This window comes from Ignavibacteria bacterium, from assembly GCA_015709655.1.
GTDB lineage: Bacteria > Bacteroidota > Ignavibacteria > Kapaibacteriales > Kapaibacteriaceae > OLB6.
This window is the reverse complement of record CP054181.1, coordinates 634,387-692,057: the sequence shown is the minus strand read 5'-3', so window position 1 is coordinate 692,057 and position 57,671 is coordinate 634,387. Positions and strand designations below refer to the sequence as shown.

The following is a 57,671-nucleotide window of genomic DNA, read 5'->3' as shown; positions in this document are numbered from 1 at the left end:
TCCGGTGCGTAATACGAAACCAAAAACCCGTGTCGGGCCAGATGATACAGTACAAAGACGCTTTCCTGGATTTCCGATCCGTCAAATACACCGCATCCGCTTAATAATACGCCAACATGTGCCATAGCATTGCCATTAAAAAATGATACTATTTACTGTGTCGATTCCTTCGTATATCCCGCATTTTAGCAAGAAAAAGGTACGAAACAAAGAAAGAGGCTACGCCGTTTGCCCAGAGGATGCTGATGTCAGCCACAAGGATACCATAGGTAAGCCAGAGTAGAACACCGGCTACCATGAGTATCAGTGTTTTTAAACTTAACTGCGAAACAAGACCTGTCTTGTACACCTTCCATGCCTGTGGGGCTAATGCAAATGTAGAGCAGGTGCCTGCAATCAGACCGATAATTGTGGGGTCCATCTTTGTTTAGGGTAGGTACTGCAAAAGTGTTGACGGATGGTTGCTTACAACTGCATGTAAACCGTACGTCCGTACGTACTGAAGCTGTTCGGGTGTGTTTACCGTATAGGCACCCCACGGAAGCCTGTGCATGCTGCAGTTTTCAGCCTTGATGGTGGTGAGCTCGTGAACAGAGCAGCCGTACGAATTTGCCATGCACGACGCCACAACATCCGACGGTAGCCTGGCGTCAGCAGGTACGTTCAGCGCACACGTAATGATGTTGGGTACGGCCTTTCGCAGGTCTAAAAGCAACTCATGATCGAACGAACTAAACATGGTAAACGGGAACAGGTCTCTCTTCCGGATTTCCTGAAGCAGCAGCTGGGTGTGAAGTATGGTGTTCGCATCACCGGCATGCGATTTTACCTCGATATTCAGGTAGGCATTGCCCTGTATCAGGTCAAGGGCTTCGGTAAGGTAGGGAATACGTTCGCCGGCAAAATCGGGGCTGAACCATCCGCCGGCGTCAAGTGCTCGTACTTCACCAGCTGAGAACATCCTGATCTGCCCGTGACCATTTGTAGTTCTGCCTAATACTGAGTCGTGAAATACAACAAGGGAATGGTCAGCAGTTCCCTGAACGTCAATTTCAATCATGGGCGAACCGGACTGTAAAGCCAGGGTTATGGCAGCAAGGGTGTTTTCGGGTGCACGGCCGCTGTCACCACGATGGGCAATCACAAAGAACTCGGTATTCCGGACAAACTCAGCCAGTGTTGTCATGTATTCACCTTGGTAGTACAGATACCGGATGATGCGCCACGATATCCCAGCAGCATGTTGGCAGTGTTCATTCGTTTTTTACCCGGGAGTTGTACCTCGTCGATGCGCACGGCACCATCGCTGCAGCCGATAAAGAGTTCACGGTTTTGAATAGTCCATTCACCGTGACGGCAGGGGGCTTGGGCCGGCGTAACACGAAATATTTTTAGTATTTGATTGTTCCATAGCGTCCATGCACAGGGGACGGGGCTAAGACCATGAATAAAGTTGCTTACGGTTTGCGTAGGGCGTTCCCAACTGATCTGCGAGGTTTCGCGAAATACTTTATGGGCGGGAGATGCCAGGACTTCCTCCTGTACGCGTGGTTTGGCCGTTCCCGCCAGCAGTAATCCGGTTGTTTCAACGGCACACTGTGCCGCCAGAGGCTGAAGTGCATCATAGAGTTCTCCGGCTGTGCACCCTGGTGGTACGGGATACCGGATTTGGTGAAGGATGCTACCGGTATCAACAACGTCATTCAGCAGGAACGACGTGACGCCGGTTTCTTTTTCACCGTTTATGATGGCATGATTGATAGGAGCGGCACCCCGGTACTTGGGCAGCAGCGAAGCGTGTACGTTAAACGCTCCCAGCCGTGCTGTGGAGTAAACACGAGCAGGTAATATCCGAAATGCAATGACGCAAATAATATCAGGATGTATGGATTGTAATTGCTCGATAAAGGCGGGATCAGTAAGCTTCTCAGGCTGAAGGATGGTGTGTATGCCCAGGTGGGTGCTTTTTTCCTTTATTGCTGACTGCGTTAGTCGTAGCCCCCTTCCACTTGGCTTATCTGGTACGGTAACAACACACGAAACACCATATTCAGCGTGCAATGCCTGTAAGGCAGGCACGGCAAAGGACGGTGTTCCCATGAACACAATCGTTGGCTTGCTGTTTAGCTGTTGGTTTGCCACGTTCTAAGATACGGTCTTGGTTAGGTGTGATTACTTTTTGGAAGCTTCAAGTGTTGAGATAATGCTGCTTACTGCTATCGTAAACTGAGTGGTTGCTTCCTCCCTGGGGTTGACCATAGTTGCGGACACCGTAAACCATTGGTCATCAGAACGCTGCAAAAGCAAGGTTAGGTTTATAACGCCAGGCTCGCTGCCACCCTTAAACCCACTATATTTCCAAGCCCCCTTGGTAAGATCCAGACCAGGGTTGATTGACAGGATGTCGGCAATTGGGGAAAGATCGGGAGCGGTAGAAACCGAATGCAACCATGCCATAGCCCGGCAGAGATCAGCGGTTCCGGCAAACCATTCCACAGAATCCGGCATAACAGGCTCGTAAGCAAAATGAATAGTGTCAGTACTGGCCGAGATACTGTCAAGAATTGTAAACCTGTTGGCTGTGCTCGCACCGGCGTACAATCGACCGCGTTCACCGTTGCGGGTGTACTTCAGCTTGAAGGCTTCCCTGGTGCTTAAAAACGGATTGTTCAGGGCTGCGTGACGGTTCCCCATGACAGTCTGAAACTTCATGACCGAGTCGCGACCAAGACTAAACAACAAGTGGTCGGTAGCGGTGTTGTCACTGCTGCTAATCATGAGTGCCGCAACGGAGTATAGCGTGAGCGGTGAACCCACCGGCCAGGTTTGAAGAAAACCGGATGGTTCGGACATGTACATGCTTTGAAGTGTAATGATATCTGTCCACCGCTTCCGTTGATGCCGAATCTGATGAGCGAGTGTGCCTAAAACATAGAGTTTGAATGCCGACCCGATAGGCAGAGCAATTCCTGTATCCTTTGCTGCAAGTACGGTTCCGGAGGTAAGGTTTTGTACGCAGACTGATGTGGTGCCGCCAATCCTGCCTAACGCGGCAACGGCTTCCTGCAACGAGGATTGTTGCTTCTGTGGTGTGCGTAAAAACAGACCTGTGATCTTGTGCGGCGCACTGCCGGCAAGGGTCATGTGCACCGGAATTGTATAGTTACTGTCAGTTAGCGCTTCGGCAGTTACGCTGTACGCACCCTGGGTTGGTATTACACGAATCGACATACACCTGCCAGACAGTGCGGCAATGCCTGCAACGCCTGCCTTGAGTGCTGCCGGAGGGACCTTGGCCAGAAATTCATCGGAGAAAACACTCTCAAGAGAGTCCAGGTGACCATTGATCAGCGCACACACCTCGTTTAGGCGTGCCTGAATGGGTAGCACTGCCTGGGCCGACAGCGTACTGGCACCATGGCAGAGCATTATGCTGAATACCAGAAGGATTCTACGCATCACGTTATGAAATAATGATGTTTACCAGTTTGCCGGGGACAACGATGAGTTTCCGAATGCTTTTTCCCTCGATGTGTTTAATGACGGTTTCGCTGTTCATTGCCAGGCGTTCAAGTTCGTCAACCTTGGCATCTGCAGGTACCATAAGTTTACCACGGATTTTACTATTTACCTGGAGGACGATTTCCACTTCCGATTCAACAAGCAGGTCCGGATTAAAACCAGGGAATCTGGTCCGATGAATACTGGGTGGGTTTCCGAGACGGTGCCATAACTCTTCACTGATATGAGGTGCAAACGGCGCAAGGCATTGTAAAAACTGTTCGATGTGCTGCCGTGGTTTCACGTCCAGCGGAGTATAAACATTTACAAAAATCATCATCTGTGCTATGGCCGTATTAAAGCTAAGCGTCTCAATATCCTGCCGGGTTTTTTTTATGGTAGTATGAAGAAGCTTCAGAAGCTCCGGACGGGTTTCGTCATCGTCAGACATTGGAACCAGGGTTCCGTTTTCCTGTACGACCAAACGCCACACTCTGTCCAGGAACCTCGAAATCCCCTCGATACCGGTGGGATTCCATGGTTTTGATGCTTCCAGCGGCCCAAGAAACATTTCATACAGGCGCAGGGCATCGGCACCATACTGTTGTACAACAGTATCAGGATTTACAACATTACCCAAAGACTTACTCATCTTCCGTCCGTCTTCACCCAGGATTAAACCCTGGTGGAACAAACGTTTCACCGGTTCGGGTCCACTCACGTGTCCAAGGTCGTAGAGCACCTTATGCCAGAATCGTGCATAGAGAAGGTGGAGCACAGCGTGTTCGGCGCCGCCAACGTAAAGGTCAACGCCACTATTTCCCATCCAGTATTCTTCCAGCTCCCGACTGCAAAAACGGCTGGTGTTCTCGGGATCGCAGTACCGCAAAAAGTACCAGCATGACCCTGCCCACTGTGGCATTGTATTGGTTTCGAAACCTGCCTGTTTGCCGGTTTTGGGATCAATAAAATCTATCCATTCGGGAACGAGTGAGAGAGCCGACTCAACGGTGCCGGACGGATTAAAATCGGTAATGTCGGGCAGTTTTAGCGGCAGCTCTTCAAGCTCAAGAGAGCGTTTTGTTCCATCCTTAAAGTACATAATCGGAATTGGTTCGCCCCAGTAGCGCTGGCGTGAAAACAGCCAGTCGCGCAGCCGGTACTGAACCCTGGAGCGTCCAACATTGGTTTTCTCCAGCCATTCAACAATTGCCAGTTTTGCATCAGCTGTTGGCAAACCATTCAGGTTAACGGTGCTGTTTGCAGAATTCACACACACTCCGTTACCAGAAAAGGCTTGGGCAGGAGTATCGGTGGGGGCGTGGAGGGTGTCGGTATCCGGTACAACAACCTGGACGATGGGCAGACGGAAGATACGGGCAAAGTCGTAATCACGCTGGTCATGCGCAGGCACAGCCATAATTGCACCCGTACCGTAGTGAGCCAGAACGTAATCCGAAATATAAATCGGGATACGTTCTCCCGTGGCAGGGTTAATGGCAAATGCGCCGGTGGCAACACCGGTTTTTCGGGTAGCCAGCTCGGTGCGCTCAAGATCGCTTTTACGCATTGCAGCAGAACGGTATTCATTTACCGAAATGTATTGTTCGTCGGTAGTAATTTTTTCCACCAGGCGATGTTCAGGAGCAAGCAACACATAGGTGGCGCCAAAAATCGTGTCCGGACGGGTGGTGAACACCTCGATATGCTCATCGTGTTGCGCAATGGTAAATCGGATCTCAGCCCCTTCCGAGCGTCCAATCCAGTGACGCTGCATTTCCATGGTGGACTGGGGCCACTGCAATGAATCCAGATCGTCGAGCAGCCGTTGAGCGTAGGCGGTGATACGAAGCATCCACTGACGCATTGGCCGGCGTTCCACCGTATAGCCTTTCGACACCCATTCGTCCACTTCTTCGTTTGCGAGAACCGTACCCAGGGCCTCGCACCAGTTTACGGGGATATGGGCAATGTATGCCAGACGATGGCTGTCGATATACTGCTCCCGGCTGACCGGATCGGTTATTGATTCAGGGACGGGTAGCTCATGTATAGGTCGTGCCTTTCCAACAGAGTGGTCGAACCACGAATTGTAAATCTCCAGAAACATCCACTGCGTCCACTTCATATACCCGGGATCGGTGGTGTTTACCATCCGCTGCCAGTCGAAGTCAAACCCTAACATGTTAAGCTGGCGCATGAAGGTTGACACGTTCCGTTGGGTGATCAGCGTAGGATGAATATTCTCGACCATCGCCTGACGTTCGGTGGGCAAACCAAAGGCATCGAATCCCATGGGGTGCAGAACGTTAAAACCGCACATCCGTTTGAATCGGCTGACGATATCGGTTGCGGTATAGCCTTCGGGATGTCCGATGTGCAAACCGGTTCCGGAAGGATAGGGAAACATATCCAGGATGTAATACTTGGGCAGTGAGGTATCGTCAGACACCTGGTAGGTGCCGTTTGTTTGCCAGAACTGCTGCCACTTGGTTTCGGTATCAGAAAACGGATAGTGCATGGGAAAACAGTAAAAAAGATTTGTAGTTTGGGGGGTGACGGACGTTACATTCGTACAATACACTTACAAACGTAGGCGTACTGCTCCTACAACCATACTGATAATCGGACGATTAGTTGTGATCAGTGTTATCAGGTCCCGTGAGGCAATCCCCAGTTCCCACATACCGTCGAACACCGAGAAGAGGACGCTAGCCGGAATAAACGAGCCCATGTTCCCCCCTGCTCCAAAACCTGTTCCGCATTTAAGCCATACGGTGGGGCGCCAGTCGGCACCGATGCTCACAATGGGCTCACCGAGTGAACCGGCGGCATCAGTGACCGGGAACACAGCGTCAAAGCCGAACGTCCAGTGTACGTTGTGGGTGTACGATGTGCCAATCCGTACCCGTGCGGGTATTGTGCTCTTGGTTGAAGCTGCGCCAACCCACTTAAAGTAGTTCCCGTCACCGGTAATCTTGGGTGCCTCCTGAAAAATGTTATAGCTGCTGAAGCCGGTACTTATCAAACCGTTGAGTATGGTGTCCTGAGCCATAAAAACATTGCCGTCCCAGACCATCATTCCTACGTCAACAACACTGGCGCTCCACGCAATGTTTTTGTACCGCATGGTGATGCCGATGTCTACACTGTAGCCTGTGCCAACGGGGATAAATTCATTGCCCGGTATCAGCGAGTTGCTGGAAGCCTTACCGTAGTTGACGCCAAACACGGGGCTTAAGGCACTCTGTGCATGCAGGTTGCCATTAACAACGCGGGCATCCATCAGGGCGTAGCCCAGGAGATACTTTGCACCAATTCCGGCATAGATCGATAGTTGGCTCAGGTGTACCAGTTCAACGCCGTACGAGAGTCCGAGTTCGCGATACCACACCAGAGAGAGCTGCGTTCCGTTAAACAAGTCAGAAAAATACCGTGGGTTGGTGCTGTACCCCACAGTGTCGCCATTATAGGTTACACCCACGCTGTCGAAATACGAAAAATTGCGTCCCTCAAATACAAGTTGTGCGGCTTCCGTGTTAAAACGGAAGGTGCCGGAGATCCGCTCCCGAACAGTTACTGCAAGCCCGCCCCATGAGTTGCTTTGATATGCTGCACCAAGTGTGATTAACTCAGCGGAAAACCGGATACCACGGTTAGCAAAGTTACGAGCCGCCTGTACCTTGTCACTATCCGAAAATGTACCACTCGAGGTTTGTGTTAGCATATCCAGTACACCGCTTCGGTTTAGAGCGTCGCTGTGAAGGCTGACTCCGCCTTCAATAAGACCAAACGACCAGTTGCGCTTCTTGCGAAAAATGCCGTAGGTAAGAGGGTCCGACATCTTAAACGTTTCCGGCTGAGGCACAACACCAAGATTCGCGGGGTTGATGCCAACGCACTGGTAATCGGATACTGTGCTGGTAAGAAACCCTGCACAACCAATACGTGAAAAATCGGCAGCCTCGGTTTGGGCACGTATGGGTGCGGGATTCGCTAGCCCGGAAAGGATGATTGTAACGGAAACGAGTAAAAGAAAAGTGAATCGATGGAGCGTCAAGTTAATCGCTAAGCAAATTTATGATATGTGGGGTACCGTTGCAGCCATGGCAGCTTCAATTTGCTCTGCTATGCGAACGGCTTCAGCAGCTTCTTCAACAGTAACGGCAGAGCTGCCGTTGGTTGTGATACTGCGCAAGAACGATGCCTGTTCCTGTGCAATGGCATTGGCCGGCTGCACGGCAGGTGTTTCCAGAACAATCACTTTATTGCCGAACTGCGTTGTGATGTTACCAAGCGAGACTTGTCGTCCTGGATTCAGATCAGACTGATCAATCAGTCTGAACATCTCGGCGGTACTCTGAGCCAGGTCAATGCTGATGTAGCTTTCGTTCTGGAATAGTCTCAGCTTTCGCATTGGTTTGGCACTGATGCGTGACGCCGTAAGGTTGGCAACACAGCCGTTCTGAAACGTGAGGCGGGCATTGGCAATATCGGGTGTTTGGGTTAATACTGCCACCCCGGTAGCCTGGATATCGGTGACCGTTGACTTCGTCATCCACAACAGCAGGTCAATATCGTGGATCATCAGGTCCTGTACCACACTAACGTCGATTGCTCTGGGTTTGAACGTACTCAACCGATGTCCTTCGATAAAGAGTGGCTTCAGCGCAAAATCTGCAAGTGCCGTTAATGCAGGATTAAACCGCTCGATGTGGCCAACCTGAACAATGCATCCACTCTGTGCGGCAAGATTCATCAGCTCGGTTGCCTGGGCATACGTTGCTGTTACCGGTTTTTCGATAAAGGTGTGAATACCCCTCAACAAGCAGTGTGTGGCAAGTTCATGATGGTAGGTGGTTGGCGCAGCAATCACCACTGCATCAACTGCAGGCATGGCGTCAACCCGCGGCACCCATACGGCTCCGACGCCTTCCGCAACTGCACGACCGCGCTGTTCATCGGGGTCAACAACACAGGCAACCTGAACGTTGTTATGCGTTGGTAAGAGTGAGATATGAATTGATCCAAGGTGCCCGGCACCGATAACAGCAAACCGTATCATTACGGGAAAATACCGAACTTTACCGTTATTGGCCGACACCGTTGTGCAATTTTGGTCATTACGGTACCGGGGACATCTGCACCGTTAGCAGCTATTCGGAGTCCGTTTCGCTTCGGGGATGCGCCTTTTTGTAGGCATCCTTAAGCCGTTCGATACTCACATGGGTATATACCTGTGTGGTGCTCAGCGAGCTGTGACCGAGCATCTCGCTCACCGCCGAAAGGTCGGCCCCGTTATCCAGAAGATGGGTGGCAAAACTGTGGCGGAGCACGTGAGGACTCTTCCGTTGTGATTCCGTAATCGGCCCCAGTGCCTTGTTTACAATTCGCCATGCTCCTGCTGGTGTGAGCCGACCTCCCTTTGTTCCAAGGAAAAGGGGCTGGGGCATGCCTGCATTACGATGACCACTACCGGCAACACCGGTCCGGAATGCCAGATAGGTATGGATCGCTGCAATTGCAGCATCGGTCACCGGGACAATGCGCTGCTTTGAACGCTTGCCCATGACGCGGACGGTTTTTTGCTGCTCGTTGATATCAGCCACATTAAGCTGCAGAGCCTCGCTGATACGCAGTCCGCTGCCATACAACAGCTCACACAAGGCGTGATCGCGCGCACCTGCTTCGGTTGTCAGGTCAAACACACCGGCTAGCGTTACGGCCTCGGTATGCTGGAGAAACGATGGCAATTTCTTATCGAGTTTTGGTGATGTAATACCCCGCGTTGGGTTCATTGGTACAACATCAATGCGCACTAACCATGAAAAAAACGAACGCAATGCAGCAAACTTTTGCTTGATTGAACGTCGGCTAAGCCCCTTATCATGTAACCAACCAAGGAACGGACGCAGTTCGGCAACCGTTAGGTCTGCCGGTGCCGGAATGGTATCGTACGTTTCAAGCAGGAACACCCTGAACTGCTGAAGGGCCGTGTGGTACGCCGTGATGGTGTGACTGCTCAGAGCTCTCTCCGACGAAAGAGCCGTTACATAGTCATCCATCAGTGCATCGAGTTCGTATTCCATAACGGTAACTTAGACATCATTTCCCGATAATTGAGTACCGCCTACCATTTCGTGTCCGGAGAAAAATCCTTTCAGAAAACCGGAATCATCCGGTATTCTCAGAACCATGCCGGCACTACTCTGTATTTTTGCACATGATTTCCAGCGGGTCTCCGGCTACTCCATGCAAACAACGATTTCTAACTCCACTGGAGCAACGCCTAAGGATGAAAATGGCACAGAGTTTGGAGTGTTCCAAAGGTTTGTCCGTTTTGTTAGGCAGGAACAAGCACTCGGCCATTCCAGGGTGTATCAGACAACGATGCCCTGGTGTTGCGGAACGTGTTTCCGGAGCGACGAGAACAATGAAGATGAATCAGCGTCTCGGAACCAACCGTGTGCAGTCGGACTTTTTGTGCAGAATTAGCAAAGGCAACACTGGCGTATGAAGTATCAATCCAACCTTGTAGGGGGTGTACCTAAAATCCTGGCAGCCATTGTGTGTGTGTTAGGAATGGTGATGCCGGGACAGACTGTTGCCAAGCCTGTGATTTCGTACCTGTTGCCGGATATCGGAACAACCCGGTATGCAACCTATATCGAGATTATCGGACCTCATAACGCCAACAATAACTTTGGTTCGGACGGATTTTCGCTGAACAATCCTGGTGACAATGTGCGGGTGCGTTGTGCCCGCCCGGCCGATACTGCGATCGTTAAAATTGGACCGTGTGTGGTAAGCTGGAACGGACGGATGATTAGCACGACCGTGTTTGTTGTCCCAACGGTTATCCCAAACAGTCATGACTGGACGCAGCTGCAACCGCAGTTCAAGATACCGCTGGTTGTTGAAGTTGGTGGCCAGACAAGTGATGCTGATACCTTCTACATTGTAAGACCAACACCGATTGGTGATAAGCGGACCAGCTCGGATATTGTTTTTGGTGAAGGATCGTTAGGCCGAAGATCACGACGCGGCGCAATGATCATTGACTCGATGTACCTTTCCGGCGCCGAGTATAAGATTTCAACCAATGATACCGATCCGGGTACCCCCGGCAACCAAGGGTATTTGCCCTTTGTTCTGATGAGCGTTGGACGATTGATAGCACAGAATGGCTGTATCATTAATGCAAGTGGCTACGGATCCAACGGTGGTCCCGGTGGTGGAGGCGGTGGAGGATCGGTATTTAACGCACCAATCGCCAGTAGTGGCGGGTCGAACGGCGGAAACGGTTATACAGGCGGCGGTCCCGGCGGCGAAAACGCCACCATTGGCAGCAACTCACGTCGAAAGCCCGGTATTGGCAGCGGTCAGGATCTCCCCCCTGGTGGACAGTTTGGTAGTGCATCACTCAATGGGAACCCCGGGGGCGACCTAACATCGGCATACGAAAACAGTGGTGGCGGCACCGGCCATCCCTTTGGTGAGAGTGGCAGAGGTTGTGATAATAAAGATCAATGTAATCCCACCGGTGGTGCCGGGGGTGGAAGCGGTGGCAGGGAAGGTCAGCCCGGAGCATCGGCAGGTAATGCTACCGACGGATTGTCATCGCCCGGCCTGAATAACAAGGGCCGAAAGGTTGGCAACACGATGCTTGTTCCTTTGGCAGGGGGCTCTGGCGGCGCATCCGGTAATCCTTCGGGTGTTGCCGGCAAGGGCTCTGCCGGCGGTGGCGGTGGCGGTGCCATCTCGATTCATGCAAGCCAGCTTGGCAATTTTGATGTCTTTGCCAATGGTTCAGTTGCTTCGTTACTCGATATTCCGGGTGGTGGCGGTTCAGGCGGTGGCGTAATTCTGGGATCACGCCTTGATAACGTTGGTGTAGGCTCGTCAGCCGCCCAGGCTGTTGGTCAGGACCGTTCTCCGTATCTGAGAGGTGCCCCGGGACGTATTCGGTATGACTTCTGGCTGAAGACGTCAGCAACAACCGAAATTGGAATTTTATCCGATACCATTACGGTGTCGCTGCGGGATGTGAGCATCATTGGGAATGCAAGCGGACAGGATGTCTGTGTTTTTATTAAACCCGAGAACGGAAGCTGGACAGCATACGATACCATCAGCAACTATGCGCCAACAGGCTCCAGTGGCAGCTGGCGGTTCTCTACCAGGCTGCCCGGAACCGACACGGTGTACTACATTGCATTTGGGCTTATCATACCGTCACCCGTACAGGATCAGTTTACGGCAGAACCTTCCATGGTGTTCTCGCAGAGTGCATGGAATATCATTCGCCTAAAGGGACCACCCATTATCAAGACCGACAAAAAGAGAGACCTTGGCGTTTATCGTTGCGAAGGTGAGGTTGTTCGGGATACCATTGTTGTAACCAATCTGGGTGAAAGCCCCCTTGAAATCACAACAGCCAGGTTCATTGGAAATCCTACCGGCTACAGTGTAGTTTCACCAACCGCGTTCCCCGACTCAATTCAGAGTAATGACAGTAAGGTGTACGTCATCGAGTTCCGTCCGCCGGCCACCATGTCTGGTCTGCAGTCCGAAAAGCTTGAACTCGTAAATACTGATACATCGTCGCTTCGCAACCCCTGGATTGTTGAGTATGTTTCTGATGTGCGTCCAATTAAGCTATCGTACCGCTATCGTGGGAGCAAGGTTGATACTGTTAACGTAGGGCCGTTATGTGTTAACTCAGTGTTGTCGGAGCAAATCATCCTTGAGAACATTGGCCTTGATCCGGTTACCCCGCTATCGTTTGTGAGCTCCAACCGTAGCCTTGTAGAGGTAAGCGCTAATCTGCCCTTCACGATTGATGTTGGCGGATTCAGGAACCTGAACTTTACGATTGTAGCCAAGCGGGTTGGTCCGGGCGTGGTAGCTACACTGTTAAACATCGATGGCTGTGACGAGCCTGATACCGTCTGGATCCGTTTTGAAGGTGTTGCACCCGGTTTTACCCTACTTGGAACAGGGCAGTTCGGTATTGTTCCCACAGGTTCGGCAAAGCAATTACTGCTTCAGCTTCGTAATGACGGTTCCAGCGATCTTGACGTTGGCGCCATACCGGCCGTTCCGGCACCGTTCCGGCTTGTTTCAGCTACACCAGCTCTACCAGGTATCATTAAACCGGGCGGGGTTGTTGACCTGTTGTTTGAGTACGCACCGATAGCAGGTGGAAGCCACCAGGCTACGGTAAAACTCATGAGTTCCAATACAACCACATTGGGCGGACGTAGCTGCAGTGACTCCGTCATCATTTTGCTGGCAGGGCAGTCGCAGGCGGCCCAGGTTATTGCCGACCCTGGTTTTGTTGTTTACCCGCCTACCCGCACGTGCCAATCAGCCGTTGAGCAGGTACTGATCAGAAACACCGGAGGTATTGACGTTAATCTTCTGTATCCTGCCTTTATTAACGGAACCAATCAGGCTGATTTTACCATCTTACGTCAGCCCAAGGATACAATCCTGCCACCCGGCGGTACTGCCCTGTACGAGATCGCATTTCGTCCTGTTGCCGATCCTACCATACCGCGAAGTGCAATTCTTAGTGTGCGTACAACAGCCTTTAATGCTACACAAATCGACGTTCCCCTGAGTGGCACTCTTGCCTACCTTGACCTTGCAGGAAATAAGTACATCGATGCCGGTCTTGTTGCCGTCGGCAATACTGTTACGATTCCGGTTCAGTACACCAATACTACCGGCAGCTCCGTTACCATCGACCAGATTGTTAGTTCACGAAGTACGGTGGTCTCGGCTACTCCTGCACCGTTTACGCTGGCCAACGGAGACATGCAGGTTGTTACCATTACCGTATCACCGCTATTTGAAATGTCGGCCGTCGATACGCTTTGGTTCATTTCAGGACAGCCCTGTGCCGATTCGTTTCCGGTGCTTGTACGGTGGACGGCCGAGAATGCGTCAGTGGGGATTACCAACACGATTGACTTTGGCGCCCTTGCTGAGTGCATGGTAAAAACAGATACCATTCTGATTACGAATACCAGCAATGTCCCCGCAGATCTGATTTCAGCCGGTATTACCGGTCCGGATGCTCCTTTGTTTACGATACTCAATCCCGCCGCTGTTACCGGAACAACAATGCAGCCCGGTGAGATTGTAAAAGTGGTAGTTCAATTCGATCCCCGCGGGGGCACCGATGGAGCCAAGTTTGCCGACGTGACCATACGCGTTCGACTCAACAATCAGCCTACCCCGTTTGTGTGCACACTCTCGGGTGTACGGGCTACGTCGATTCCCAACACGCCCGGTCCGGTTGTGTTTGGTTTTGTGGACGTTCAGCAGTCCAGCACTCAAACCGTAACCTTTATTAATACCGGAGCCTTACCCGTCACCATCAAAGCAATTAGTCTGAAGGGTGAGTCTGGAGGCGTTATCACGATAAGCGGACCCGCGATGCCATATTTACTGCAGCCTGGCGAGCGACTGGACCTTGCGGTAACATTTAGTCCAACAGATAACATCGCGTACGTTGACACGATCTATATTGATATCGATCAGCCTTGTGCCGACCGGAAGGCAGTTGCCGTTTCCGGTCGTGGCCGGCTAAACGTGGAGATCGAAGTACGAATGCCAACACTGACGGTGTCTCCCGCTGAAGATAAACTGGTTATTCCAGTAGGAGCCCAGATTGTAGCCGGTGCTGCTTCATCAGTCACTGCCGAAGGCAGGATGGTGCTACGGTATTCTACATCGGTCATGGTTGTTCAGCGGGTGAGTATCGGAACCATTCTTCGCAACGAAAGTATCGGCGGAGTCACTGAACTGGAAATTCTCCTGCCGCAGGTAACCGTAACAGATCAGGAATCTGTCATCACCGAACTGCTTGGTCAGGCAACCCTTGGCAGTACCGACAGTACCGAACTCCATGTTCTGTTTGCCGAACTTTCGGCAACGAGTTCAACCTATACTACACGGAAGAAGGACGGCTGGCTGCGACTTGACATTTGCCGGGAAGGTGGTCCGCGATTGATAAAGAAAGCCGGCCAGTTTAAGGTTAATCCGTATCCGAGTCCGGCTGCCGACAACCTGTTGGTGGATGTTGAGGTGTACGAGAAGGGGCTTCATATCCTTGAGCTGGTTAATCCGCAGGGAGTTGTTGTTGACCGCATAACGTTTGTGCACACCATTGGTGATGCAGCGCGCGTTGTTCAGTTTAACGTTCAGCAGCGAGCTTCGGGAATGTATGCGCTCAGGCTTACAACCCCATCACGGGTGCGCATTGTACCAGCAGTGGTAATGCACTAATGACCAATAAAATGAATATTGCCAATTATATGTTCCGTTTTCGCGCTGTTCTGCTTTGTTGTATTGTACTGGCATCTCTTCCCCAGGTTGGATCGGCACAGGAAACCCTGATAGATCAGTCAACCGGAAAAACGCTGTACCTGCAGTACTTTATCGGCGCAAACGCCGCGCTTGGTATCAATCTTCACAGTGCCTCCTTCGGTGCACTGCCGGGCTTCCCCTCGTGCTGTTCTGAGTATAAGGATGCAACCTCACTGATGCCTGTATTTTCCGCGCTGGCAGAAATTCCGGTTCTTCGGGATCTTCGGGTGCAGGTGCGCCTGGCATATACCAACATGAGCGGAACATTAAAACGGCAACAGGCAATTGGTAATGAACCGGTACTCGCCGATGGGCCGATACCCACGGAGCAGCGTACCGATGTCGAGGTTGAACACGTGCTGAATGCATCAATGCCGATGGCGGCATTTGAGGCAACGGCAGCATACCGCGTTTTTGATTTTTTCTGGCTTCATGCAGGACTTCGCCCGGGTCTGATACTGAGCAACTCGTTCGATCAGCGGGAAACTCTGTTTACGCCCGAAGGCTATACCTTCCTGGATGGCAGTACAATCCGTAACGAAGCTGCCGGCGAGATTCCGGATCTGCAGTCAACCCAGTTTCATGCCGTCCTTGGATTAGGATACGAGTTGCTCACCAAATCGCGATTCTCGATGTCGCCCGAAGTGCGGTACTACATGCCGTTAACCAAGGTCAGCTCTGTGAACTGGGCTGTGAATTCATTCCAACTGGGTGTTTCGCTTCGATACGGGATATACGCACCCAAAGAACCTCGCATTATTCGGGATACTGTTGTTTTCCGGGATACAACAATTGTTGAAAAGCCAAATTTGCGTTCTGACCAGGTGTATCTGGCGTCAACCATGTTTGAGGACAGTATTAACGATGTTGCCGATGACCGGTTTATTACCACCCATAAACGTGAATCGTACGTTCGTGAAACACCACGTCCGTTTACTCCAGAGCTGACACTAAAGTTCGAGACGGTTGATTCCACCGGAACCGTACATCCGGTAGATACAATCCGGGTTGAAGAACTTGAAGTCATCGAGAATTATCCCTTGCTGCCGCAGGTATTCTTTCCCACCGGTGTAGCCAGCATTGACAGCACTGCACAGATTTTGTTCGAACACGATCAGGCTGTGGAGTTTCGGCCGATGGATCTGACCCGTAACCAGATCGACGTGTACCGCAACCTGCTCAATGTGATCGGTTACAGAATGTTGCGAACGCCGGCAGCCACACTATCGCTGGTTGGCTGTGTGGACAACGTTGACGTTGAGAAAAATGACCGCGATCTGGCACAGAAGCGCGCAGAAGCTATAAAAAATTACTTTGTAGAATCGTTTAAAATCGATCCGTCACGGATAAAAGTTTCTGCCAGACTCCTTCCGGCAAGCCCGGCAAACCCGTTAACGCCTGACGGACAGTCCGAAAACCGCCGGGTCGAAATCTCGTCAAACGATCCTGTGATCCTTGAACCGGTTGAGTTTAAAGACAAGGATTTGATCATTACACCAAATGCACTAACAGTAAAACCGGTTGTGGCTGGCGGACAGGACATCGCCTCATGGAGTGCAAGCCTTAAGCAAGGTACGTCGAAACTTGCCGAAGGAACCGGTTCCGGAAAGCCCTCGGGCATTGAATGGAAGGCCGCCGATGGCGTCCTTCCCAAAAGCGTTCAACCATTGGTTGCACAGCTTACGGTAAGCAACGAGATTGGTCAGCAGCGTTCTGTTGCCGATACCATTGGTGTGGATTATATCAACATCCAGCTGATGAAGGCACGGCAGGAAGGCGGTAAACTCATTGAGCGGTATTCACTGATTGTATTCGAGTTTAATTCAGCACAACTGAGTGCCGAGAATCAGCGTGTTATGGATAGAGTACGAAGCAGAATCCAGCCGGAAAGTAAGGTGAGTATCCTTGGATTTGCAGACAGGCAGGGCAACAGTGAATATAACCGGACACTGGCCCGGAAACGCTGTCTTGAGGCCCAGCGCGTTCTTGGGTTGCCTGACAGCCGGGTAACCATCCAGCCCGTGGGGTCCGACAGACTGCTGTACGATAACAACACTCCTGAAGGACGCTCCTATTCACGGACGGTTCAGATTGAAATTGAAACTCCGGTGCGGTAACCAGTGAAACGCGGCCTAATTAGAGTTGCAGTCGTACTTGCCGGAGTGTGCACAGCACTCGGCTTTTCTGCCTGCACAAAGCAGGGAAGCATGATTGGCACCTTCCGTCCTGCCGCCGGAGGAAAACAGTACGGGGGCGTGTACCGGCTGAATGAAGTTGGCGAAATGAGCTCGCTGGACCCGGTGCTGATTAACGATGTTACCAGCAGTCACGTTGCATCCAACATCTATGACAAGCTGGTGGGACTGAATTCCAGACTTGAACTTGTCCCTGAGCTGGCTACCTCGTGGAGCGTGAGCGCCGACGGATGCACCTACACCTACCACCTGCGGACTAATGCCCGTTTCCACGATAATCCGTGCTTCCCGGACGGGAAGGGGCGCATGCTAACAGCGCATGATGTGGAATACTCCCTGAATCGCGTTTGCGATATACGCACCGGTACTAAAAATTTTGACTACTTCCGGGATAAAGTCCTCGGGGCGACAGAGTATTTTAACGCTACCGTAAAAGGTCATGATACCGGAACAGAGCCGGCACTGCCCGGAGTGCGTGGCTTTGCGGCAGTTGATGACAGTACCTTTACGATTACCCTCACCCGTGCCATAGCCCCCTTTGAGAACTACCTTGCTCTTTCCAGCATGGCCATTCATCCCCGGGAAGCCGTTGAATACTATGGCAAGGACTTCTTCAAAAACCCCGTTGGTACCGGACCATTCATGTTTGTTCGGTGGGAACCCGACAGACAGTTGGTTCTTCGGCGCAATCCCTACTACTGGGATACCGATGAAGCCGGAAACCGGCTGCCGTTTCTGGACGAAGTGCGGTTCTCGTTCATGAAGGATGATAAGCTGCAGCTTCTGGAGTTCGCAGCAGGCAACCTGGAGGAATCGTATAGGATACCGAATGAGTTTTTTGCCGATGTGGTTGACGAGAATAAGCGTCCCAAAGGCAGATACTCAAGGTTCACGCTTCTGCATACGCCGGCAATGAGTACGCAGTATTATGGATTTTTAACAACTGATCCGCTGTTTAAGGATGTTCGTATTCGGAAGGCGCTGAACATGGCTGTGGACAGAAGGCGTATTATTAAGTACGTTCTGCATGGTCAGGCCGCCGGACCCGCTGAGCATGGTTTGGTACCCAGCTCAATGCCCGGGTATCCGTATAAAAAGGTACAGGGCTACAGCTTTAACCCGGCGGCTGCCCGGGAGCTGCTTGCCGAAGCCGGGTATCCGAACGGGAAGGGGCTTGGGCCGATTACTCTGCAGTTAAACTCCGGCGGAGGCAGGAACGTTCAGATTGCAGAAGCAATTCAAAGTATGCTGAAGGAAAATCTGAATATCACCGTCCATCTTGAACAAGTTGAGTTTGCGCAGCATCTTAAAAAAATTGATCAAGGGCAGGCATCCTTCTTCCGGCTGGGTTGGGTGGCAGATTTCCCTGATCCGGAAACCTTCCTCAATCTGTTCTATGGGAAACTTGTTCCAAAGGGAACAGGGATCAGTCCAATTAACTCTACCCGGTTTGTGAACAGTGAGTTCGACAGGATTTACGAACAGGCTCTGGTAACCCAGAACCGTGAGCAACGCATGGACCTGTACCGGCAGGCGGAGCAGGTTGCAATTAATAATGCGCCGATGCTGCTGATTATGCACGATGAAGACTACCGTTTTTTGCAACCGTATGTACGTGACTATGCAAATAACGCAATGGATAAACTCATGCTGCACCGGGTGTGGTTTGCCGCTCAGTAACCAATTCCGGCTACCGCTCAGTGCCGTCGGCATCATCCTGTTGTGGGATATGGTTAAACGCAATATGCGTAGATGAGCCCTCCAGACCATTCCATGCCGAACCAACGTAGATCGTGTTCTTCCCGAACTTGCTGTTCAGATGGTCGAGTGACTCATTGAGTTTGGTGCGCGCCGGTCCGTTGGTATTGAACAGCGGAATTGGAACCGAATCGGCGATGCTAAGTTTTGTTAACTCAACGGATACTTTCATCGGTACCTGGGTATAACTGGCAGTCCACTCACCAAGTATATCGCTCATCAGTTGTGTAAGGTGCAGCGAATCGTTGGTTGGTGCAATATGCGTGCGCTTCTTCCATTTAACGCCGGTAGTATGTTTAATCGTGATTGTAACCTGGGCGGTGACCATTGCGTAGGAGCGCAACCGTGTAGCTGCCTTTTGCAGGAGCCGGTGAATAACGCCCGAAGCACCTGCAACAGTGCGAAGTGACGGTTCCAAAACATGTTCGTGCGAGATACTGCTTTTGTGGGTTGCAGCCAGCGGAACGTTGGCACCGCGGATTCGTGCATACATACGCTCGCCTTCAATTCCGCCCCACACCGTGCGCAGCTTTTTTTCGGAGGCGGCAAACAGCTGTTCAACAGTGTAAATGCTATGTCGGTGCAAACGCACAAGCATTTGTTTTCCGATTCCTACCAGATCATTGAGGTTTAGTGAATACAATATCTCGGGTAGCTGGTGCTGCTCGATCACAACAAGGCCATTGGGCTTTTGCATATCCGACGCTGTTTTTGCCAGGTAGTCGTTTGGTCCGATACCAATACTGCAGTTCAGTGCCACACCCACCGTAGTGTGAATCGTTTCTTTGATGTGATTGGCCAAACGCCTCGCCTGGTCGGGCTCGCGCTGCCCACCCATCAGGTCGCACACCATCTCGTCAATGCTCATTACCCGTTTTACCGGTATCACCGTATTAACACAGTCCACCAGGGCATGGTGCATCCTGATGTATTCGGTGTGGCGGGCCTGGACAAGAATCAGCTGCGGACATCTGACAAGTGCGTCTCCGATGCGTGTGCCGGTTGTAACGCCGTATGCCTTGGCTTCGTAACTGGCAGCAAGGGCAAACGTTGTTAGCGCCTTTACCGGTACAATGGCAATGGGCTTGCCCCGCAGCTGCGGCTGAAGCTGCTGCTCTACCGACGCAAAGTATGCGTTAAAATCGATGAAAATTGACTTTAGCACAGGAGCCCGCCGATACATTCAACCGGTACGGAGGCACATTCATCTAACCCACCGTTATCCTGAGCCCCCTGAGAACCGTCACCATTATCAGGTCTTTGTAATTCCTGTAATAACTCCTCTGCGTAGGGGATTTGGTGGTCGGGAACAAACAACTTGATACCGCCCGCTGCAACCCCAAAAGCCACCAGTGATCCGCCAACGTTCCGGTCAACCAACTCTACCTGCACATCATGGTCACGCAGATATCCGGCGGCAAACTCCGCCTCGAATTCGTTGTAAAAAACTGCAATCTCACGCATAATGGTGCTCCACGTACATAAACCGTCTTTTAAAATGAAATTTTAGTCTTATTTGAACAAAGTCTGTATACAACGTTTTAGATTAGTAATTTTGCTCAACCACTTCAAGACTACCATGACAATACCGCTTCAGATGGCACAAACCGGACGCATGTACAAGGTTGTTACCGTATCCGGGACCGATGTACAAGCCCAGCGAATTCGCGAACTTGGCGTCGTACTTGGTGCCGAGTTAATTGTTCTGCGCCGACATCCCTTTGGCGGCCCGCTTGAAATTCAGCTTGCCACCCGCAAAATAGGGATTCGCCTTGGATCGGTTCATGTTGTTGTTGAACCGGTTGCCGAGAACCCTGAACCGTTGCAGGGTAGTGTACACTAATGACGTCAGGTAAAACTGTTGCTCTGGTTGGTACGCCAAACGTAGGCAAGAGTACGCTCTTTAATGCGCTTACCGGGCTTCGGCAGCGAGTTGGCAACTTTCCGGGTGTGACTGTTGAACCAATGGTTGGCACGGTTGTAACCCCGGGAGGAAGTATTATCCTTATTGACCTTCCCGGTGTATATTCGTTACATCCTGCATCGGAAGATGAACGGCTTACCATTGAAACCCTTCAGGGTAAGCATCACAGCATACCCCGGCCTGACGCTGTTCTGCTGGTAATCAGTTCTGTTGATCTTGAGAAATGTTTGGCTCTCTATGCCGCTCTTGCTTCGCTGAACATTCCTGTTCTATGCTGTCTTACCATGGTTGATGCGCTTAAAGCCGGCGGGGGAATGATAGATGATATTGGAATGGGACATGAGCTTGGCGTTACCATCATTCCAGTGGTGGGGTCAAAGGGGCTTGGTATTCAGGATGTAAAACATGCTCTGGCACAACCACTGCGTATTCCGCGTGCACCCGATATCGGTGATTCTGTGGAATCACGGTTGAAATGGGCACAGGGCCTGGTATCACGCTTTGTGAAGCCGGCAGCAGAGCGGGCTCTTACACGATGGCTGGATAAAATTCTGCTGCATCCGGTGTGGGGTACTCTGGTGTTTATTTCCGTGATGTATTTCTTCTTCCAGAGCATCTTTGCCTGGGCCGAGCCACTGATGGAGCTTGTAGAGAATACATTCGGCTGGCTGCAGACGTGGGTAGGGACCATGGATATGCATCCGCTGCTGGCGTCCTTCCTGTCAAACGGTATTATCGGAGGTGTTGGCTCGCTTATGGTGTTCCTGCCTCAAATCTTGATATTAAATTTATTGATAACAATTCTTGAAGAGAGCGGTTATCTGGCCAGAGGCGCATTCCTGGTTGACAGGGCGATGGGTGTTTTCGGTCTTCAGGGACGGTCCTTTATCCCGCTCCTTGGGTCGTTTGCCTGTGCCATCCCCGGGATTATGGCTGCCCGCGTCATCCCGTCATACCGCGACCGCATAGCCACCATTATGGCGGCACCGTTAATGACGTGCTCTGCCCGATTGCCGGTATATGTTCTGATCATCGCTGCAGTGATACCAAACACAACGATTGCGGGTGTGTTCTCGTTGCAGGGAACAGTACTGGCAGGATTGTACGTACTTGGTGCAATCAGTGGTTTGCTGATTGCCCTGGTGTTAAAGCGGACAGCACTGCGGGGATCGGTTGTACCGTTTATGATTGAATTTCCGGAATATCGGCTGCCGTCACTGAAGAACATCGGTGCGGTTCTCTTTAGCCGCGCCCGTGATTTCGTGGTTGCAACATTCACGGTCATCATGGGGTTTTCGGTCGTGCTCTGGATTTTTACGCAGTTGCCGCAGGCCACCATACCGGAGGGGACATCTGAGGTACAGGCGCAGCATATTCAGCTGGAGCAGTCGTACGCAGCCGATATCGGCAAGGCAATACAGCCATTCTTTGAGCCTCTGGGATTTGACTGGCGGATCACGATTGGCGTGCTAACCAGCTACGGTGCACGAGAGACGTTTGTAAGCACGATGGGGCAGATGTATGCGGCCGATGTTGCCGATACCGACTCGTCATTGCGGTCAATTCTTCCGGAGAAGTTCTCGCTGGCAACCGGACTAAGCCTGTTGGTGTATTACGTGTATGCCTTGCAGTGTATCAGTACCATCATTGTGATGCGCCGCGAAACGGCTACCTGGAAGTGGCCGGCACTTGCTTTTGCAATTACGTTTGTTCTGGCGTATGCATTATCGGCATTAACCTATACCCTTGCAGGGTAACCACATATCGGTGGGTGTTACAGCAGCACGCCGGCCAGCAGCATTGTTGCAATTGTAAAATAGATAATTGTCCCCACCACATCACTAAACGTTGCAATAAACGGTGCGCTGGATGCTGCCGGATCAAAGCCCAGCCATTTCATCACCAGAGGGAGCACGGAGCCGGTAACGGCACCGGCAGTAACGATTGCTACTAATGAGAGGAAAACAACAAAGCCAAGCAGGATGCTTACAATTCCAAACGTCCCGTCTAAAGCGGCCCAGATTACAATTCGTGCAAAGCCAAGTACTCCTAACATAAAGCCAAGCATTAGGCCGACGATAAATTCTCGCCGGACAATCGTCCACCAGTCACTAAGCGTAACCTCGCCAAGTGCCAGGGCACGTACGATCAGGGTGGCAGCCTGGGAACCGCTGTTGCCACCGTTACTGATGATCATCGGCAAAAGGATGGCCAGGATAACGGCACTGTCGATAATGCGTTCAAAGTAGGTTAGAGCCGTAGCCGTAACGATACCCCCAAGAAACAATACCACAAGCCAGATTGCACGTTTGCGGAATAGGTCGCGGATGGTAGCTTCCATATATGGTTCATGCAGTGCAGCCGAACCACCGAAACGTTGCATCTCTTCGGTGGCCTGTTCTTCGGCAACGTCTAACACGTCGTCAATCGTTACAATCCCTAACAGCTTGCGGTCAGCATCAACAACCGGTAGAGCAAACCTGTCGAGCCTCCTAAACATAGCCACGGCTGTATCCTGATCGTCGGTAGCGTGCAGTGATTCTGCCTTGTAGTCCATCATGGTGCTAACAAGAGCCGCCGGGTCAGACAGAAGCAGCTCGCGGATATGGATATCATCTACCAGCGTTCCGTGTTCTGTTACGTACAGGTAGTTCAGTGTCTCGGAATCCTTGCCATACTGCCTGATATGCTCCAAAGCCTGCTGAACAGTCCAATGTTTTTTTACAATAACGTAGTCGGGCGTCATCAGTCGGCCAACCGAGTTTTCGGGCCAGTTCAGCAGTGCAAGGGCTACGCTCCGCTCCTCGGGTGACAGGGTATTAATGAGCTCTTGCACAACATTGGCAGGCAGCTCTTCAAAAAACTGGGTCCGGTCATCCGGATTCATGTCGTTCAGAATTTCGGCCACCTTCTCGCGTGCAAGCTCATGCAGCAGGTCCTGCTGGGTATCGAAATCGCAATAGGAGAATGTTTCGCTTGCCACATCCTTTGGCAGCGATGCAAATACGATGGCGCGCGCTTCGTTTTGCAGATCAGCAATGAGTTCCGCCACGTCAACAGGTGCCCAGTCGGCAAGAACTTCACGAATGGTTACAAAATCCCGCGCACGAACCAGCTCTTCGATTTCGGGCGTGATCAGGTGTGCATACATGGGGTTACCAAACCTCACTTTGTAATACGGCCGTGCAAAGGTACCGTAATAGCAGTAATTTGCGCTATGGTTAACCGTGCTTTTTTCCTGCTACCCTTGAGTTTCCTGTGCTCCTATGCGGCTACACTGCATACAGGACCAGGCTTTGAGTTCGAAACGCCTAACCTGGCAGCTGCGGCCGCTGTGGCGGGTGACACGGTGCTGATACACGATGCTGTGTACGAGGGCACGTTTTATATCAGCAATGTGCTGGGTACCGAGGCGATGCCAATTGTTTTTCGTGGTGAAAGCACATCGGGCGTGATTTTCCGCGGCGGTACGGAGTCACTGCACTTTTCACGGTGCGGACATCTTATTATCGAAAACTTTACGGTTGAGCGGCAGACCGGTAATGGAATGAATATCGACGATGGCGGAGAGTATGATTCACCTGTACGGGGCTTTGTCATTCGGAATGTTACGTTCCGTGAGATGGCCGCTACGGGCAACAATGATATGCTTAAAATGAGTGGCGTGGATGAATTCAGGATTGAGAATTGTACGTTTACGGACGGAAGTCCGGGCGGCAGTGGTATTGATTTTGTTGGCTGCCATCACGGGGTGATCACAAAGAATACGTTCCGAAATATGGGCAGTAATGCCATTCAGGCAAAAGGTGGAACACAATATCTGCTGATAGCAGGAAATTCGTTTACTGACTGCGGACATCGCTCAATTAACCTGGGTGGCAATACGAGTCTTGCGTACTTCCGTCCGCCCGATGCACGGTTCGAGGCTGCCGATATCCTGGTTGCCGCTAATGTTTTTACCGGCAGTACTGCGCCGGTTGGCTTTGTTGGGTGCACACGGGTGCGGGTGGTGAACAACCTGATTCAACAGCCGCAAAAGTGGGCATTCCGGATACTGCAGGAAACGGTTGATGAGACTCGCTTTGTGCCGTGTGGCAACAACATGTTTTGCAATAATATCATTATTTATGACCAGAATCTATCAACATTGGTTAATATTGGTCCGAATACAGCCCCTGAAACATTCGTTGTGTCACATAATGTGTGGTATAACGGATCCTCTGTAACAGTGCTTCCAACGGTTGGCCTTCCGTTTACCGAAACCAACAGTCGTGCCGGTGCTGATCCGATGCTGCAGGGGATGTGTCCGCTACCGCAGTCACCGGTTGTGGGTGCCGGCCGGCGTGTTGAAGGCCTCACCGTTGATTATGGTGGCAAACCATTTGGCGTCCCGCCCAGTATCGGAGCCTGCGAAACTGATATTCCGGTTTCAGTTGCTGTAAAGCCCCTTCCCTGCAATCGGCGGTTTACTGTTCTGGGGTATTCTGTGAAAGGGGCTGTGGTAGATGTAAGCAGCGAGTGGTCTCCCTGCCGGGTGTTTGTTTATGATGGTATGGGGCGTCTGCTCTCAACGCACGATGTTACTGCGGGAATTCACGTCCTGGACGGTATTGATCATCGAAATTACCTTGTTGGCAAGCCACTGCCCGCAACTACTCATAGCGAAGCGCTTCGATAGGGTCAAGCCGCGCAGCCTGCCACGCCGGATACAAGCCAAACACCATACCGATGGCTGTACAGGCGATCACGCTGAAGATAACGGTTTGCCATGGCCATACGATGCTCAGTGATGGCATTCCGGCAGATTGCAGGATCAGGGCTGTGACGGCGGTGATACCCAGACCTCCGATGATGCCGGTGAAACCACCAAGCTGACACAGCGTGATGCTTTCAATGAGGAATTGGCGGACAATCCAGGACCGTCGGGCACCAAGAGCTTTACGTACGCCAATTTCACGAGTACGTTCCTTTACGCTTACCAGCATCATGTTCATAATGCCGATGCCAGCGGCAAGCAGTGCACCCAGACCACTGATCCAGGCCACAACAAGGATGGCAGAGCTTAGGTTACTGAACTGCGAGGTTAATGCTTCGTTGGTGTCCAGTTCAAAGTTGTTTTCTTCACCCGGCCTTACACGCCGAAGTAAACGCATCACTCCAATGGCTTCGTCAACCGTTGGCTCAAGGGCAATGGCCGACACTGCCTTAACGCTGATGTCAACACTGGTGTCCCACTCAGAGGTATAATACTTAACAAAAACACTAATCGGAATCAGTACCCGGTTATCCTGGCTTTGTCCTAAAACCCCGCCCTTCCGTTCCAGAATGCCTACAACTGTGAACCTCTGGTTTCTCACAGTAATAACCTTGCCAAGCGGATCTTCGTTCGGGAACAGCAGGTTGGCCACATCATAACCAATAATAGCATTGCGCGAACCAAGAACAACGTCCTGCTCCACAAAGGAGCGTCCCGAAGCAATCAACGCGCTGTTCACAGCAAAATACATGTGGTCAATGCCGATAAGCGAAACGTCGGGATTTGTTGACTCAAGTCCACGCTTAATTGTGTATCCCGGTGATGTGTTGCTAACGGTAATCAGCGGTGTCAGCGTCATCCTTTGCCGAAACTGTCGAGCAAGCTCTACAGTGATTGGCTTTCGTTTCATGTACTTGCGCCAGTTGCCATGAAACTGAAACGACGGCGTTCGTTGGATAAGGAAGCTGTGTTCCCCAAGGTCTGCAAGCTGTGTACTAAGCGAGGCAGAGAGTGTAGAGGTGATACCCACTGACGCGATGATGGCAAACACGCCGATCCCAACAGAAAGGAGGGTTAAACTTGACCGTAGTTTATTGGCACGGACGGCGTCCAGTGCCATTGCCACTGATTCCCGAAGGTTCATCGCATCCGTCCCTGCAGAATGTTATTCATATCGCAGAGCCTCGACCGGATCTAATCGTGAAGCACGTACTGCCGGCAGTAAACCGGCCATAAGGCCAACAACTACCGAAACACCAATGGCGATGAGTAGTAGATCAAATTGGATAAAGGGGCTTACGGCACTAAGCCACTCCAGATTAAAGATCGAGTGCGCAACCCAGTATGTTGTTCCCACTAAGATCTGGGCGATTGGCAGGGCAATAACCGCTCCGATCACGCAGAGTGCCGAGCTCTCGATCAGAAACTGGACGAGCAGACTGGACCGGCGGGCTCCAAGTGCTTTCCGGATACCAATCTCGCGGGTGCGCTCGGTTACGCTAACGTACATGATGTTCATGATGCCAATCGAGCCAACAACAAAGGCCAGAACCGTTAACCCGATACCAACTGCCCAGATTGAATACCGTATGGAGGCTACCTGCTGATCGAACGCCTCCATTTCGTTGATACTAAAATCATCCTCGCTTCCCGGAGGAACATTCCTGATTGAACGCATGTGGCCGCGTGCTTCGTCACGCACAATATCCATCAGTTTCTCGTTCCCGGCTTTGACGGCAACAGAAAAGCTTTTCCCAAAAAAGCCATAGGTTGTCTGAAATGTTCCAATTGGAATAAAAACCTGATTGTCGATAAAGTCCATGAAAACAAAACCGCGCCGCTCCACAACCCCAATAATCGTAAACGGGTGACCATTAATTTTAATGACTTTGCCAAGAGCATCCCGTTCAGGAAACAGAGTTTTTGCAATACCATGCCCGATCACAGTAACTCGCGCACCGTGCTGATTTTCAATACCGCTAAACCAGCGTCCCATCTCGGTGGCTCCCGCCGGAGTGTTACCATAATCCGCTGTTGTACCCTGCACGCTGCACATCACCTGTTTGTTGCGAAAGCTAATACTTCCGCCCCAACGCTGAATTACCGGGATTGTATATTCGGCACTTTCCATGCGCTCCTGCATGCGTAAGGCCTGTTCGTATGTGATGTTTTTCCGCGCTTCCATTGTTCGCCAGTTCCCGCCACCCCCCCAATGCCATTTGTCAATGTAGAGCATGTCCCTGCCAAGAATACCAATGGTTTGTTCCCATACCGAGTCAAGCCCCTTTAACGTCCAACCCATGACCACAACAAGTAACACGCCAACCACAACACCTCCGGTTGTGAGAACTGACCGCATCAGGTTTTGCCGGAGAGCGGTAACGGAAATTCTGAACGATTCTGTCAGCTCACTCAGGCGTAGCATCATCGCTCTCTATTCTTCCGTCGCGAAGCCGGATAATTCGTTTGGCATGTCTGGCTACTTCTTCTTCGTGAGTAACCAGAATAACGGTATTCCCGGCCTGCCACACGGCTTTAAACATTGCCATAATATCATCACCTGTTTTACTATCCAGGTTGCCTGTTGGTTCATCGGCAAGGATGATGGCAGGCTTGGTAACTAAGGCACGGGCAATGGCCACGCGCTGGCGTTGTCCGCCGCTCAATTCGTTGGGTTTGTGGTCAACCCTGTCGGCCAGGCCTACCTGGTTTAGAGCTTCAGTGGCCCGACGACGCCGTTCTGACGCTTTTACGCCCGCATACACCAGAGGGAGTTCCACATTCTGCAATGCTGTTGACCGGGGCAGGAGGTTGAAGGTTTGAAAAACAAAGCCGATTTCGCGGTTTCGTACCTCGGCCAGTTCGCTGTCAGACATTGCGCGAACGTCTTTACCCTTAAAGAGGTAGGTACCCGATGATGGGGTATCAAGGCATCCGAGCATATTCATGAGGGTGCTCTTGCCGGAGCCGCTGGGACCCATGATGGCAAGAAACTCATTATCGTTAATAGTTAAGGAAACATCGTTCAGGGCGTGAACGTCTTCCTCGCCCATGGCGTACACTTTCGAGACATGCTCAATGGCGATGATCATTCCTGTGTGCCTTTGCGCAGTTTGTCGAATCTTGCCTTTCGCTGCTCCGGTGCTTCAACCTTGATTTTGCTTCCGTCACTCAGCAGCTTTGTTACTGCAGCAAAGGGGCTGGTAACAACGTGTTCGCCCAGTTTCAGACCCGAGAGTACCTGAATATATCCGTGGTCACTGATGCCGGTGTGGATAGGCCGTGACCGTACCGAGGTACCATTGGATACCCAGACGATGCTCTGGGGTTCGTTCTGCCTGCTGCGGGATTTCTGGTTTCGGTCAGAAACGCGCCAGTCATCAGAACTTCCATTGTCCTGCTTGGGCTGCTGAATCGTGATTGCCTGAATTGGAACTGCCGGGACGTTGTGCCGGGTTTCGGTTTCAATATCAACACTAACGCTCATGCCGGGACGCATCCGTTTATCGGGATTCTGAATTCGGATGCGGACCTGAAAGTTAATGACTTCATTCTGGGTGCCTTGTGCCGTAGCTCGAGGTGAGTGACTGATCTCGTACACAATGCCGGTAAATGATGTGTCGGGCAGGGCATCAACGGTAATCCTGGCGGTATCGCCAACAGAGAGCATGGCAACATCGTTTTCATCCACGTCCACCCATGCATTCATGATGTTCAGGTTTGCAATCCGCATGATTTCGGTTCCCTGCATTTGAGCCGTACCTACCACTTTCTCGCCATTTTCAACGGCAAGGTAGGTCACAACGCCCGCCATAGGGCTAACGATGGTGGTTCTGCTTGCAGTAGCTTCGGTCTGCCGTAATGCTGCGCGAGCCTGGGCATAGGTGCTCTGAGCCTGGGTATAGCGTCCGTGAGCCTGCTCGTACGCAGCCTTAGCTCTGTCCAGCTCTTCCTGTGTTGCATAGTCTTTTTTATAAAGTTCGTTAATACGTTTAAATTCAGCATCAGTACGGTCCATTTCGGCCTTTGCAATCGTTATTGAGAGGCGGGATGCATCGGCTGCGGCAACGGACTGAGCCATCTGAGTTTGTACCAGGTCGGGCTGAATCCGAACCAGCAACTGTCCCTTCTGAACGGTATCACCGTCACGAGCGCCAAGGTAAATAATCTCGCCACTGGCTTCGGACGAGATTTTTACCATGAACTCAGGTTGCAGGTTTCCGATGGCATTTACCGTTTGCACAATTGTTCGCTTCTGAACGGGCTGTGTAGAAACAAGGATGGTGTCGGCACCCCGGGATGTAACAAACCAGAGAGACGCGCTGACGATGACGAATACGATAAAGGCAATGCTCAGTATGATAAACCATCGTGTTTTTTTCTTTGCCATTGGTTATTGCTCCTGGAAAAGTCCGGTTGAATATTCAACAAATGCCTTAGCATCCAGCCAGGCGTACACGGCACTGATTTTATTGATGCGGGCTGTAATGAGTTGATAGTTGGCCTGCTGCAGTTCTACCAGCGTTGAGCCGCCAACGTTAAATCGGGTTTGCATTGCATCGTAGGCGGTTGTGGCCGGTTTAATTGCCTTGTTGGCAATCTCCAGCCCCTTATCGGCGGCGGCAAGCTGAAGGTATGCCCGTCTGACATTTTGCTGGATGCCTTGCTCAATTCGCTTGAGTTCAATGTTGGACTGTTGCTGATTTAACCTGGCCTGCTCGATTGACCGGTTGGTGCGGAACTGGTCAAAGACGGGTATCTGGATGTTCAGACCGACAAAGGTGCGGCTCTGAGTATCAAAGTTTGTGAGTTCAAAGTTGCTCCAGGAATAGCCGCCAGATGCAGAAATGGTGGGGAAGTAGCCGGAGCGGGCAACTGTCATCGAGGCTTCAGCCGCTTCCATGCGTTTGCGGGCAGCCGCCACATCCGGTCTGCTGAGCACGGCTCTGCGTACACTTTCCTGCTCGCTGCCAATCGTGTTGCGAAACTCATGAAGGTCAGTTTGGTTAATATTGGTTTCAACCGATGTTTCGTCAATCTCAACCGGTACCGAGGGGTCGGAACCCATGAGGACGAGGAGTTCAACCTTTGCGGTTTCGAAATTATTCTCTGCCTGAACAACCGAGGTCTCCTGGTTTGCAACTTCGGTTTCCTGCGAGAGAAGCTGGGTAATTGGGGCCTTGCCGTTATCGTACAGCGCCTTCACTCTGTCATACAATGCCCTGGCAACGCTGAGTGCCTCCTGTTGGGTTTCCACAACCTGCCGTGTGCGCAGTACGTTCAGGTAGGCGCGGGTTACCTGGTAGGCAACAAACATGCGCTGCGAGCGGATATCGGCTTCGGCTGCGTCCACATTAAATTTGGCGGCGTCGTACTGGGCTTCGCGGCCAAAGCCGTTAAAAACCAGCCAGCTAAGATTGGCACTCAAAGAGTAACTGTTTGCCAGGGGGTCACCATACACGGGGATACCACCAACAAAGGAGATCTGCCGGCGCAGGTTGGTAACCTGCCGGGAGTAGTTTGCATTGATGGATGCACCGGGCAGGTACTGTCCGAAGGCAGCAGTTAAACCGGCAGCTGCGCTTCGTGCCGATGCATTCGATAACAGGATGTCAAAGTTTTGTTGTAACGCAATGGCAACACAGTCATTCAGCGTTAGTGGTTTTTGGAGTCCCTCAGTTTGAGTGTGAACGGCTACCGTAAAAATCAAAAGGCAAAGCAGAGAAGACAAGCGAATCATTTGTGTGCCGGTGATATTAAACAGGGGTGGGTGTTGCGGTGGGAGTAGAAAAATAAGGTTAGTTTATCAATTCACCTGCTATTCCTGTGGGGTAATTAAGTGCATGTTCATCATAAGATGGTGTTTCCCTTCTTTCGAGGTTCCGTCATCAAACGAAATTTCCAGTTTGTTTTCCAAGGTGGTAAACTGATGGAAGAGAGCGTTGGTACGGGTTTCAAACGTCAGCTTGCCGTAACCGGCCATCACACAGAGTGTGGTGAGCGATGTTTCTGCAGCCTTTAGGGTGATACTGCCAATGCCACTCTGGGTGTACTGGATTTGGTTAAAGGTTTTTCCAAGAGTGTCAACCTTGTCCTGAACACGCCATAACCACATCATCGAAGCAACGGGGTACGGCGTTCCAAACTCAGCCAGCGCTATCGTATCCGCAAACAGCCAGCCTTGATTTTGGCGGCCGCACGATGTGTCGATCGGCGGGAAGTACAGTGGCTGAAAAGCTCCGCCGGGCGACAGTAGGGCTATGTCGGGCTGCGAGTTCCAGGCAGCAAGGCGGTGTCCGAGCGAGTCAATAACAAGATGTGTAATGCGGTGTACCCACGGATGGGTTGTACGCACGGAGCTGTCGGCCCCGGCAATGGTCTTCTCCCTGGCTTGTATGGTCTGAAGCGTTAGGTGGTATATGCCCGGGGCGGGAACACTGTCACAGACTACGCGGAGCGTTTCAATGCGAAGCCGAAGCAGAACCGGTTCGCCTACAATTGCAATACTGTCGGCAGCCTCGATATGGTACAGCAGAGTGTCGCCCTGGCTGAACTGATACCGAAAACACAAGGTGTCCTTTCCCAGTGGTGGCTGAACATGTCTGGGTGGCAGTGTAATCTGAGCTACACCTGTTGCCGGAAGGATGGCAGCGGTAACACAAAACGCAAGAATCCACAGCCCCTTCATCATTACTGTCCGCCAGAGCGTTTATTAATAACGATAGTTAGTTTTGAAAGAGCCGGAATTTCGGGGAGAGCGGCAGCCTTGTCGGTGTCTCCGGAGATGTAAATGGTGGACGTGATCGTTGCCACCGTATGGACCGGCATGCCTGTGCGGATGTCATGCAGTGACCAGCCGGCGATGGTGCCGCTGCCACGCACGTTAAGCGCCATCGCCTGTCCCTGTAGTGTTCCGTTCTGACTAATCGTTGATGGTCCGAAGGAGATCTTCCAGCACCGCGTGCCCAGAGTGTCGGTAATTTCATCAAGAGTGTACCGGATAGCACCTGCAGAAACAACAGTGTTTTTCCCGTTCTCCGAGGTGGTAGTGTCGGCCATCGGCACCGACCACATTTCACCAATTCTAAGTTCGTGTGGCGGGAAGGGAGTAAACAAGTAGTCAGAAATTTTCGTGGATGAAATCACTTCCGATAATGACAGCGCTTGTGAATCGGCAACAACAGTTTTACTTATCACCGCTCCGGTTGGCAGCAGCACCCAGCGTTCGCTTACAGCCGACGTAGGAATTGTTACCGTGCTATCGGTATGTGCAGAGGGCGAATTGGTTGGTCCGGTCGTTATCGTCACTCCTGCATTTCCCCATTGCAGTGCCAGTGTGGTTTGCTGTAATACCGATTCAATTGCCGAAATGGTTACAGGGAGAGTAGTTACAACTTCGGTGACAACATCGTTATCGGGGACGGCAATGCGTTGCCACAACGTACTGGTGGCCTGGTACTGCACGCTCTGACCGTTTGAGAGTTTGTAAAACAATCGGTACTGCTGGGCAGTAACCGTTACGTTTACAAGGCACGAACAAGTAATAACGATGCTGATTATGTGTTTCACGAGGTCACAGTTTCCCTTTTTCTGGCTCGTTGACGCATAGTGGTGTCAAGAATTTTCTTACGAAGGCGGATATTTTCGGGCGTTACTTCGAGCAGTTCGTCATCTTCCAGAAATTCAATGCATTGCTCCAGGCTCATTGCCCGCGGGGTGTCCAGTTTTACAATTCCATCCGATCCGCTACTGCGCATGTTGGTAAGGTGTTTGGTGCGGACGGCATTCACGGCAAGATCGTCCTCTCGACTGTTTTCGCCGATAATCATGCCCTCGTAGGCTTCAATACCGGGTCCAACAAACAGTGAACCGCGCTCCTGAATTGATTCCAGTGCATAGGCGGTGGTAGAGCCCCCTTCCATATTCACCAGTGCGCCACGTGAGCGTCCGCTAATAACGCCGCAATACGGGGCATATTCGGCAAAGGTGTGGTGCAAAATCCCCAGCCCGCGCGTATTTGTCAGAAATTCGGTACGGAAGCCGATCAGGCCACGTGCGGGCACACTGAATTCGCAGCGTACACTGTCAGTACCGGGATTCATTGCAATCAGGATGCCCTTGCGCCTTCCCAGGTTTTCGATTACCGTGCCGCTGTATTCCACCGGCACGTCAACGAGTACGTTCTCGATTGGCTCAAGCACGTCACCGTTGGCTGTTCGTTTAAAGAGTACTTCCGGACGTGACACTGCAAACTCATACCCTTCGCGCCGCATGGTTTCAATTAGAATTGCAAGCTGGAGTTCGCCGCGGGCACTTACCTTAAACACGTCGGGTGAGTCGGTATCCTCAACCCTCATACTAACATTATTTCGCAATTCACGGTAGAGTCGTTCGCGCAGTTTTGGCGTTGTTACAAACGTACCCTCACGTCCGGCAAGTGGCGACGTATTCACCATGAAGTACATTGCCAGCGTCGGCTCGTCGATGTTAACGGTGGAAAGGGGCTCTGCCAGCGTGGCAGCACCGATGGTATCGCCAATAAAAACATTTTCGAAGCCTGACAAGGCGATGATCTCACCGGCTTCAGCCTGCTGAACTTCCACACGTGAAATGCCTTCGAAGACGCTCATCTTGGTAATGCGCGAGTTCTCGCGTGCACCGTCAGGCTTGATCAGGGCAACATTATCGCCAACCCGAACGGTTCCGGAGGTAATGCGCCCGATGGCAATCCGGCCAACGTAATCATTGAAGTCAACAGCGCGAATAACCATACCGAAATCGGCTTCCGCATTGGTTTCAGCCGGAGGGATGTGCGTTAAGATGGCATCGAACAGGACGGTGAGATCCTCCTCGGTAGAATCGGGAGTAGTTCGCGCAATACCTTTTTTACCAATTGCATAGACTACCGGGAAGTCAAGCTGTTCGTAGCTGGCACCCAGATTCATAAATAATTCAAGTATTTCGTCGTACACCTCGGACGGACGAGCGTCCTGCCTGTCGATCTTGTTTATCACAACAATCGGATGCAGGCCCATCTCAAGAGCTTTTCGCAACACGAAGCGCGTTTGCGGTAATGGTCCTTCGGCGGAGTCTACAAGTAACAGCACACCGTCAACCATGGAGAGGACGCGTTCCACTTCACCACCAAAGTCGCTGTGGCCGGGTGTATCAACGATGTTAATCTTAACATCCTTCCAGCGCACCGCGGCATTCTTAGCCATGATGGTTATTCCGCGCTCCCGCTCGATGTCGCCACTGTCCATAACACGCTCAGCAACCTGCTGATTTTCGCGGAAGGTGCCGCTCTGGCGGAGCATGTGATCTACAAGTGTGGTTTTCCCATGGTCAACATGGGCAATGATTGCGATAGACCGTTGGTCTGTTCTTTTCGTAATTGGCATGGGTTGTAATGAGTATAGCCTACAAAAATACGGACTTCATGCCAGTCTCAATAACATATATCGTCAGATTCGTGCAGATGCGATAGGCGTGACCGTCCCTGCCATAGGGCCGGATGGTTGTACTGGTTCCCTGAGGTGGTTTCACCCCGACGAACTTCGGCATGCCGGATACGATTGCCCCTCAAGGATCTCAGTGCAGGCACTACGCCGAATCCGTACACAATGAATAAAACAAGGGCATCAGTTTGATGCCCTTTCAAGTGATGTTGCAGCAACCCGGGTTGGACTAACTTACTTTGTAAATTGAATGTTAAAGGCGCCGGAGGTGATTTTAACCACGCTGCCATCGCCGCCGGTATTCTTGGCATCAAAGTAGAATGTACCTTTCACAACTGACTCTGTAAGCTCAGTTATTACAATTTCACCAACCTTCATTTCATTGTACGGTGCCTGCCATGTACCGATTTCAGGATTACCCGGGTTTGATAGGTCAACTTTAATGGACGAGTATGTTGCGATGTTTGCAATATTCGGTCCGCCGCCGATTGGATAGGTTCCGGTACCGTTGATACCAACAACTGATAACGTTACGGCATCAGACGATGTACCGCCTGTATTCCCCTGGATCATCAGAGTTGTTATTCCGGCCGCCTCGATTTGACTGGCATTCGTCGTCATGGTAAGTGTGGTAAAGGTTCGGCCGTTTACCGTGGCTACAATGGTGCCGGGCTGAGCTCCGCCATCAGGACCGGTATTGTTGCTGGAGCAGGATGGTGTTAAAGCAACAATCGTGATTGCGCATAGAACAACAAGTGCAGAGTGAAGAATCCTCATACGAAGCATTCCTTAAGGTTAATGAAAAAAAGGTTTCAATAGGTGCGAATATACATGAACGCCGGCATTGTAATCACGATCGGAACCGGGATACAACAAGCACAAGACACCAGACCTGGTAGATGTTACTGTTGTTTACGGTCCTTCCAGTACCACCAGCGGAGTTTCTCGGGTTCCCGGTGGTGCGGCCTGGTTTCGGCATAATACACCGCACACCTGAAAACGTAGAGCAGGCATCGGTCCTGAACGTGCCCTGCATACTGGTTCGATGCCGCGTAGAGCTCTTCCGGATTACGTCCGACCAGGTCCTGAACCTGGAAGATGCCAATGGTATGCAGGTCGGCTGCAATAGACTTGCCTATACCGGGTACCTGGGTTAGTGTTCCGGTGGGTAGGGAGGGGGCTGGGGCGACGGGTACCATTGCACAAAAATGCATGGTGGTCCTGAAATTCTACTGCTGCCGAACGGTGGTTATCGTAACAACCACCCTTCCTTGCTATCTTTGGCAATAGAATTACAAGGAGATATCAGTGGACACTATTCAATCCTTTGCTGTTCCGGAAAACGATCAGCCGATTCACGTTCATAACAATGCCGCTACCGCCTTCCTGGGTGTGCTCACCGGCCTTCTGATTTGCCTTGCCCTAGTTGGCATTGCCTCAGGAATGGGATGGCACCCGGTAGTTGGTGGCGTACTCACCGGCTTTAGTGGTGCTGTAGTCGGCGCTTCCGGATCAAGTACTCCCAGCGGGAATCGTGCGGCAATCCTTGGCTGGGCTGGGGCAACTAACTTCGTACTCGGCCTGGTGATGTTTGTATGTACACTGCTGGGCATCATCCACTAACAGGTGTCGGCTTTATACGCACCCTGCTGATTACGATGCTGCCGTTGGTTGTAGCATCGTGCATCAATCCGTTTGCACCGGCACTGGCAACAGATATCTCAGACCTGCCGATGCTGGGTGATCAACGAACGATTCCGGGACTGTTCCAGAATTTCCGGTACTCGTACGTGTTTCGTGATACACTGATTTACGGACGTTTGCTGGATCCGAATTTTACGTTTGTGTACCGCGATTATGACAAGATGCTCGATGTTACGTGGGGAAGAGACGAAGATATGCTGGCAACGAATGGACTTTTCTCGGCGGTACGAAGCCTGGACCTGGTGTGGAACGATGTCGTGGTGGCCGATGGCGATTCATTGCAACAGGTTATTTCAAGGGGCTTCATTTTAACGATTACCTTTACGGAAGACGATATACAACGCGCCCAGGGCAGGCTGAGTTTACGGGTGCAGCGTCAGGCCGTGTCCGAGCCATGGAAAATTATTCAGTGGCGCGATGAATCGAACTACTTCTGAGCAGTGTATTTGTGGATATAACTACTCTTGTTTTTTAACTTTTAGTACGTGTCTGGTGATTCCCAGGTCAAGCACAAGAAAGTAAAGCCCCTTACTAAAATTATCCAGCTTGATAGTAGCGTCAAGCACTCCACCTGTTACGTTGGTTAACAATCGTGTGAGTTCACGGCCGGTAACATCCGTAATTGCTATTGAGTACGTTCCGTCAGCCAGACCCGATGCCTTAACAGTAACAGAGCCGGTGGCAGGATTCGGGTAGGCAATGATGCCGGTTGTTGACGGTGTTTCATGTACATCAGTAACCGTTCCCCGGTAGCATGCCGATGTATCGGTACAGTTGTTCCGGGTTATGATTACGGCGTATGTTGCGTCATCCTCCGGAACAAACTCGCGTGCGGTAGCACCCGGTACAGGTGCCATTTCCGGACAGCGTACCCACTGATACGTAACGTTGGTTGCGTTGGAGATCAATACACTGTGGCTCGAATCCGGATGAACAAGCTGTAGGGTTACGCTTGTGTCGATAGTGGTTTTTGTAACTGTGAAAGGGGCTGAGGTTGCGTTGCATCCTAACCTGGTAGTAATCGTTACGGTATAACTGCCTTCCTCAGAAACGGTGATTGTTTTTGTAGTTTCTCCTGTACTCCACAGGTATTTGGCAGCCTCAGAGGCGATTAAGGTAATCGCATCGTTCCTGCACAGGACAGATGAATCAGTGGCGGTGATGGTAGCTGTTGGGGCAGTCTCAGCCCGAACAGTCAGAGTCTGTGCTTCGCTTGTGTCACAACTGTTGGCAGCTGCAACGCTGATAGTTCCGCCTGCTGTTCCTGCCACTACTGTGATCGAAGGCAACGTTGAACTGCCTTCCCATCCACTTGGCAGGGTCCATACATACTGTGTAGCTCCCGGTACCGGTGCCACGGAATACACAGTGGACGAGTTGGTGCAGACTTCGTGTTTCCCGTTAACAGCACCTGGCTTTTGTAGGGGGCTGTACATAACAGTCCACACCGTCTGGTACGTATGAGGCTGCTTATGACCGTTGGACCTGGACAACTGTGTGGTATCTGAAACCACTGACCTAACGGTCGTGAACGCCCCTTCCGTCAGCAGTGCCGCGGTGATGGTGATTGAATCTGTGTTGTTTGCCACCAGGGTATCATTAATAAACCACTGTACGTTCAGAGTATTGGGTACCGGCTTAATCAGTTGCATGCCGATACGCATGGTGTCTGATCTGCATAACCGGAACGTATCGGGCACTGCGCTGACATTACGTGCGGGGATACCGATTTTTTCGTGAATTTGCTCAACAATTGTTTCCTTACACACAGCACAAAACGCAGAGTTCAGTAGCTGCATCTTGCAGGCGGGATGGGGCTTGTACCACTGAGCAGAATTTCCGCTGCAGCAGTGGCGATAAACTCCGATACTGTCGGTTCCAACCCAGTTCTTCCACCGTACACGCGATGGATCGCTCTCCCGTGTCATGTTCGATGCCTCACGGGCATAGTTGTCGCCGGCGTAATACTCATCTGCCAGTCGTCCAAACGAATGGCCTAGCTCGTGCGCCAGGATTTCACCGGATTTTTTATCAAGTGAAACGGTTGCTTGGACGCCGCCGGATCCGCCATAGTACGGAGTGTTAACAAGGACAACTACCTGATCGAACAGCGGAAAACTGTTTACAAGCACAGAATTAACAGCTACCTGATTTGGAGCGAATAATAAACGGTGGATCGAATTGTAATCAAATGTACTATTGAAATAGTTTTTCGGGTCGCTGACTCCAAATACCGGCTCGGCAACGTCAGTTGCAGTTCCCGGGTGTCGTGCTCCGCTATCGGCAGATGGAACCTTGACGGCAAATACATTGAAGTAGTTCTTGTACTCTGCAAATGGCGAAATCGAAAACACGTAGTCTGATACCCGCTGTACATCGGCCACAAAACGCGGGAGCTGCTCCGCGGTGTACCCGTCGGGTAAGAAAACCAGGTTAATAAACGTATCAGTGCTGCCACGATAGTACACTGTGTCAACATCATACGTCTGTGCGTGAACCTGCACCGACAGGACAAAACAGAGAATACCGCAGACAACGGTCGTGGTACTGAAAAAACGTCGATAATAAAGGTCGATACAAGCCATGTGTCAGTGCTGCACGATAGGTGCTTCAGTCACGAATTCCGGGAGCAGTTGGTTGTTGATGTTCTCGATTCGGATCAGGGTCATTGCTGCCGTGAAGCGAAATCGTACGATGACTTCGGTCTCGGACTCGGGAAACCGCCGGGTGGTAAGTGAACCATTGTCATCAGGAAATTCAATCCTGCGCATCAATGGCTGGTGTAGCACAATTGTGTCGAGTGCGTTCCGCCCTTCGTCCATAATCACACACCGCCAGTCACCGGCTGCAAGCGGTAGGTGAGGCACGGTGAAATCTTTTGCCGTTTGAATAATCCTGGAGCTTGTTACCAGTGCACCGGCTTTCCCGTTGCGATTCCACATGCGCAGCGTCAGGATTGCAGCGTATGGTTTCTCGGCGGACAGAACCGTGCTGGCAGTATTGACGTTTTCGTCAACGGTACCCTGCTGTGCTGTAGCTGTTGTTACCAAGAGTAACGGGACCAGCACAACGGCACCCGCAAATCTCAGCGCAGCCGTATAGTAAAAAACGATATTAGGTATTAGTGTGGCTGTCATATCAGTTGGCAAGGTTAGCCTTTAGGAGTGACCATGTGTTTTCTGCTGAATCAGTAGGCAGGCGTGCATCGATCCACCGTGAAATGCTCCACTGTCCGCTGCTCTCGGGCGTTACCGTCAGCACCATTGTACCGCGCAACGTTGTTGGGACTGTTTCGATATTATGTGGCACGAACAAGCGGTAATCACTGAGCAGCACCACGCTATCGGGCGACGAGTAGCTGGTTGTCAGCGATGTGAGGGTCAGCTCGGCGGCCTGTCCCGGCGCAATCCGTGCCGACATCGAAATAAAGGCTTGTCGTTCCTTTGCAACAGACCAAGAGTCGAACAGCGTTTGATACCGTGCCCTGACCTCTGCTGACGGTTCGAACACAAACTGATAATTGCTTCGGGTTTGATTATCGGCCAGGCAGAGGGCATAGTTCTCGGTATTCTTTTCAGCCAGGGCGTTGCGCAGATTGTCAATCACAATCATCGGCGACGTTGGTGGTACAAACGTCCCTCGGGATCCCGTTGGCTCTTCCGGTGTACGGGTACCGCAGCCCGGAACGCCAACCATGATGGAGATGATCAGGAAGCATACTACTATGCAACCGTGACGGATGGGCAAGCATTCTGCATTACACCGTAACACGCACACGTCCCTCGAAAGCTCTGCTTAGTGTGGCATCATCGGCAAACTCCAGGTCAGCGCCTACCGGAATACCGCGGGCAATTCGTGTGATGGTGATTGAAAGGGGCGAAGCCATGCGTGCGATATACTGGGTTGTCACCTCGCCCTCTACCGTTGGGTTCAGTGCCAGGATAAGCTCCGTTAAGCCCCCTCCCAGCCTGCTCATCAGTTCTTGCAATCGTATATCATCGGGGCCCACGCCATCCAACGGATTGAGTGCGCCGTGCAGCACATGGTACATGCCCCTGTAATCACCCGTACGCTCGATAGCCATCACATCGGTAGGCTGCTCCACAACGCAGATAACCGAGCGGTCTCGTTTATCAGAAGCACACAGCGCACACACCGGTGCATCGGTGAAGGTGTTACACACCTCGCACTCCCGAACCGACTCCCGCATCCGTACCAGGGCATCTGCGAACAGTTGCACCTGTTCCAGTGGTTCTCGCAGCAGGTGAAACGCCAAACGTCGGGCTGTTTTCTTCCCAATCGTTGGTAGTGAGCTAAAATGTTCTACAACGCTATCCAGTGCTTCCATGATAAGTTAATATGTTTGTACTCTATATTGCTTCCTGTATCGTAATTGCCGCAAACAGAAAGGTTGTTCAATGGGAATTTTCTCTCGCATTTCCGACATCTTTAAATCCAACATGAACGACGCGTTGGATAAAGCTGAAGATCCCGAAAAAATGCTCAAGCAAATGGTGCTTGAGATGGAAGAAAGTGTTAACAAAGCTACGCTTGCCGTGGCAAATGCAATAGCCAACGAGAAGAATTTGGCCCGGAAGCTGGATCGTGAAAAGCAGGCAGCGGCAGACTGGCAGCAAAAGGCAATGCAGGCCCTGCAGGCCAATCGTGAAGATCTGGCAAAGGCAGCATTAGAGAAAAAGGTGCTTGCCGAACGGAATGCTGCAGACCTTACGCCAATTCACATGCAGGCAGCTCAAACATCGGCAACACTGCGGCAGCAACTGGATGCTTTGAAAAATAAGCTCGATGAAGCACGGTCGCGTCAGAGCACCCTGATTGCACGCTCACAAGCCGCCAAGGCCCAAAAACAAATCGCACAGTCATTCTCTGGCGTGGGCAGTGATGCCTTTAGCAAGTTCGACAAGTTCGAAGGGAAAATCGAAAAGCTGGAGAGCGAGGCAGAAGCCTTTGAACAGCTCGCCGGCGAAAACACCAATCTTGAGCAGGAGCTTAAAAAACTGTCCACCGATTCTGGTGTGGATGCACAATTGCTTGAAATGAAGAAGCAAATGGGTTTACTTGGTGACGGAGGAGCAAATGGCTGATAACACAATGATTACGGCTACTCAGGAAAAACTGCGCACCATCCTTGCTGACCGCTTTGATCAGCATATCGATTTTGGTGATGGCACCTTTGCCATTCCCTATGGCTCGGCCAGTGTGATGCTTGTGGTTCGGCCATACACCGAAACCGATACCATCGTGGAGCTGATCGCCAATGTTGCAAGCGAAGCCAATATCACTACCGATGTTATGCACTGGCTGCTGCGCAAAAACGCCGAGATCCACCTGGGCGGCTTCGGTCTGATCTTCGATGATACCATCGTGTACAGCTATGCCATCAGCGGTAATACCGTAACCGCCGATTCACTCGAGGCAGCCATCACATCAGTAGCAGTTATTGCCGACTATTACGACGATGAGATCATCCGCCTTGCCGGCGGCAAACGAGCAATAGATTAAGATTAGGAACCCGTAGGGGGCTATGGCAGATGCGCAACAGCTGGCAGCTTTCGGAAACGGTAAGCTTAGCCAGATAGTCTAGCTTTATGCGTATAGTCAAAAAAAAACCGGGCTCGCACCAGAACAGTGTGCGATATGCTGTGAAGACTACTGCCCACTGCCCACTGACTACTGACTACTGACTACTGACTACTGACTACTGACTACTGACTACTGACTACTGACTACTGACTACTAACAGATTAACTTTACCGATAGTAGAAACCTGAAATAATGAACGAATAATGATATGACTTCGGGAAACCCGGTATTAAATAGTCCTTATGATGAGCCGATTTGGCACTATGCAACAGATGCAGAAGGCTCATTGAACTATCAGGACATCAGGCAAGGCAGACGGATTTTTACTCCAGATATTCAAGTGATACCTACAAGGCAGGGTCCGCAATCATCTGCATTTGAATTAAATGACATGAAAGCAGAATATGGCGAACACCTGATTAACCTTTGCCGAGCCGAAGTTGGTAAATGGAGGGCAGCAAAATACCCGAACACAACAAGAATCTCTAAAGAGCTTTTAACGTTTTGGTTTGACAATCCAGAGAGACATGCAGTAAAGAAATTGTTTTTTGCTCAGCAGGAGGCTGTTGAAACTGCCGTCTGGTTGAATGAAGTTGCAGACAAATCAAATGCAGGGCAACATATACTAAACTTATTGCGCAACGGACAATATACCGTAAGTGAAGACCCGGAAGACCAGCTTCCCAGAATTGCTTTTAAAATGGCAACAGGTTCAGGCAAGACCGTTGTAATGGCGTGTTTGATTTGTTACCATTACTTCAACAGACAAGAATACCGAAACGATACTCGCTTTGCCGACTACTTTCTGATTGTAGCTCCGGGAATTACGATTAAAAGCAGATTGGGCGTTTTGTTTGTGGACACAAAAAACAAAAACCCGAAAGACATTGAAGATTATTATCGTGTGCGTGGTTTGATTCCCCCAAGTATGGAACATCGCCTGGAAAACTTGAATGCACGATTAGTAATAACCAACTACCACACTTTTGAACCAAAAACCTTACAAGGCAACAAACGCAGTCCGTTTGACGGAAAGGTGGATTTGGAAGGAAATAAAATTGACACGGACAACAAAGAAGATTTTTCACAGGTGGTTAAAAGAACATTAGGGAAATTCAAGTTGGGGAGTCGGTTGTTGATTCTGAATGACGAAGCCCACCACTGCTATCTGCCAAAATCAAAAAGCAAAACCACCGACAACGAAGAAGCCGACGAAAACGCAAGAGCGGCCGTATGGTTTAGCGGACTTCGCGAAATAGCGAAGAAGTTTAAACTTGAAGCAGTTTACGACCTTTCAGCAACACCTTATTATTTGACAGGTTCCGGTTATACGCCCTACAGTTTGTTCCCCTGGGTGGTTTCCGATTTTGGTTTGATTGAAGCCATTGAAAGCGGTTTGGTTAAAATTCCATTTTTACCCGAAAGCGATAACACGCAGGAACTCACAATGCCCGTGTTACGGAATTTATACGACCACGTAAAAGAAGAACTGCCCAAAAAAGGACAACGAGGCCAAAGAAAAGCTGCTGCTGCCGAAGGAAATAAAATAACGGAGCAGGCTCCCCACTTGCCTTCTTTGGTTAAAGGAGCATTAGATCAGTTTTACAATCATTATGTAGATTATTTTAACGGAATCCGTAAAATACAGGAAGAACGAGCCAGCTTATTCTCGGCTCCTCCGGTTTTTATTGTGGTGTGCAACAACACCGGAGTTTCAAAAGAAGTCTATAAATACATTGCTGGTTATCAGTACCAGGATGCAGATGGCAATACGGTAACAGTTCAGGGGGTAAAAGACTTATTCAGTAATTACGATTCTGTTACAGGCAATCCTTTGAAACGTCCACCCACATTGCTCATTGATAGTGATGCGCTGGAAAACAGTGAACAAATCAATGATGATTTCAAGAAGATTTTTGCATCCGAAATTGAAGAGTTTAAGAAAGATTATGTCAGACTGCACGGACAAGGCAGCATTGACAAAATCTCTGATCCGGAAATATTACGTGAGGTTGTAAACACCGTTGGCCAGCAAGGCAAGCTCGGTTCACACATTCGATGTGTGGTTTCGGTTTCAATGCTTACCGAAGGTTGGGATGCCAACACCGTTACACACATTATGGGACTGCGCGCGTTTGGCTCGCAACTGCTGTGCGAGCAGGTGGCAGGTAGAGCGTTGCGGAGAATGAATTACTTTTTACAAGGCTATGATAAGGACGGCAATCCAACCACTGACAAACGAAAAGTGGTGATTGAGAAATTTCCGCCCGAATATGCCCACATCATCGGGGTTCCCTTTAAAATGTTTAAAGGCGGAACTGCAGAACCACCACCGCCACCGGTTGAGTTAACTCAGATTGCTGCCATTCCCGAAAGACAGGCAGAAATGGAAATTACTTTTCCAAATGTGGTGGGCTATCGTGTAGAAAATTTAGATGGTGAAATACAACACGATTTCAGCAACATCGAAAAGTATGAAATTGATGGTTCAAAATTCCCGACCGAAACCATTATGGCAAGTCCGATTTCTCCCACCGAAGAAAAGTTGGAAGTAAAGGGCGTGTTGGAAAAACGAGACCAGGAACTGATATTCTTAATCACCAAGGAATTAATCAAATACCACTTTTGTGATGACGAAGGCAATCCTCAATTCCAGAAATTCCACAAACTGAAAAGTATAGTGGAAGAATGGTATCACGAAAAAGTTGTATTGTTAAATATCACCGACCCTCGCTACAAACGACTACTGTATTTTGAAGAACCTAAAAAAATAGTGGATCACATTGCAAGAGGCATCAACCCCCAGCACAACACCACCGAACATATCCGTCCGGTGTTCAACTATTACAACAAGTTTAGCAGCACCAAATATGTAAATGGCAATACGGTGAAGGGTGTGTACCAAACTGAAAAAAGCCACATCAACTATGTGGTAATGGACAGCGAGTGGGAAGGCATTTGCGCCAAAACTTTGGAAGAAATTGAATCGGTCGAATGTTATGTAAAGAATCAGTTCCTCGGCTTTACCATTCCTTACACCAAAGACGGTAAAGACCGCCAGTACTATCCTGATTTTATTGCAAGAATAAAAACTAAAAACCAACCACTAACCACTATCAACTTAATTATAGAGATTAGTGGAATGAGCAAAGACAAAGCAGAGAAAAAATGGTTTGTAGAAAACCGCTGGCTTCCTGCCGTAAATGCTTTAAAAGATAAATACGACTATCCCGAATGGCATTTTATTGAAGTGGCAAACGATATCCGAAACATCAGAAATCAGCTAATCGAAAAAATTCAGAGTATTTAATTATGACGAATTCGCCTCAATTAGAAATATGGCAAAAAAACAAAAAATAATTGTTAAGGGTACTGAAATAACAGTTCTCAATCAAAATGAAACTGATTTTATCAGTCTTACTGATATGACGATTAGCTTCAAAGAAGGTAGTGGACTGATTGGCAAATGGATAACAAATAAAAACACATTAGAATACTTGGGTACTTGGGAAAAAATCAATAACCCTCATTTTAACTACCCCGAATTCGGGGTAATTGAACAAGAATCCGGAGTAAACCGCTTCATAATGTCAGTTGGTCAATGGATTGAAAGAACGGGAGCAATCAGCATGGTGGTGAAAGCAGGAAGATATGGCGGAACTTACGCACATAAGGACATTGCTTTCCATTTTGCTATGTGGCTTAGCCCTGAGTTTCAAATTTACCTTATCAATGAATTCCAACGCCTCAAAGCAGTTGAAAACGACCGGTTGAAACTCGAATGGAACCTGCAACGCACTTTAGCAAAAGTGAATTACCACATTCACACCAATGCCATCAAAGAAAACCTGATTCCCAAAGCATTGAGCAAAAGCCAGATATCCTTTGTGTATGCCAATGAAGCAGACTTGTTGAATGTTGCCCTATTTGGAGTCACAGCCAAACAATGGCGGGATGCTAACCCAAATGAAGACGGCAATATCCGTGATATGGCAACGATTGAGCAGTTAGTGGTACTGAGTAATTTGGAAAGTATAAATGCGGTATTGATTCATCAGGGTTTGGCACAATCCGAGCGCCTGATACAGTTAAATCAAATAGCGATAACTCAAATGAAATCGCTAATCAACAACAGAAACATTAAAAATTTGAAATAATCATCAGCTTACCGATTTTGGTGAAGTGGTAATAATAGACAAGATATGGCAAAGAATGATATTGAATCCATCAGACACAAAGACAAGCGTGCCCACATACCCAGCAAGGAAGAAGCGGGCTACGAAGATGCCAACGAAAAAGTAAACAGCGGCAAAAAGGTGCTGGAACTGCCCAAAAACCCGGTGGTACACCGCGGGCAAGACCCCGAACTGTTCTGGCTCAACAAATACGGCAATGACGACCGGGATGATTTATTGCGGGTGGACATTCGCAGCTTATACCGACACGAACATATTGCTCCCGAAAAATTGATTAGTAGCCTGTATGCAGTGGCCAGTAGTCAGTATTCAGTAGGCAGTAGCCAGTATTCAGTAGGCAGTAGTCAGTATTCAGTAGGCAGTAGTCAGTATTCAGTAGGCAGTAGCCAGTCGAAGCAGTTGGATTTGTTCAGCAGCGTAAACGAACTTTTTGGAAATGCCTTGGATAAAGACGAACTGGAAAAAGTAAGCGAATACTACCACCACCAGGACGGCTGGACGAACCGACTGATACAGGGCGACAGCCACCTTGTGATGGCAAGCCTCCTGGAAAGAGAAGGGATGGCCGGACAGGTGCAAACCATTTATTTTGACCCGCCTTATGGCATTAAATACGGTGGCAACTGGCAAATAAAACTCAACAACCGCGATGTAAAAGACGGCAATGATGAAGCCCTCACCGGAGAACCCGAACAAATAAAAGCCTTCCGCGATACCTGGGAATTGGGCATTCATTCCTACCTTTCTTATTTACGCGACCGATTGTTGATTGCTAAAGAACTACTCACCGAAAGTGGCTCTTGCTTTGTGCAGATTGGCGATGAAAATGTGCATCTGGTAAGAAGTGTGATGGATGAGGTTTTTGGTAGTGAGAATTTTTGTAAACTCATATCGTTCAAAAAAACTGCTGGACAAACAGATAAATTATTAGCGGACGTATGTGATTATTTAATTTGGTATTCTAAGGACAAGGAAAAAGTAAAGTTTCGACAACTTTTTGTAGATAGAGATAAGTCTTCTGTCAACGAGAGATATGTATATTTTGAAGGCTCCCGCATACCAAAAGATGATATCGAAAACTATTTAAGATATCCAATTGAAAAACGGTACAGAATAACAAGCCTTTCAAGTCAAACAGGTTCTGATAGCACACGATTTGAATACGTGTTTCAAAATAAAAAATTCATTCCAACTGGAAGCAGAGGGTGGAGTACTACTAAAGAGGGTATCGATAACCTTAAAAAAAGAAACCTACTCGTTATAGAAGGCAAAAGTCTTAACTATAAGAGGTTTTTTAATGATTTTCCTATTGAACAAATTTCAAACTATTGGAATGATACTGGTGGGGGTGCTCTTGTCCACGAAAAATCCTATGTTGTTCAAACTGCCAGTAAGGTAATCCAACGCTGCCTTTTAATGACCACCGACCCGGGCGATTTGGTTTTAGACCCAACCTGTGGCAGTGGCACCACTGCTTTTGTAGCCGAGCAATGGGGCAGACGGTGGATAACCATTGATACCAGCCGTATTGCACTCAATATTGCCAAGCAAAGACTGATGACGGCTGTGTTCCCATATTACAAAATGTATGATGAACAGGGCGAAGATATTCGTCAGGGTTTTGTTTATAAAACCGTTCCGCATATCACCTTAAAATCTTTAGCTAATGACGAACCGCCTGCTACCGAAACCCTCTACGACCAACCCGAAGAAGACAAAAAGAAACTGCGGGTCAGCGGTCCGTTTACGGTAGAAACCCTGCAAAATTTTGAGCCCATCAGTCCGGAAGAATTAGATGACAGTGAGCAGTGGTCAGTAGCCAGTGGTCAGTTTGAAGAAGTGATTAAGCAACACTTGCTCAGTGCCGGCATCAAAAACGGCAGAAAAGATGAAATGGTGGTGTTCCGCAGTGTAGAACTGTTGGCAGGAGAAGCCCTCCACGCAGAAGGTTTTTATCTCACCGAAAAAGGCGAAGAAAAAGCCTATTTTCATATCGGTCCGAAATTCGGTACCGTCAGCAAAAAATTGGTCAGTGATGCTGTTAAGGAATGTCGCCTGAAAGGTGATGCCAATTGGCTCATCATTCTCGGTTTCAGCTTTGAAAGCGATATAGAAGGCGGCACTCAAACCACCAGTATGGGCAATTTTGAAGTCACCAAGGTCCGCATCCACGATGACCTATTGCAGGAAGGATTGAAAAAGAAACCTGCCAAGTCGGCTGCCAGTTTTGTTACGATTGGAGAACCCGATATTTCAGTAGTCAGTAGCCAGTGGTTAGTGGACAGCAAAAACGAGAAAATATGTACTTATGAGCAATTCAAAGAGTTATCAGGACTTAATAGTTTGGCAGAAATCAATGGACTTGGTCGAGAGCATTTATCAAATAACCTGGAGCTTCCCGAAGGAGGAAATATTCGGGTTGACAAGTCAAATGAGGCGGGCAGCAGTGAGCATACCCTCAAACATAGCCGAGGGGCAATCGAGGAACTCAAACGGAGAGTTTCGTCAGTTTTTGGGAATAGCTCAGGGCTCGCTGTCGGAACTGGAAACGCAACTAATGATAAGTCAACGGTTAAAACTAATCTCCTCGGAACAGATGCAGATTCCGATTCAACTTTGTCAGGAAGTAGGCAAAATGTTGAATGGGCTGAAATCCTCGCTAAAATAAACGCACTAACCCCTGCAGATTTACCCCTGACAACTAGTAACTGGCTACAGGCTACTATCGAAGGACTAGACATTTACGATCCCATCAAAGACATCGTTAAACCCCGCGATGTACACGACATTGCCTACTGGATGGTGGACGATGATTATGACGGCAGCAACTTTGTGGTAAAGCAGGTTTTCTTCTGCGGTGGGGATAAGGATGCGTTTACAAAATGGCGCAAAGGTTTAGACACGTTAGCCAAAGACAGCACCAAACAGAAGGTAGAAAAAACGCTGAAAATTGAAATAGACGATGAAGCCTTCGACCGGCTTTATGGCCATGTATCACATCCAATCGAGCTGAAGAAGAAAGGCCAGAAAATTGCCGTTCGGGTGATTTCGCAATTCGGAGAAGAAACAACCAAGGTTATCACGGTGTAACGGGGCAAGGGGCAGTACATACGCAGCAGCCGTAGTTACGTTGTTAACAGAAGGGAATGGCTACTGCACATTATAAACGACAACGTATTCAAAGCCCCTTACGCACATCGTACATGAAGAATTGTTGTGACAGGAGAAAATAAATGATGCAAAGAAATATAGAGAAGGGATGGGCTGTACAACGCGCGTTTGTACTGGCCGTGACAACAGCAATTCTGGGACCGGTCTCGCTGGTTTTTTACTACATGAGTGGTAAGCAGCTTACGCCTGCGGTTTCGGCAATCTTTGGAGCTGCCCTTGTTAGTGCGCTGTACGGCAGTATACTGTTCCTGCGTGCTCGATATGTGACCCATGAAAAATGAGATGAGCATTAAGCTCTGGGTAGCTGATAGCTAAGGGGCTTTGACTCCGCCATGAAGATCCGAGTCCCGTTTTTGTTGTTCCCATTGCAGTATTCACACCGACCGGTCTTTTAGGTGTGAACCCGAACCTGTAACCTTGGCACAAGTAACATTCTTTAAAGGTACGTTCGGAGTACAGTTATCAAAATCCGACGTAACGTAACCCCGTCTTCCCCCACGTTCATTATCCGGGATGTTATCAATGTACACCCGGAAAATCAACTATTTTGTATAATGCGATAAAAATAGTTGCATTGTCCCTCCCCCATCCGTATTTTTACGTACGAGCCAGCGCTGATCGTTGTATTTGTTTCACTTATTGTAGGGGAGACGAGCAATGATATGTATTACTAGCATTCTCAGGGTGGTCTTGTATACGAGGGCCTTGAGAATAATGGGATGCCTTTTGGTCGCTGTTGCAGCGCCATCAATAGTATATGCTCAACAACACCCATTCCATCCGGGATGCCCTGATTCTACATGGACGCCTGTAACTGACTCATTTAAAGTGAGGTTTAACAATCAGTGTTGCCAGGTAAGGGTTCATGGCTGCATTAGGCAGGGCGTAGTACGGGTGATGAGTGTGGATTTCACCGGTGACTGCTGGGATATTTACCCCGGAGGTCCGACAGTTGACTACGACAAGATTATCAACAGAGGATTCGAGGTATTACTATTGCGAAACTCTTCGCTGATAATTCCGCCACCAGAAGTTCAAATACCTAACTGTCCCGAAACTTCATCGTGGGTTATTCAAAGAGTTTCCGGCTCCTGTGGAACGTTAATTCAGATGCCCGAGATTCGTGAAGTCAATGGTGTTGCAATGCAAGTAATGGTGGATGTGTTCTTTCCGTGTAACGCAATTGATTGTCTGCAAACGTGCCACGCATGTGTTTCTCAGACGGTTGACGAATGTAATCCTGAGGTCCCGGTACTTTATTATGCATGTGAAAATCAGCCCAGTCCGGCCCCATGTCCGCCTGAGGGTTGCAAAATTCCATCTTGTATTCCCTTACCAACACAATAGTATGGAGGTAATATGAAAGCCAATTACAGGAATGCTTATCTGCTGTTACTGCGGTGTTCATGTATAATAGCAGTATTCTGGTTTACTGCGTATGCCAATTGCAGCGCCATGGATACGCTCTGGGTAGGAACAATTTATACTACACCGCCGGATAAGGTTCAGATTACGGAAGCAGTGAGTGTATCTGATTATTGGCTGTTGGGCTACGGTGATGGGAAGATCTCATGGCTGAATAAAGTTACAGGTACTGAACAGATTATTACGGTACTGCCACAGCAGCGTGGTCCAAGGAAAATCTTGTTTTGGGAATCAAAGCGAGCCATCGTTGCACTCTGTGCAGATGGCTCGCTTTTTTTTATCGATAGTAGCCGGCAGGTTACCAGAATAGGTAACAGTACAAGTTATGGTGATGTAGATATTCAGGACCAAGGATTGCTGGTGTGCAATGCCGGTGGAATTGCATTCGTTGATGTTGAAACAAATACTTCTACGGTGCTGTTCTCCGTAACTCCCAGTCTGCCTGTACAGTGTCTGGCATTAGCTGAAGACAGCATTGTGGTTGTAACTAACATTGGGACAGCGTTTTGGATGGCAAGGGTAAATGACGTCTGGAAGGCAACTGACACGACTGTGCTGGGAATAGCCGGCGCGCGGTGGATGGAGAAAATAGGATCAGCCATTTTAGTTGGCAACCGAGACACCCTGGTGACTCTCCACAACGCTGATGATGTTCGACCAGTTACGTTTGATTTGATTAGGACAGACTTCCCAACCTATCCTCCGAAAATTGTACTTACTGATATCGTAGCCGGCCCTGCGGGCGCTACACTTCTGGTAAAAGCTTATACTTATAACATGACGATTTTTCCAGTGTACATCCTGCATTACGATGCAGTCGCTGACTCGTTGTCCAACATTACGGGAAATGCTCGGTACGACTATACAAATTCACAAGTGGTTGGCATTGATTCTAACTTGGTATTGGTGGGCGGTACCGATGGCTATCTGATCAGCTATCAAGGCGATAACAAAGTGCTGCACCGGCCACGACGTTCTACATTCAGTTCGGATTGGAGTGATTTTTGGATAAACGCATCAACAGTGTATGCCACGAAAACGTATTCCGATGGAACTTTCTCTGTAGGTGTCTCAGAAGGTGGAAAGAATTGGGGCCTTTACAAAGATTATAGTTTTTACAGCGATATAAGCAAAGTATTAGGGCTTTTTACCACTGACTCCGGATTCATGGTGCTTACCAACGTGGCACCGGTATTCGTTAATACCGCTGACAGCGTTGCCAAAAGATGCGATTTCGTTCCTCCGGGGACATTTGTTTCGTGTACGTATGCCGGCACCAGACCCAGACTGTGGGTGAATCAAAGCAATAGTGTGGGTTACATGACCAACAATGAGTGCGTGTTTGTTGAAGCGAAATCTCCCGGTTTTTTGAATACACCACTCTATCCACTGTCTGATGGATCTGTTGTGTTTCGGACCCTGACTGGCGGTATCTATACGGCAGGCATTACCAACGACTCCATTGAATTTAAACAGCATATAATTGAACTGAAATCTGACGAGTTTGCGTCGCTGTGGGGGTCAGCTGGTGACGATTTTGTTGTTGCGAAGGTCTCGAAGCAAACACTACAGTTACGAGCATTAGTTTTTATTTCTCCTGCTGGATCCGTGAGCGCCGAGTATGACTTTCAATGGGCCAATCAACTGAGTGCAAATAGTGTTTTGGTGATTAACGATGATAGAATCGTGTGTTTGCGTAGCGATACTCTAAGTATTATTCATCCACGATCACAACAAGTCTTTTCAAAAGTCATCAAGCTTACAGATGTTGATTTTTACCCGGATTTAAAGGTCTTAGGTATAATTGACGGTGAAATCGTATTGTCGGTTAACAGGTATCGGTTAGCATTTATACCCGAAAGTGTCACGTCTGTTGACGATGATTATCCAGTGCGACATGTATTTATCCAGTCATGCTATCCTAATCCTGTTGACGAATTTCTGCATGTTGATCTGGGACGAAATGTAACGGCCGACCTGGGCAACACATCAGTATATTTAGTGAATATGCTTGGTCAGGTACAGCCGGGAACAGCACAAAATCTTAAATGGGACTCGAATGGGTTTAAACAGCAGATAATGATACCCGTTGGTGGACTATCGCCCGGAGTGTACTGTTTAGTTGTTCAGAACAGGGGATATGCGGAATCCCGTTTAGTTCAGGTTACCGCGCCGTAAGCCCCTTACCATACTAATAATATTTAATGCCTACATATCTGGTAAGCGCAGTCAGGTCACGTGGTCAGACGTCTTGTTAAGACAAAAGCACCCATGGTTTAACACACGAGTGTCAGGGAGGGGGCTATGGTTTTGGTTGCGTTATCGCCCGCACCCTGATGCTTCTGTTCAGGAAGCGTCCTTGTGGAGTGGCATCGGAGAACTGTCCCGGCATTGAGCCGGAGGTAACGTGCAGTTTATTCCCGGCAATTCCGGTGATGAATTCTTCGGTATTCTTGGCGCGCAATGCGCTGAGCTGTTTATTGCGTTCTGCGGTTCCAAGCACGTCGGCAGAGCCAACGATTTCGATAGTCGAACCGATTGGCAGACTCTGGGTAAGCTGGATGAGAAGCTGCTTAACGTCGGCTGTTAGTTCCGAGCTGTTGTAATCAAACCGCAGGACGGCTTCGAAACTGCCGGTCTGTAGGTCAACATTCTCACTGGTGACATAACCGACAAGGATGGAGCACTGACGTTCGGCGGCAGCACCTGTACTGTGTGCAGTTACTGAATACCGCACAGTATCGGTAACCGATGTAACATATTTCTCGAATGGGAACTGTACTGTACCGGAGGAGTCCAGGTTTGCTGTTGCCATTTCGTGTCCGGAGTCCACTAACGCAACGGCGATCTTCTCACTCTTGTACTGCTTGGGATCGCCACCCATGCGGGTTACCGGTATCGTAAGGAAACCCTTAATGGCCGCAAACCGCTGACTGGTGACCCACTCCTGGAGTGGAGCGTCGTTTACGATGACGTCAACACGGTTGTTCTCCGCCCTGCCTTCCGGGAAGTCTGCGTTGGATGGAATTCGTGGTATATCGGAAGAACGTGTGGCGATACGCGACGCATTAACACCAAGAGCAGTAAGGACGGCTTTCACGCTCTCGGCACGCTGCCTGCCCCGCTCGGATGAACCCTGTGCACCACCGGCACCCTCCAGAATGATCGAGGCAGATGGGTTGCGATCAATGATTCGCGCAATGCGGACCAAGACCCAGTTGTGCGCCTTGATTGGATCGTGCGGGATGACGGTACCGTCATCAAATTTATGATAGTCGGGAGGGACAACAGTCTGCGCTGAGTCAAAGAACACGGCATTCACGATTGGGGTTGTTGCCTGTAGCTGGGTGCCAACCACAACCTTGCCGGTAAACTCGGGTTCACCGATAGCAATGGTCACAGGCGTGAACCTGACGGCTGGTGGCGGGGGTGGTGGAATGACGGGTGGTGGTGGGGGGGGCGGTGATGGCTGCATTGAAAACCGCAGGCCTACCTCAGCCCGGATGGCAAATACCTTCCAGGAGGCGTCCGTAACAACGTCCGAAAAAAAATAGTCGGCGCTTACCACAGGTACCAGACTCAGCGTTTTCGAGATTGGGAAAAAACTCTCGGCTCCAATAGATATTCCCACCAGAACCGGGCTGATTGAGGTTAGTGTGCCCTCGGCAATTATTCTGCGCTGCAAGCGCTCACCGTTTACCAGAAAGACTCCGCCTTCGGGAGCAACGATTGTTTCATGCTGCGTAAATGATGCCGGTAACGGAAGTGCAATTCTCGGGCCCGCAATAAGACCAAAACTGCGTTGCCGGTTGCTGCCGCTTAGCGTCCACCGCACGTCGGGTTGCAGTTCTACGTACGGGAGAACGGCATCCAGCGCAAGGTGTGTTTCAAGGAGTCCCTCGTTGCCGGTTTGCCCGTCCCGTACGGGATAGGTATTTGTTCGCGAGAGAGTTCCGCTCCGTGTTGTATAGCCAATGCCTGCGCCCAGTGAGAGAGCAGGGCTGAGCGGGAATTCAACAATGGCCTGAATCACCGGGTTTGCGCCAGTGCCGGAGGTAAACTGTCCGCAGTCAACAATGGTACTGTTGTACGAGAAATCTGCCTGATGGAGCGAGTAGAGGAGTCCGCCCTGTACACGGACGGCAAAGGTTTCAGCAGGTTCTTGTGCCTGCAGGATACACACGCAACAAGAAAGGGCAATGGTGTACAGAAATCGCATCGGCAGCAAATCTACCACCGAACCGAGACTTGCAGGCCTGCAAGCGTCCGCAGGTCTGGCCGGATGTTCACTGAAAGGTCATCACTAACATCAAAGTCGTACAGGTGGGCACCCACGTAAGCATCTACGGCGGCAAGCACGTACGCCGTGAGGAATACTGCACCGCTAATGTCGCGATTATCCCGAAAAGCTTCACGTCGTTGCTTCAGGTTGGCAATCACCGCCGATGATAACCCGCCGGCAACGGCTTCGTTGTATGCTGCCGCTTCTGTATTGTACTGATTATTATTGTAAAAGAACAGGACAATGGTGGTTGCGCATACACCCGTAAACAGCGGGATCTTCCAGTAGTCCTGGGTGTAGTACTGTCCCAGTCCCGGCAGAGCCAGTGAGTAAAGCACTGCGGTGGTGGGATCTTTTGTCAGCTGCACCGTGTCGGTTTCGGCTGCCGTACATTCCTGGGTACGGTTCGGCACCACCAGGCCAAGCAACAGGCATAGGATAAGCAACCAACGACCGCAGGTGCAGACCGGTATCGGCGTTCCCATGGAACCCGTGGTGCGGCTTACCATTTTGGTACGTCCGGCGGTACTATGAGCAGGCAATAACTTCAATTTCAACCAGCACCTGTTTGGGAAGCTCTACAACAGCAACAGTTGAACGAGCCGGTTTGTGACTGCCGAATTCGGCGGCGTACACGTTGTTCATTGCTGCAAAATCTGCCATAGTGGTCAGGAAAACAGTTGTTTTTACAACATTCGATAAACTCAGTCCCTGCGAGGCAAGAACAGCCTTGATATTTACGAACACCTGCTTGGTTTGGTCTTCTACAGTGCTCCCAACAATTGCTCCGTTCTGATCCAACGGGATTTGTCCGCTGAGAAAAGTAAACGTCCCCTGAGCGGATACTCCGTGTGAATACGGACCGATTGCAGGCGGTGCGGCGTCAGCCGAAAACGGTGTGATTGTAGCCATAAGTAATTTTATTTAATTGTGTCCAAGCCCCTTACCAGGTTGATTGTATCGTAATAGGCAACGGACACTGAACAAAACATGTGCGAGAATACGAATCCTTGGACAATTACGTGGTGTACCTTACTCCTGTGCTTTTACAGTGCCAGCCGCTGTGTGGGAATTGCCAATGATGAAAACCTGTTCTCCCGGGCGTACATAGCCGTACCGTTCGCGAGCCAGACGCTCAATGATGGTGGTATCGGATTCCAGCGATTTGATAACCGAACGCAGACTGTCTTCTGTTCCCAGCAGTGAACCACGCTGTTCAATCAGCATTTCCCGGGTGGACGATAGGCGCCACCGTGTGAGCAGACCATGGCTGGAAAAAAAAACAAAGACGAGGATGATGGCTACCGATATGCTTATCACAACAAGCATACGCCGCGTCATCCGCTGCTTTTGTCCGCTGATGTTTATTCTGGGCACCTGTTACCACAATATCAGTGATCGCACTTCTTGTCCGCTATCGGTACGAATGTACACGCCAAGCGGACCCCTCAGGTGGTCTGGCAGGGTAATGTCTGTAAAGCCAGGAGAAAGCATGGCACGCAGTACCTCGGCACCGTTGAGTGCATGCACGGTAACCATGCCCTGCTGATTAATAGGCGTTGAAACCTGCAGTCCTGTTTTTGTTGTTTTGAGCTGGATGTCCGATTTGGAGTCCTGTACTTGCACATCCGACATATCGTTCAGATTGTAGGCGTACACACCGGTAGAGTCGGGCGTTGTTTCATCGCTGAAATAGGCAACAACCCAGCCCGCATCTATCGAGCAGGCACTGGCATAGACGGCAGGATGAGGCATTGGAACCTCGTATGCCGTTGGAATCCACGTAGAGTCTGCGTGTTCCAGACGGTACATTTGAACACGCCCTGATGGTGTTGGACGGAGTGCCACAATGTAGGGTGGTTCGGCGGCAATGGCCAGAACCCGTCCGGCTGCCGCTTCGGCCTGCCAAAGCCCCTTTGCAGACCATTCGCCTGATTTGGCATCGTACACGAACACGCCCTGGTCTGTTGAAGCCAGTAATGCGCCCTGGTATAACGCTACGTCTGTGGAAATATCCAGCCCATCCAGTTTTGACGGCGGATTTTTCAGTGCCCATGATGTTGCAGTGTCGGTGGAAACAAACAGACCTGCAGTGGTCATCAGACAAAACAGTTCGTTTGAAATCAGGGCCTGCCGTACGGTTGCCCCCTGAACTGCCGGTACGATCAGCGAGTCGATGGTAGTGCCCCATGAGTACAGTACACCTTCGGCAGTGGCAATGTACACGGTATTACCGCTCCAGCCGGCCCCAACAACATGGTGGGTGTTAAGGTCCAGGCTATCGCTCTCGCTGAAGTTTGTTCCGCTGATCGAGTAAA

General features: G+C 50.1%; 46 protein-coding genes (2 of these 46 only partly in view). 15 read left to right on the top strand and 31 right to left on the bottom strand.

Features of this window, described 5'->3' with window-relative positions; all coding sequences use genetic code 11:
• The 9 genes from elbB to HRU79_02820 all read right to left on the bottom strand — a co-directional run.
• Positions 1-125 carry the start of an isoprenoid biosynthesis glyoxalase ElbB gene (gene elbB, locus HRU79_02860; GenBank protein QOJ25642.1) on the bottom strand. The gene continues 574 nt to the left of window position 1, outside the view, so only the first 125 of its 699 coding nucleotides appear in the window; it begins with the start codon at positions 123-125; its stop codon lies beyond the left edge, outside the window.
• Between the two features lie 23 nt (positions 126-148).
• Complete coding sequence (locus HRU79_02855) at positions 149-421, bottom strand: hypothetical protein (protein ID QOJ25641.1); 273 nt, start codon at positions 419-421, stop codon at positions 149-151.
• A 6-nt stretch (positions 422-427) separates the two neighbouring features.
• Complete coding sequence (locus HRU79_02850; GenBank protein ID QOJ25640.1) at positions 428-1,186, bottom strand: hypothetical protein; 759 nt, start codon at positions 1,184-1,186, stop codon at positions 428-430.
• On the bottom strand, positions 1,183-2,100 hold the full coding sequence (locus tag HRU79_02845) for a methionyl-tRNA formyltransferase (GenBank protein QOJ27251.1): 918 nt from the start codon (positions 2,098-2,100) through the stop codon (positions 1,183-1,185). Before HRU79_02845 ends, HRU79_02850 begins: the two co-directional genes overlap by 4 nt.
• A 72-nt stretch (positions 2,101-2,172) precedes the next feature.
• Positions 2,173-3,459: a serine hydrolase gene (locus HRU79_02840; GenBank protein QOJ25639.1), complete on the bottom strand. Its 1,287-nt coding sequence runs from the start codon at positions 3,457-3,459 to the stop codon at positions 2,173-2,175.
• Positions 3,460-3,463: 4 nt separating this feature from the next.
• A complete protein-coding gene (locus HRU79_02835) occupies positions 3,464-6,022 on the bottom strand; it encodes a leucine--tRNA ligase (protein ID QOJ25638.1) in 2,559 nt (852 codons plus the stop codon).
• Positions 6,023-6,085: 63 nt separating this feature from the next.
• The gene (locus HRU79_02830; protein QOJ25637.1) at positions 6,086-7,561 is read right to left on the bottom strand and encodes a hypothetical protein; all 1,476 of its coding nucleotides are present in this window, start codon (positions 7,559-7,561) and stop codon (positions 6,086-6,088) included.
• Positions 7,562-7,579: 18 nt separating this feature from the next.
• The gene (locus HRU79_02825; GenBank protein QOJ25636.1) at positions 7,580-8,566 is read right to left on the bottom strand and encodes a Gfo/Idh/MocA family oxidoreductase; all 987 of its coding nucleotides are present in this window, start codon (positions 8,564-8,566) and stop codon (positions 7,580-7,582) included.
• 91 nt (positions 8,567-8,657) lie between these two features.
• Positions 8,658-9,590: a tyrosine-type recombinase/integrase gene (locus HRU79_02820; GenBank protein QOJ25635.1), complete on the bottom strand. Its 933-nt coding sequence runs from the start codon at positions 9,588-9,590 to the stop codon at positions 8,658-8,660.
• A gap of 424 nt (positions 9,591-10,014) precedes the next feature.
• Between HRU79_02820 and HRU79_02815 the strand changes: the two genes are divergently transcribed.
• The 3 genes from HRU79_02815 to HRU79_02805 are packed head-to-tail and all read left to right on the top strand — an operon-like array spanning position 10,015 to position 18,755.
• Positions 10,015-14,799: a choice-of-anchor D domain-containing protein gene (locus HRU79_02815; GenBank protein QOJ25634.1), complete on the top strand. Its 4,785-nt coding sequence runs from the start codon at positions 10,015-10,017 to the stop codon at positions 14,797-14,799.
• On the top strand, positions 14,799-16,997 hold the full coding sequence (locus tag HRU79_02810; protein ID QOJ25633.1) for an OmpA family protein: 2,199 nt from the start codon (positions 14,799-14,801) through the stop codon (positions 16,995-16,997). The genes HRU79_02815 and HRU79_02810 overlap by 1 nt, the downstream gene beginning before the upstream one ends.
• A 3-nt stretch (positions 16,998-17,000) precedes the next feature.
• Entirely contained in the window at positions 17,001-18,755 is a 1,755-nt protein-coding gene (locus HRU79_02805) for an ABC transporter substrate-binding protein (protein QOJ25632.1), read from the top strand.
• 10 nt (positions 18,756-18,765) lie between these two features.
• Here the strand turns inward: HRU79_02805 and HRU79_02800 are convergent, their stop codons facing one another.
• Both HRU79_02800 and HRU79_02795 read right to left on the bottom strand, forming a co-directional pair.
• Complete coding sequence (locus HRU79_02800; protein QOJ25631.1) at positions 18,766-19,998, bottom strand: DNA polymerase; 1,233 nt, start codon at positions 19,996-19,998, stop codon at positions 18,766-18,768.
• Positions 19,992-20,297, bottom strand: a complete 306-nt coding sequence (locus HRU79_02795) for a DUF2007 domain-containing protein (protein QOJ25630.1) — start codon at positions 20,295-20,297, stop codon at positions 19,992-19,994. Before HRU79_02795 ends, HRU79_02800 begins: the two co-directional genes overlap by 7 nt.
• 115 nt (positions 20,298-20,412) lie before the next feature.
• Between HRU79_02795 and HRU79_02790 the strand changes: the two genes are divergently transcribed.
• The gene (locus HRU79_02790; protein ID QOJ25629.1) at positions 20,413-20,676 is read left to right on the top strand and encodes a ferrous iron transport protein A; all 264 of its coding nucleotides are present in this window, start codon (positions 20,413-20,415) and stop codon (positions 20,674-20,676) included.
• On the top strand, positions 20,676-22,514 hold the full coding sequence (locus HRU79_02785) for a ferrous iron transporter B (GenBank protein ID QOJ25628.1): 1,839 nt from the start codon (positions 20,676-20,678) through the stop codon (positions 22,512-22,514). The genes HRU79_02790 and HRU79_02785 overlap by 1 nt, the downstream gene beginning before the upstream one ends.
• Positions 22,515-22,531: 17 nt before the next feature.
• Here the strand turns inward: HRU79_02785 and mgtE are convergent, their stop codons facing one another.
• On the bottom strand, positions 22,532-23,908 hold the full coding sequence (gene mgtE / locus HRU79_02780) for a magnesium transporter (protein ID QOJ25627.1): 1,377 nt from the start codon (positions 23,906-23,908) through the stop codon (positions 22,532-22,534).
• 66 nt (positions 23,909-23,974) lie between these two features.
• Between mgtE and HRU79_02775 the strand changes: the two genes are divergently transcribed.
• Positions 23,975-25,435 (top strand): right-handed parallel beta-helix repeat-containing protein, encoded by a 1,461-nt coding sequence (locus HRU79_02775; protein ID QOJ25626.1) that lies wholly within the window; start codon positions 23,975-23,977, stop codon positions 25,433-25,435.
• Here the strand turns inward: HRU79_02775 and HRU79_02770 are convergent.
• The 10 genes from HRU79_02770 to HRU79_02725 form a co-directional block, all read right to left on the bottom strand.
• Entirely contained in the window at positions 25,410-26,657 is a 1,248-nt protein-coding gene (locus HRU79_02770) for an ABC transporter permease (GenBank protein QOJ25625.1), read from the bottom strand. The genes HRU79_02775 and HRU79_02770 overlap by 26 nt on opposite strands.
• A 21-nt stretch (positions 26,658-26,678) precedes the next feature.
• Entirely contained in the window at positions 26,679-27,941 is a 1,263-nt protein-coding gene (locus HRU79_02765) for an ABC transporter permease (protein ID QOJ25624.1), read from the bottom strand.
• Positions 27,922-28,602: an ABC transporter ATP-binding protein gene (locus tag HRU79_02760; GenBank protein QOJ27250.1), complete on the bottom strand. Its 681-nt coding sequence runs from the start codon at positions 28,600-28,602 to the stop codon at positions 27,922-27,924. The genes HRU79_02765 and HRU79_02760 overlap by 20 nt, the downstream gene beginning before the upstream one ends.
• Positions 28,602-29,903, bottom strand: a complete 1,302-nt coding sequence (locus tag HRU79_02755) for an efflux RND transporter periplasmic adaptor subunit (protein ID QOJ25623.1) — start codon at positions 29,901-29,903, stop codon at positions 28,602-28,604. Before HRU79_02755 ends, HRU79_02760 begins: the two co-directional genes overlap by 1 nt.
• Positions 29,904-29,906: 3 nt before the next feature.
• Complete coding sequence (locus HRU79_02750) at positions 29,907-31,253, bottom strand: TolC family protein (GenBank protein QOJ25622.1); 1,347 nt, start codon at positions 31,251-31,253, stop codon at positions 29,907-29,909.
• A 78-nt stretch (positions 31,254-31,331) separates the two neighbouring features.
• A complete protein-coding gene (locus HRU79_02745; GenBank protein ID QOJ25621.1) occupies positions 31,332-32,204 on the bottom strand; it encodes a hypothetical protein in 873 nt (290 codons plus the stop codon).
• Complete coding sequence (locus HRU79_02740; protein QOJ25620.1) at positions 32,204-33,082, bottom strand: hypothetical protein; 879 nt, start codon at positions 33,080-33,082, stop codon at positions 32,204-32,206. The genes HRU79_02745 and HRU79_02740 overlap by 1 nt, the downstream gene beginning before the upstream one ends.
• Positions 33,079-34,914 carry a translational GTPase TypA gene (gene typA, locus HRU79_02735; protein ID QOJ25619.1) on the bottom strand — a complete coding sequence of 612 codons (1,836 nt, stop codon included), beginning with the start codon at positions 34,912-34,914 and terminating at the stop codon, positions 33,079-33,081. Before typA ends, HRU79_02740 begins: the two co-directional genes overlap by 4 nt.
• Before the next feature lie 291 nt (positions 34,915-35,205).
• Positions 35,206-35,748, bottom strand: coding sequence for a hypothetical protein (locus tag HRU79_02730; GenBank protein ID QOJ25618.1), 543 nt, complete (start codon positions 35,746-35,748; stop codon positions 35,206-35,208).
• A 125-nt stretch (positions 35,749-35,873) separates the two neighbouring features.
• Entirely contained in the window at positions 35,874-36,170 is a 297-nt protein-coding gene (locus HRU79_02725) for a pathogenicity locus (GenBank protein QOJ25617.1), read from the bottom strand.
• A gap of 109 nt (positions 36,171-36,279) precedes the next feature.
• On the opposite strand from HRU79_02725, the gene HRU79_02720 reads away from it, so the two are divergent.
• Entirely contained in the window at positions 36,280-36,594 is a 315-nt protein-coding gene (locus HRU79_02720) for a hypothetical protein (protein QOJ25616.1), read from the top strand.
• Entirely contained in the window at positions 36,567-37,112 is a 546-nt protein-coding gene (locus tag HRU79_02715; GenBank protein ID QOJ25615.1) for a hypothetical protein, read from the top strand. Before HRU79_02720 ends, HRU79_02715 begins: the two co-directional genes overlap by 28 nt.
• Before the next feature lie 21 nt (positions 37,113-37,133).
• Here HRU79_02715 and HRU79_02710 read toward each other — a convergent pair whose 3' ends face one another.
• From HRU79_02710 to recR, 4 genes are all read right to left on the bottom strand, one after another.
• Positions 37,134-39,260 (bottom strand): T9SS type A sorting domain-containing protein, encoded by a 2,127-nt coding sequence (locus tag HRU79_02710; protein ID QOJ25614.1) that lies wholly within the window; start codon positions 39,258-39,260, stop codon positions 37,134-37,136.
• 3 nt (positions 39,261-39,263) lie between these two features.
• Positions 39,264-39,812, bottom strand: coding sequence for a hypothetical protein (locus tag HRU79_02705; GenBank protein QOJ25613.1), 549 nt, complete (start codon positions 39,810-39,812; stop codon positions 39,264-39,266).
• A 1-nt stretch (position 39,813) separates the two neighbouring features.
• Entirely contained in the window at positions 39,814-40,371 is a 558-nt protein-coding gene (locus HRU79_02700; GenBank protein ID QOJ25612.1) for a hypothetical protein, read from the bottom strand.
• A 61-nt stretch (positions 40,372-40,432) separates the two neighbouring features.
• Positions 40,433-41,023: a recombination protein RecR gene (gene recR, locus HRU79_02695; protein QOJ25611.1), complete on the bottom strand. Its 591-nt coding sequence runs from the start codon at positions 41,021-41,023 to the stop codon at positions 40,433-40,435.
• A gap of 70 nt (positions 41,024-41,093) precedes the next feature.
• On the opposite strand from recR, the gene HRU79_02690 reads away from it, so the two are divergent.
• The 7 genes from HRU79_02690 to HRU79_02660 all read left to right on the top strand — a co-directional run bounded on the left by HRU79_02690 (position 41,094) and on the right by HRU79_02660 (position 53,249).
• The gene (locus HRU79_02690) at positions 41,094-41,780 is read left to right on the top strand and encodes a PspA/IM30 family protein (protein QOJ25610.1); all 687 of its coding nucleotides are present in this window, start codon (positions 41,094-41,096) and stop codon (positions 41,778-41,780) included.
• A complete protein-coding gene (locus HRU79_02685) occupies positions 41,773-42,198 on the top strand; it encodes a YbjN domain-containing protein (protein QOJ25609.1) in 426 nt (141 codons plus the stop codon). The genes HRU79_02690 and HRU79_02685 overlap by 8 nt, the downstream gene beginning before the upstream one ends.
• 289 nt (positions 42,199-42,487) lie before the next feature.
• Positions 42,488-45,589 (top strand): DEAD/DEAH box helicase family protein, encoded by a 3,102-nt coding sequence (locus HRU79_02680; protein ID QOJ25608.1) that lies wholly within the window; start codon positions 42,488-42,490, stop codon positions 45,587-45,589.
• Between the two features lie 28 nt (positions 45,590-45,617).
• Positions 45,618-46,436, top strand: a complete 819-nt coding sequence (locus tag HRU79_02675) for a KilA-N domain-containing protein (protein ID QOJ25607.1) — start codon at positions 45,618-45,620, stop codon at positions 46,434-46,436.
• Positions 46,437-48,783: 2,347 nt separating this feature from the next.
• Positions 48,784-49,143 (top strand): four helix bundle protein, encoded by a 360-nt coding sequence (locus HRU79_02670; protein QOJ27249.1) that lies wholly within the window; start codon positions 48,784-48,786, stop codon positions 49,141-49,143.
• Between the two features lie 565 nt (positions 49,144-49,708).
• Positions 49,709-49,927: a hypothetical protein gene (locus HRU79_02665; GenBank protein QOJ25606.1), complete on the top strand. Its 219-nt coding sequence runs from the start codon at positions 49,709-49,711 to the stop codon at positions 49,925-49,927.
• Between the two features lie 1,078 nt (positions 49,928-51,005).
• Positions 51,006-53,249 (top strand): hypothetical protein, encoded by a 2,244-nt coding sequence (locus HRU79_02660; protein ID QOJ25605.1) that lies wholly within the window; start codon positions 51,006-51,008, stop codon positions 53,247-53,249.
• A gap of 124 nt (positions 53,250-53,373) precedes the next feature.
• Here the strand turns inward: HRU79_02660 and HRU79_02655 are convergent, their stop codons facing one another.
• From HRU79_02655 to HRU79_02635, 5 genes are all read right to left on the bottom strand, one after another.
• Complete coding sequence (locus HRU79_02655) at positions 53,374-55,290, bottom strand: hypothetical protein (protein ID QOJ25604.1); 1,917 nt, start codon at positions 55,288-55,290, stop codon at positions 53,374-53,376.
• Positions 55,291-55,301: 11 nt separating this feature from the next.
• A complete protein-coding gene (locus tag HRU79_02650) occupies positions 55,302-55,904 on the bottom strand; it encodes a hypothetical protein (GenBank protein QOJ25603.1) in 603 nt (200 codons plus the stop codon).
• Positions 55,882-56,265: a deaminase gene (locus HRU79_02645; GenBank protein QOJ25602.1), complete on the bottom strand. Its 384-nt coding sequence runs from the start codon at positions 56,263-56,265 to the stop codon at positions 55,882-55,884. The genes HRU79_02650 and HRU79_02645 overlap by 23 nt, the downstream gene beginning before the upstream one ends.
• A gap of 120 nt (positions 56,266-56,385) precedes the next feature.
• Positions 56,386-56,730 carry a septum formation initiator family protein gene (locus tag HRU79_02640; protein QOJ25601.1) on the bottom strand — a complete coding sequence of 115 codons (345 nt, stop codon included), beginning with the start codon at positions 56,728-56,730 and terminating at the stop codon, positions 56,386-56,388.
• A 3-nt stretch (positions 56,731-56,733) separates the two neighbouring features.
• Positions 56,734-57,671, bottom strand: the 3' portion of a protein-coding gene (locus HRU79_02635; GenBank protein QOJ25600.1) for a hypothetical protein. The gene runs 289 nt beyond the window's last position; only the last 938 of its 1,227 coding nucleotides appear in the window; its start codon lies off the right edge, out of view; the stop codon is at positions 56,734-56,736.

Excerpts from the sequence above, each read along its gene's own strand:
- HRU79_02730 (QOJ25618.1), bottom strand. The coding sequence starts at position 35,748 with ATGAGGATTCTTCACTCTGCACTTGTTGTTCTATGCGCAATCACGATT.
- HRU79_02810 (QOJ25633.1), top strand. The coding sequence starts at position 14,799 with ATGACCAATAAAATGAATATTGCCAATTATATGTTCCGTTTTCGCGCT.
- HRU79_02725 (QOJ25617.1), bottom strand. The coding sequence starts at position 36,170 with ATGGTACCCGTCGCCCCAGCCCCCTCCCTACCCACCGGAACACTAACC.
- HRU79_02670 (QOJ27249.1), top strand. The coding sequence starts at position 48,784 with ATGAGCAATTCAAAGAGTTATCAGGACTTAATAGTTTGGCAGAAATCA.
- HRU79_02680 (QOJ25608.1), top strand. The coding sequence starts at position 42,488 with ATGACTTCGGGAAACCCGGTATTAAATAGTCCTTATGATGAGCCGATT.
- HRU79_02785 (QOJ25628.1), top strand. The coding sequence starts at position 20,676 with ATGACGTCAGGTAAAACTGTTGCTCTGGTTGGTACGCCAAACGTAGGC.
- HRU79_02715 (QOJ25615.1), top strand. The coding sequence starts at position 36,567 with ATGTACACTGCTGGGCATCATCCACTAACAGGTGTCGGCTTTATACGC.
- HRU79_02820 (QOJ25635.1), bottom strand. The coding sequence starts at position 9,590 with ATGGAATACGAACTCGATGCACTGATGGATGACTATGTAACGGCTCTT.
- HRU79_02660 (QOJ25605.1), top strand. The coding sequence starts at position 51,006 with ATGAAAGCCAATTACAGGAATGCTTATCTGCTGTTACTGCGGTGTTCA.
- HRU79_02840 (QOJ25639.1), bottom strand. The coding sequence starts at position 3,459 with ATGCGTAGAATCCTTCTGGTATTCAGCATAATGCTCTGCCATGGTGCC.
- HRU79_02690 (QOJ25610.1), top strand. The coding sequence starts at position 41,094 with ATGGGAATTTTCTCTCGCATTTCCGACATCTTTAAATCCAACATGAAC.
- HRU79_02675 (QOJ25607.1), top strand. The coding sequence starts at position 45,618 with ATGGCAAAAAAACAAAAAATAATTGTTAAGGGTACTGAAATAACAGTT.
- recR (QOJ25611.1), bottom strand. The coding sequence starts at position 41,023 with ATGGAAGCACTGGATAGCGTTGTAGAACATTTTAGCTCACTACCAACG.
- HRU79_02750 (QOJ25622.1), bottom strand. The coding sequence starts at position 31,253 with ATGATTCGCTTGTCTTCTCTGCTTTGCCTTTTGATTTTTACGGTAGCC.
- HRU79_02790 (QOJ25629.1), top strand. The coding sequence starts at position 20,413 with ATGACAATACCGCTTCAGATGGCACAAACCGGACGCATGTACAAGGTT.
- HRU79_02795 (QOJ25630.1), bottom strand. The coding sequence starts at position 20,297 with ATGCGTGAGATTGCAGTTTTTTACAACGAATTCGAGGCGGAGTTTGCC.
- HRU79_02755 (QOJ25623.1), bottom strand. The coding sequence starts at position 29,903 with ATGGCAAAGAAAAAAACACGATGGTTTATCATACTGAGCATTGCCTTT.
- HRU79_02815 (QOJ25634.1), top strand. The coding sequence starts at position 10,015 with ATGAAGTATCAATCCAACCTTGTAGGGGGTGTACCTAAAATCCTGGCA.
- HRU79_02655 (QOJ25604.1), bottom strand. The coding sequence starts at position 55,290 with ATGCGATTTCTGTACACCATTGCCCTTTCTTGTTGCGTGTGTATCCTG.
- typA (QOJ25619.1), bottom strand. The coding sequence starts at position 34,914 with ATGCCAATTACGAAAAGAACAGACCAACGGTCTATCGCAATCATTGCC.
- HRU79_02685 (QOJ25609.1), top strand. The coding sequence starts at position 41,773 with ATGGCTGATAACACAATGATTACGGCTACTCAGGAAAAACTGCGCACC.
- HRU79_02770 (QOJ25625.1), bottom strand. The coding sequence starts at position 26,657 with ATGAACCTTCGGGAATCAGTGGCAATGGCACTGGACGCCGTCCGTGCC.
- HRU79_02835 (QOJ25638.1), bottom strand. The coding sequence starts at position 6,022 with ATGCACTATCCGTTTTCTGATACCGAAACCAAGTGGCAGCAGTTCTGG.
- HRU79_02775 (QOJ25626.1), top strand. The coding sequence starts at position 23,975 with ATGGTTAACCGTGCTTTTTTCCTGCTACCCTTGAGTTTCCTGTGCTCC.
- HRU79_02710 (QOJ25614.1), bottom strand. The coding sequence starts at position 39,260 with ATGGCTTGTATCGACCTTTATTATCGACGTTTTTTCAGTACCACGACC.
- HRU79_02850 (QOJ25640.1), bottom strand. The coding sequence starts at position 1,186 with ATGACAACACTGGCTGAGTTTGTCCGGAATACCGAGTTCTTTGTGATT.
- HRU79_02825 (QOJ25636.1), bottom strand. The coding sequence starts at position 8,566 with ATGATACGGTTTGCTGTTATCGGTGCCGGGCACCTTGGATCAATTCAT.
- mgtE (QOJ25627.1), bottom strand. The coding sequence starts at position 23,908 with ATGTATGCACACCTGATCACGCCCGAAATCGAAGAGCTGGTTCGTGCG.
- HRU79_02645 (QOJ25602.1), bottom strand. The coding sequence starts at position 56,265 with ATGGCTACAATCACACCGTTTTCGGCTGACGCCGCACCGCCTGCAATC.
- HRU79_02845 (QOJ27251.1), bottom strand. The coding sequence starts at position 2,100 with ATGGGAACACCGTCCTTTGCCGTGCCTGCCTTACAGGCATTGCACGCT.
- HRU79_02765 (QOJ25624.1), bottom strand. The coding sequence starts at position 27,941 with ATGATGCTACGCCTGAGTGAGCTGACAGAATCGTTCAGAATTTCCGTT.
- HRU79_02855 (QOJ25641.1), bottom strand. The coding sequence starts at position 421 with ATGGACCCCACAATTATCGGTCTGATTGCAGGCACCTGCTCTACATTT.
- HRU79_02700 (QOJ25612.1), bottom strand. The coding sequence starts at position 40,371 with ATGGTTGGCGTTCCGGGCTGCGGTACCCGTACACCGGAAGAGCCAACG.
- HRU79_02665 (QOJ25606.1), top strand. The coding sequence starts at position 49,709 with ATGATGCAAAGAAATATAGAGAAGGGATGGGCTGTACAACGCGCGTTT.
- HRU79_02705 (QOJ25613.1), bottom strand. The coding sequence starts at position 39,812 with ATGACAGCCACACTAATACCTAATATCGTTTTTTACTATACGGCTGCG.
- HRU79_02745 (QOJ25621.1), bottom strand. The coding sequence starts at position 32,204 with ATGATGAAGGGGCTGTGGATTCTTGCGTTTTGTGTTACCGCTGCCATC.